At 63.1% G+C, this 55258-nt stretch carries 54 protein-coding genes, 2 tRNA genes, 1 other RNA gene and 2 pseudogenes (1 of these 59 only partly in view); 18 read left to right on the top strand and 41 right to left on the bottom strand.

From position 1 onward, the window contains the following. Window positions 1-197: 197 nt before the first annotated feature. Window positions 198-2513: a TonB-dependent receptor gene (locus tag GNH96_RS06505; protein ID WP_169602930.1), complete on the top strand. Its 2316-nt coding sequence runs from the start codon at window positions 198-200 to the stop codon at window positions 2511-2513. A gap of 302 nt (window positions 2514-2815) precedes the next feature. On the opposite strand, the gene GNH96_RS16005 is transcribed toward GNH96_RS06505, so the two are convergent. The 3 genes from GNH96_RS16005 to GNH96_RS06495 all read right to left on the bottom strand — a co-directional run bounded on the left by GNH96_RS16005 (window position 2816) and on the right by GNH96_RS06495 (window position 4341). After that, a complete protein-coding gene (locus GNH96_RS16005) occupies window positions 2816-3334 on the bottom strand; it encodes an aspartate carbamoyltransferase (RefSeq protein ID WP_228720046.1) in 519 nt (172 codons plus the stop codon). Continuing rightward, window positions 3331-3681 (bottom strand): c-type cytochrome, encoded by a 351-nt coding sequence (locus tag GNH96_RS16000; RefSeq protein ID WP_228720045.1) that lies wholly within the window; start codon window positions 3679-3681, stop codon window positions 3331-3333. The genes GNH96_RS16005 and GNH96_RS16000 overlap by 4 nt, the downstream gene beginning before the upstream one ends. A gap of 72 nt (window positions 3682-3753) precedes the next feature. Continuing rightward, a complete protein-coding gene (locus GNH96_RS06495) occupies window positions 3754-4341 on the bottom strand; it encodes an LOG family protein (RefSeq protein ID WP_169602929.1) in 588 nt (195 codons plus the stop codon). Window positions 4342-4442: 101 nt separating this feature from the next. Here GNH96_RS06495 and GNH96_RS06490 point away from each other — a divergent pair, with 101 nt between their 5' ends. Beyond that, window positions 4443-4862, top strand: a complete 420-nt coding sequence (locus GNH96_RS06490; protein WP_169602928.1) for a secondary thiamine-phosphate synthase enzyme YjbQ — start codon at window positions 4443-4445, stop codon at window positions 4860-4862. 3 nt (window positions 4863-4865) lie between these two features. Here GNH96_RS06490 and GNH96_RS06485 read toward each other — a convergent pair whose 3' ends face one another. Beyond that, complete coding sequence (locus GNH96_RS06485) at window positions 4866-5471, bottom strand: Slp family lipoprotein (RefSeq protein ID WP_169602927.1); 606 nt, start codon at window positions 5469-5471, stop codon at window positions 4866-4868. A 48-nt stretch (window positions 5472-5519) separates the two neighbouring features. Beyond that, window positions 5520-5882 carry a c-type cytochrome gene (locus tag GNH96_RS06480; RefSeq protein WP_169602926.1) on the bottom strand — a complete coding sequence of 121 codons (363 nt, stop codon included), beginning with the start codon at window positions 5880-5882 and terminating at the stop codon, window positions 5520-5522. Window positions 5883-5993: 111 nt separating this feature from the next. Here GNH96_RS06480 and GNH96_RS06475 point away from each other — a divergent pair, with 111 nt between their 5' ends. Next, a complete protein-coding gene (locus GNH96_RS06475) occupies window positions 5994-6839 on the top strand; it encodes an SDR family oxidoreductase (protein WP_169602925.1) in 846 nt (281 codons plus the stop codon). 4 nt (window positions 6840-6843) lie between these two features. Here the strand turns inward: GNH96_RS06475 and rnpB are convergent. Next, window positions 6844-7200, bottom strand: an RNA gene (rnpB, locus tag GNH96_RS06470) — RNase P RNA component class A. Window positions 7201-7482: 282 nt separating this feature from the next. Here rnpB and GNH96_RS06465 point away from each other — a divergent pair. The 4 genes from GNH96_RS06465 (at window position 7483) to GNH96_RS06450 (ending at window position 13684) form a co-directional block, all read left to right on the top strand. Then, window positions 7483-9063 carry a cytochrome c3 family protein gene (locus GNH96_RS06465; RefSeq protein ID WP_228720044.1) on the top strand — a complete coding sequence of 527 codons (1581 nt, stop codon included), beginning with the start codon at window positions 7483-7485 and terminating at the stop codon, window positions 9061-9063. Between the two features lie 55 nt (window positions 9064-9118). After that, the gene (locus GNH96_RS06460) at window positions 9119-10081 is read left to right on the top strand and encodes a cytochrome c3 family protein (protein ID WP_169602924.1); all 963 of its coding nucleotides are present in this window, start codon (window positions 9119-9121) and stop codon (window positions 10079-10081) included. A gap of 57 nt (window positions 10082-10138) precedes the next feature. Further along, entirely contained in the window at window positions 10139-12289 is a 2151-nt protein-coding gene (locus tag GNH96_RS06455; protein WP_228720043.1) for a hypothetical protein, read from the top strand. Window positions 12290-12373: 84 nt separating this feature from the next. After that, the gene (locus GNH96_RS06450) at window positions 12374-13684 is read left to right on the top strand and encodes a phospholipid carrier-dependent glycosyltransferase (RefSeq protein WP_228720042.1); all 1311 of its coding nucleotides are present in this window, start codon (window positions 12374-12376) and stop codon (window positions 13682-13684) included. 9 nt (window positions 13685-13693) lie between these two features. On the opposite strand, the gene GNH96_RS06445 is transcribed toward GNH96_RS06450, so the two are convergent. The 3 genes from GNH96_RS06445 to GNH96_RS06435 form a co-directional block, all read right to left on the bottom strand. Beyond that, window positions 13694-14656 (bottom strand): glycosyltransferase family 2 protein, encoded by a 963-nt coding sequence (locus tag GNH96_RS06445; RefSeq protein ID WP_169602922.1) that lies wholly within the window; start codon window positions 14654-14656, stop codon window positions 13694-13696. Between the two features lie 19 nt (window positions 14657-14675). Further along, window positions 14676-15080 carry a GtrA family protein gene (locus GNH96_RS06440; protein WP_169602921.1) on the bottom strand — a complete coding sequence of 135 codons (405 nt, stop codon included), beginning with the start codon at window positions 15078-15080 and terminating at the stop codon, window positions 14676-14678. A gap of 179 nt (window positions 15081-15259) precedes the next feature. Beyond that, window positions 15260-15925 (bottom strand): hypothetical protein, encoded by a 666-nt coding sequence (locus tag GNH96_RS06435; protein ID WP_169602920.1) that lies wholly within the window; start codon window positions 15923-15925, stop codon window positions 15260-15262. Here GNH96_RS06435 and GNH96_RS15995 point away from each other — a divergent pair. Next, window positions 15924-16616, top strand: a complete 693-nt coding sequence (locus GNH96_RS15995; protein WP_169602919.1) for a hypothetical protein — start codon at window positions 15924-15926, stop codon at window positions 16614-16616. The two genes, GNH96_RS06435 and GNH96_RS15995, sit on opposite strands and share 2 nt — an antisense overlap. 495 nt (window positions 16617-17111) lie before the next feature. On the opposite strand, the gene GNH96_RS06425 is transcribed toward GNH96_RS15995, so the two are convergent. The 5 genes from GNH96_RS06425 to uvrB all read right to left on the bottom strand — a co-directional run bounded on the left by GNH96_RS06425 (window position 17112) and on the right by uvrB (window position 24997). Then, window positions 17112-18299 (bottom strand): c-type cytochrome, encoded by a 1188-nt coding sequence (locus tag GNH96_RS06425; protein WP_169602918.1) that lies wholly within the window; start codon window positions 18297-18299, stop codon window positions 17112-17114. 225 nt (window positions 18300-18524) lie between these two features. Next, window positions 18525-19679, bottom strand: coding sequence for a c-type cytochrome (locus tag GNH96_RS06420; RefSeq protein ID WP_228720041.1), 1155 nt, complete (start codon window positions 19677-19679; stop codon window positions 18525-18527). Between the two features lie 677 nt (window positions 19680-20356). Further along, the gene (locus GNH96_RS06415) at window positions 20357-22096 is read right to left on the bottom strand and encodes an ankyrin repeat domain-containing protein (protein ID WP_169602916.1); all 1740 of its coding nucleotides are present in this window, start codon (window positions 22094-22096) and stop codon (window positions 20357-20359) included. A 19-nt stretch (window positions 22097-22115) separates the two neighbouring features. Continuing rightward, window positions 22116-22829: a cytochrome b/b6 domain-containing protein gene (locus tag GNH96_RS06410; protein ID WP_169602915.1), complete on the bottom strand. Its 714-nt coding sequence runs from the start codon at window positions 22827-22829 to the stop codon at window positions 22116-22118. Window positions 22830-22915: 86 nt separating this feature from the next. Continuing rightward, window positions 22916-24997: an excinuclease ABC subunit UvrB gene (gene uvrB, locus GNH96_RS06405; protein ID WP_228720040.1), complete on the bottom strand. Its 2082-nt coding sequence runs from the start codon at window positions 24995-24997 to the stop codon at window positions 22916-22918. Between the two features lie 177 nt (window positions 24998-25174). On the opposite strand from uvrB, the gene GNH96_RS06400 reads away from it, so the two are divergent. Next, window positions 25175-26356 (top strand): pyridoxal phosphate-dependent aminotransferase, encoded by a 1182-nt coding sequence (locus GNH96_RS06400; RefSeq protein WP_169602914.1) that lies wholly within the window; start codon window positions 25175-25177, stop codon window positions 26354-26356. 48 nt (window positions 26357-26404) lie between these two features. Here GNH96_RS06400 and galU read toward each other — a convergent pair whose 3' ends face one another. From galU to tsaB, 8 genes are all read right to left on the bottom strand, one after another. Beyond that, window positions 26405-27283 carry a UTP--glucose-1-phosphate uridylyltransferase GalU gene (gene galU / locus GNH96_RS06395; RefSeq protein WP_169602913.1) on the bottom strand — a complete coding sequence of 293 codons (879 nt, stop codon included), beginning with the start codon at window positions 27281-27283 and terminating at the stop codon, window positions 26405-26407. 6 nt (window positions 27284-27289) lie between these two features. Next, on the bottom strand, window positions 27290-27901 hold the full coding sequence (cysC, locus tag GNH96_RS06390; protein ID WP_169602912.1) for an adenylyl-sulfate kinase: 612 nt from the start codon (window positions 27899-27901) through the stop codon (window positions 27290-27292). 86 nt (window positions 27902-27987) lie between these two features. Beyond that, window positions 27988-28902: a 23S rRNA pseudouridine(2605) synthase RluB gene (rluB, locus tag GNH96_RS06385; RefSeq protein ID WP_169602911.1), complete on the bottom strand. Its 915-nt coding sequence runs from the start codon at window positions 28900-28902 to the stop codon at window positions 27988-27990. Continuing rightward, entirely contained in the window at window positions 28826-29431 is a 606-nt protein-coding gene (gene scpB / locus GNH96_RS06380; RefSeq protein WP_169602910.1) for an SMC-Scp complex subunit ScpB, read from the bottom strand. Before scpB ends, rluB begins: the two co-directional genes overlap by 77 nt. A 1-nt stretch (window position 29432) precedes the next feature. Then, window positions 29433-30251, bottom strand: coding sequence for a segregation and condensation protein A (locus GNH96_RS06375; RefSeq protein ID WP_169602909.1), 819 nt, complete (start codon window positions 30249-30251; stop codon window positions 29433-29435). Next, window positions 30248-30913: a site-2 protease family protein gene (locus GNH96_RS06370; RefSeq protein ID WP_169602908.1), complete on the bottom strand. Its 666-nt coding sequence runs from the start codon at window positions 30911-30913 to the stop codon at window positions 30248-30250. Before GNH96_RS06370 ends, GNH96_RS06375 begins: the two co-directional genes overlap by 4 nt. 39 nt (window positions 30914-30952) lie before the next feature. Further along, window positions 30953-31576 carry an L-threonylcarbamoyladenylate synthase gene (locus GNH96_RS06365; protein WP_169602907.1) on the bottom strand — a complete coding sequence of 208 codons (624 nt, stop codon included), beginning with the start codon at window positions 31574-31576 and terminating at the stop codon, window positions 30953-30955. An 86-nt stretch (window positions 31577-31662) separates the two neighbouring features. After that, entirely contained in the window at window positions 31663-32349 is a 687-nt protein-coding gene (gene tsaB, locus GNH96_RS06360; protein WP_169602906.1) for a tRNA (adenosine(37)-N6)-threonylcarbamoyltransferase complex dimerization subunit type 1 TsaB, read from the bottom strand. A gap of 137 nt (window positions 32350-32486) precedes the next feature. On the opposite strand from tsaB, the gene GNH96_RS06355 reads away from it, so the two are divergent. Beyond that, window positions 32487-33233, top strand: coding sequence for a HesA/MoeB/ThiF family protein (locus GNH96_RS06355; RefSeq protein WP_169602905.1), 747 nt, complete (start codon window positions 32487-32489; stop codon window positions 33231-33233). 74 nt (window positions 33234-33307) lie between these two features. Next, window positions 33308-34369, top strand: coding sequence for a PA0069 family radical SAM protein (locus tag GNH96_RS06350; protein ID WP_169602904.1), 1062 nt, complete (start codon window positions 33308-33310; stop codon window positions 34367-34369). Between the two features lie 228 nt (window positions 34370-34597). On the opposite strand, the gene GNH96_RS06345 is transcribed toward GNH96_RS06350, so the two are convergent. From GNH96_RS06345 to tolQ, 11 genes are all read right to left on the bottom strand, one after another. Next, window positions 34598-34673, bottom strand: a tRNA-Glu gene (locus GNH96_RS06345). A 23-nt stretch (window positions 34674-34696) separates the two neighbouring features. After that, window positions 34697-34772 (bottom strand) — tRNA-Ala (locus GNH96_RS06340). Between the two features lie 44 nt (window positions 34773-34816). Further along, window positions 34817-36223 (bottom strand): glutamate--tRNA ligase, encoded by a 1407-nt coding sequence (gltX, locus tag GNH96_RS06335; protein WP_169602903.1) that lies wholly within the window; start codon window positions 36221-36223, stop codon window positions 34817-34819. A 73-nt stretch (window positions 36224-36296) separates the two neighbouring features. Next, window positions 36297-36971 (bottom strand): 7-cyano-7-deazaguanine synthase QueC, encoded by a 675-nt coding sequence (queC, locus tag GNH96_RS06330; protein ID WP_223163476.1) that lies wholly within the window; start codon window positions 36969-36971, stop codon window positions 36297-36299. After that, window positions 36968-37615, bottom strand: coding sequence for a 7-carboxy-7-deazaguanine synthase QueE (gene queE / locus GNH96_RS06325; RefSeq protein ID WP_169602902.1), 648 nt, complete (start codon window positions 37613-37615; stop codon window positions 36968-36970). The genes queC and queE overlap by 4 nt, the downstream gene beginning before the upstream one ends. 5 nt (window positions 37616-37620) lie before the next feature. Beyond that, window positions 37621-38490 (bottom strand): tol-pal system protein YbgF, encoded by an 870-nt coding sequence (gene ybgF, locus GNH96_RS06320; protein ID WP_169602901.1) that lies wholly within the window; start codon window positions 38488-38490, stop codon window positions 37621-37623. A gap of 4 nt (window positions 38491-38494) precedes the next feature. Next, window positions 38495-39061: a peptidoglycan-associated lipoprotein Pal gene (pal, locus tag GNH96_RS06315; protein ID WP_228720039.1), complete on the bottom strand. Its 567-nt coding sequence runs from the start codon at window positions 39059-39061 to the stop codon at window positions 38495-38497. Window positions 39062-39143: 82 nt separating this feature from the next. Next, on the bottom strand, window positions 39144-40418 hold the full coding sequence (gene tolB / locus GNH96_RS06310) for a Tol-Pal system beta propeller repeat protein TolB (protein WP_169602899.1): 1275 nt from the start codon (window positions 40416-40418) through the stop codon (window positions 39144-39146). A 19-nt stretch (window positions 40419-40437) separates the two neighbouring features. After that, window positions 40438-42237, bottom strand: coding sequence for a cell envelope integrity protein TolA (tolA, locus tag GNH96_RS06305; protein ID WP_169602898.1), 1800 nt, complete (start codon window positions 42235-42237; stop codon window positions 40438-40440). Beyond that, on the bottom strand, window positions 42237-42674 hold the full coding sequence (tolR, locus tag GNH96_RS06300; protein WP_169602897.1) for a protein TolR: 438 nt from the start codon (window positions 42672-42674) through the stop codon (window positions 42237-42239). The genes tolA and tolR overlap by 1 nt, the downstream gene beginning before the upstream one ends. Further along, the gene (gene tolQ / locus GNH96_RS06295) at window positions 42671-43348 is read right to left on the bottom strand and encodes a protein TolQ (protein ID WP_169602896.1); all 678 of its coding nucleotides are present in this window, start codon (window positions 43346-43348) and stop codon (window positions 42671-42673) included. Before tolQ ends, tolR begins: the two co-directional genes overlap by 4 nt. A gap of 320 nt (window positions 43349-43668) precedes the next feature. Between tolQ and GNH96_RS06290 the strand changes: the two genes are divergently transcribed. After that, window positions 43669-45999 carry a dynamin family protein gene (locus GNH96_RS06290; protein WP_169602895.1) on the top strand — a complete coding sequence of 777 codons (2331 nt, stop codon included), beginning with the start codon at window positions 43669-43671 and terminating at the stop codon, window positions 45997-45999. A gap of 17 nt (window positions 46000-46016) precedes the next feature. Then, window positions 46017-46724: a hypothetical protein gene (locus GNH96_RS06285; protein ID WP_169602894.1), complete on the top strand. Its 708-nt coding sequence runs from the start codon at window positions 46017-46019 to the stop codon at window positions 46722-46724. Window positions 46725-46960: 236 nt separating this feature from the next. Here the strand turns inward: GNH96_RS06285 and ybgC are convergent, their stop codons facing one another. Genes ybgC through GNH96_RS06260 form a run of 5 tightly spaced genes read right to left on the bottom strand, consistent with a single transcriptional unit; the run spans window position 46961 to window position 50264 of the window. After that, window positions 46961-47368: a tol-pal system-associated acyl-CoA thioesterase gene (ybgC, locus tag GNH96_RS06280; protein WP_169602893.1), complete on the bottom strand. Its 408-nt coding sequence runs from the start codon at window positions 47366-47368 to the stop codon at window positions 46961-46963. Further along, a complete protein-coding gene (ruvB, locus tag GNH96_RS06275) occupies window positions 47361-48395 on the bottom strand; it encodes a Holliday junction branch migration DNA helicase RuvB (RefSeq protein WP_169602892.1) in 1035 nt (344 codons plus the stop codon). The genes ybgC and ruvB overlap by 8 nt, the downstream gene beginning before the upstream one ends. A 13-nt stretch (window positions 48396-48408) precedes the next feature. Next, the gene (ruvA, locus tag GNH96_RS06270; RefSeq protein WP_169602891.1) at window positions 48409-49014 is read right to left on the bottom strand and encodes a Holliday junction branch migration protein RuvA; all 606 of its coding nucleotides are present in this window, start codon (window positions 49012-49014) and stop codon (window positions 48409-48411) included. Beyond that, window positions 49011-49508 carry a crossover junction endodeoxyribonuclease RuvC gene (gene ruvC / locus GNH96_RS06265; RefSeq protein WP_169602890.1) on the bottom strand — a complete coding sequence of 166 codons (498 nt, stop codon included), beginning with the start codon at window positions 49506-49508 and terminating at the stop codon, window positions 49011-49013. Before ruvC ends, ruvA begins: the two co-directional genes overlap by 4 nt. Before the next feature lie 9 nt (window positions 49509-49517). Further along, window positions 49518-50264, bottom strand: a complete 747-nt coding sequence (locus GNH96_RS06260) for a YebC/PmpR family DNA-binding transcriptional regulator (RefSeq protein ID WP_169602889.1) — start codon at window positions 50262-50264, stop codon at window positions 49518-49520. A gap of 164 nt (window positions 50265-50428) precedes the next feature. On the opposite strand from GNH96_RS06260, the gene GNH96_RS16175 reads away from it, so the two are divergent. Then, window positions 50429-50557: a hypothetical protein gene (locus tag GNH96_RS16175; RefSeq protein WP_267313392.1), complete on the top strand. Its 129-nt coding sequence runs from the start codon at window positions 50429-50431 to the stop codon at window positions 50555-50557. Here GNH96_RS16175 and GNH96_RS06255 read toward each other — a convergent pair. After that, window positions 50536-50817, bottom strand: a pseudogene (locus tag GNH96_RS06255) (integrase core domain-containing protein); the annotation flags it as partial. The gene GNH96_RS16175 and the pseudogene GNH96_RS06255 sit on opposite strands and share 22 nt — an antisense overlap. Before the next feature lie 114 nt (window positions 50818-50931). Between GNH96_RS06255 and GNH96_RS06250 the strand changes: the two are divergent. The 3 genes and pseudogenes from GNH96_RS06250 to GNH96_RS06240 all read left to right on the top strand — a co-directional run bounded on the left by GNH96_RS06250 (window position 50932) and on the right by GNH96_RS06240 (window position 52987). Beyond that, window positions 50932-52061 (top strand): IS3 family transposase gene (locus GNH96_RS06250; RefSeq protein ID WP_169602888.1). Its coding sequence is split into 2 segments (ribosomal slippage): window positions 50932-51190 and window positions 51190-52061, totalling 1131 coding nucleotides; the frame shifts between segments, so codons are not numbered across the junction. A 58-nt stretch (window positions 52062-52119) separates the two neighbouring features. Next, window positions 52120-52320, top strand: a pseudogene (locus tag GNH96_RS06245) (IS630-like element ISCARN21 family transposase); the annotation flags it as partial. Between the two features lie 151 nt (window positions 52321-52471). Next, window positions 52472-52987 (top strand): hypothetical protein, encoded by a 516-nt coding sequence (locus GNH96_RS06240; RefSeq protein WP_169602887.1) that lies wholly within the window; start codon window positions 52472-52474, stop codon window positions 52985-52987. 129 nt (window positions 52988-53116) lie between these two features. Here the strand turns inward: GNH96_RS06240 and GNH96_RS06235 are convergent, their stop codons facing one another. Continuing rightward, the gene (locus tag GNH96_RS06235) at window positions 53117-54235 is read right to left on the bottom strand and encodes an alkene reductase (protein WP_169602886.1); all 1119 of its coding nucleotides are present in this window, start codon (window positions 54233-54235) and stop codon (window positions 53117-53119) included. Between the two features lie 36 nt (window positions 54236-54271). After that, entirely contained in the window at window positions 54272-54934 is a 663-nt protein-coding gene (locus tag GNH96_RS06230; RefSeq protein WP_228720038.1) for a lipid-binding SYLF domain-containing protein, read from the bottom strand. Window positions 54935-55156: 222 nt separating this feature from the next. On the opposite strand from GNH96_RS06230, the gene GNH96_RS06225 reads away from it, so the two are divergent. Then, on the top strand, window positions 55157-55258 hold the start of the coding sequence (locus GNH96_RS06225) for an 8-oxoguanine deaminase (RefSeq protein ID WP_169602884.1). It continues 1317 nt past the right edge of the window; 102 of the gene's 1419 nt are visible here — the first part of the coding sequence; it begins with the start codon at window positions 55157-55159; its stop codon lies off the right edge, out of view.

The following is a 55258-nucleotide window of genomic DNA, read 5'->3' as shown; positions in this document are numbered from 1 at the left end:
GTCGAAGGATGAGGCTCCGTAGCAGCCAGAGACTACCCCCAGCAACGATTTATTCGAAGTACCGCACCGCGCCGGATCACGGGAACCGGGCCAGCGGGTGATACTCTTCGTACCGGATTCAGACCACCGAACCTATTCCGCACGCCAGGCAAGAGGCGTCCGAAATAAGAATAAGTCGAGAGATACGACAACGCGCCATGCAAGCAAGAAAAATCATCACTCCGCGCCGCGTGCCAAAGGCCGCCGCATTTCAGGACACCCGCTATTTCCGCGGTGCGATCCAGGATACCCGCAAGATCTGGGCGATTCTGTGTACGCTGGGCTCCGCCTGCCCTGCCGTCGGTTTCGCCCATCCGCAGCCGCAACCCCCGTCCGAAGCACAGCCACAGGCCGAACCGGAGGCCCAGACCGACGCCCGGTCACAAACCACGACTCCTGCCGATTCGAAGGGAAGGCCTATAGCTAAGGCAAAGGCAAAGCCAAAACCGAAGAAAGACGACGACGACGAAAACGACCCGCAGCTCATCGAAGAACCGGTCAGCCTGGAAACGGTGGAAGTGGTCGGACGCGAAACCGACCTGATCGGTTTGACGCAATCGGCCTCCCAAGGCGTGGTAGGCCAGAACCAGTTCAAGTACCGGCCCCTGCTGCGTGTCGGCGAACTGGTGGAGGTCGTGCCCGGCATGCTGGCCACGCAGCACAGCGGCACCGGCAAGGCCAACCAGTATTTCCTGCGCGGTTTCAACCTGGACCACGGCACCGACTTCGCCACCTGGGTCGACGGCGTGCCGATGAACCTGCCGACCAACGCCCACGGCCAGGGCTACATGGACCTCAACAGCATCATCCCGGAGCTGGTGGACCGGGTGGAGTACGGCAAGGGACCGTACTACGCGGAAATGGGCGACTTCTCCGCGGCCGGCTACGCCTACATGCATACCAAGCACCGGCTGCCGCAAGGCTTCGTCAACTTCACCGGCGGCGAGTACAACTACTACCGCACGGTCGCGGCCAATTCCAACGAGCTGGGTCCGGGCGATCTGCTCTACGCCGCTTCGGTGAACTTCTATGACGGCCCCTGGCAGCGGCCGATGGACCTGAACCAATTCAACGGCATGCTGCGCTACACCATCGACAAACAGGACTGGGGCCTTTCGGTGATCGCCAAGGGCTACAACTCGCGCTGGTACGCCACCAACCAGATTCCCGAAGCGCTGGTGCTGGCGAATCAGCTCGACCTCTACGGCACCATGAACCGCAGCGACGGCGGCAATACCAACCGCTACAGCCTGTCCACCAATCTCTGGAGCCGGGGCGAATCCTCCAAGAGCGAAGTCAACCTGTACGCCGCCTACTACGATCTCGACCTGTATTCGGACTTCACCTATTTTCTGGAGCATCCGCAACAGGGCGACCAGATCCTGCAGGGCGAACACCGCGTGTATTACGGCGGCACGGCGTCTCAGACCTGGTTCAACAAGCTGTTCGACACCCCCATGGAAAACAGCCTGGGTCTGCAGATCCGCCATGACCAGATCGGCGGGCTGGAACTGGCCAATACCCAGTGGCGCGAGGTGTTCAACATCGTCAGCCGCAACAACGTGTCCGAAACCAGCATCGGCATGTACTTCAAGAACGAAACCTTCTGGATGGAGAAGTTCAAGACCATCGCCGGCCTGCGCAACGACATCTTCGTCTTCAACGTGGACAGCCAACTGACGCCCCTGAATTCCGGCAACCGCAATTCCAGCATGGTCAGCCCCAAGCTCAGCATGGTGTTCGGCCCCTGGGTGGACACCGAGTTCTTCGTCAACATGGGTTACGGCTTCCATTCCAACGATGCCCGCGGGGCGGTCGAAAGCGTGAACCCGACCAATGGCGATCCGGTTCATGCCGTGACCCCGATGGTCCGCTCCAAGGGCGCTGAAATCGGGGCGCGCAGCCAGTACATTCCGGGGCTCAACAGCACGCTGGCGTTCTGGTTCCTGCACACCGCCTCGGAACTCGTGTTCACGGGCGATGCCGGCACCACCGAACCGACCGGCCCCGGCAACCGCTATGGCGTGGAATGGGCCAACTATTACCAGGCCACCGACTGGCTGACCCTGGACGCCGATCTGGCCTTCACCAAGTCGTACTACACCGATCTGCCCAGCGGAGACAACAGCATCCCCAACTCGGTCGGCAACGTCATCACCAGCGGCGCCACGGTGCAAATGCCCTACGGCTTCTGGTCGACCCTAAGGCTGCGCCACTTCAGCAACGTGCCGCTCAACGAGGCGGGAACGGTGTTTCTGGGTGACACCACCCTGGTCAACTTCGGCCTGGGCTGGCAGGAAGAGAACATCAAGCTGACGCTGGACCTGTTCAACATCTTCGATTCCAGGGCCAACGACATCGCCTACTACTACCAGTACCGCCTGCAGAACCAGCCGCCGGAAGGCGTGGAAGGCAAGCTCATCCATCCGGTGGAGCCCCGGATGCTGCGCGGGAGCATCACCATCAGCTTCTAATGTAACGTCCCTGATGAAGCTTTCGTAATCGACGTTCGGGTAGCGGAGAATCCCGTATGCCGCGCCCGAGAGCTCTCGCGGCAGTCGGGCGGCCTTTCTTTTGGTGAATTTTCTTTGGCCGAGCAAAGAAAAGTTACCCGTCTTCGGGTGCGGAAACCCGATTCAAATCATCGTCGCGATAGCGACTCTTCGCTGATCCTTGTGCCGGTCCAAATCGCCACCGCCCAGAAAATAAAGAAAAGTTGGGGACGCTACACCAGGAAATCCCCCTGGCCGGCGGCACATCGAATCGTTCGACTTCTTCAATGCGGGTGATGTCCGCCGTGCCCCTCGGTCGCATGCCTGGCGTGGTCGCTCAGCTGGGCGTCGAACCAGCGATGGATCGCATCGACCAGCGCGGGATCGTCCGCCGAATATTCGATCTGGGCACCCCGCGCCAGCACGCCGTATTTCACCCTGAGGCTTCCGGGCGCCGCCCGCCTCAGCTCGGCCAGGCCCGGCATGTCTTCGCCATGTATGCGTGCCGGCGCGGCAAAATCGCCGTGGGCGAATTTGCCGGCGATCTCGGCGAGATGGTTGCGGATCAGGCGAATCTGCTCGGCGTCCGCCTCTTTCTTCGCCACGACCTGCTGGATGCCGCCTTGCGCCGTCTTGCTGAAGATGTGAGTGGTCTTGTCCAGATCGAAGGGCATGACCCGTGCCCCTCGCTTCGCCACCTCATCCAGTCGCTGCGCGCTCGCCTCCTCCGCCGGCGCTGACATCACCGTCCCCAGCCCGAGCGCCAAGGCCAAAGCCGTCCGGACAGGCAAGTAGCGGCTCACTTCCCGCCTTCGAGCCGCTGGGTCATGTAGAACACCGCATCGGCGACATCGCGGTCGGAAAGCAGCGGCCTGCGGCCCTTGGGCGGCATCTTGAGGAATCCGCCGCGGGCATGATTCTCCATGACGGAAAAGGATTCGAACGAACGGCTCTTCCAGCTCCCCGGCTGGTCCAGCCTCGGCGCCCCTTCCTTTCCCTTGTCGTGGCAGCCGGCGCAGGCCGAGCGATAAACCTTCGCGCCGTGTTTGGCGTCGAGCTTGTCGCCCGTGACCGGGGCGGAAGGCTCTTCGCCCAATGCGGCGGACGCCGTCAGCAGTGCGCAGGCGGCCAGGGCGATTCGGGTGTTCATGCGGGCGACTCCTCGATCAGGGAAAGTCGAATTATTGATGATTCCATGCGCCAATCCAATGGGGCGAAGCCTTCAGGTCTCGTCGGCCCGCACCCAGGTTTCCACCTCGGGCGGACGATAGGCCGCGAAGGCTTCGAGCAGTTCTTCCGGCTGCTGCGCCACCAGCAGCATGGAACGGTGCAGTCGCCGCATGAAACCCTCGCCCGCCGCGTGCTCCAGGAATGCCACCAGCCGGTCGTAGTAGCCGGCGACATTCAGCAAGGCGCACGGCTTGTGGTGTATGCCCAGCTGGGCCCAAGTCCAGGCCTCGAACAGTTCCTCGAAGGTGCCGATGCCGCCGGGCAAGGCGACGAAGCCGTCCGACAGCTCCGCCATCCGGGCCTTGCGCTCGTGCATGGAGGCGGTCACCATCCGTTCCGTCAGTCCGGGATGGGCGATTTCCTTGGCGACCAGCGCATGCGGAATCACGCCGATCACCTCCCCGCCGGCGGCGAGCGCCGCGTCGGCGACCGCCCCCATCAAACCCACGCTGGCGCCGCCATAGACCAGCCGGATGCCGCGCTCCGCCAACAGCCGCCCGAACCGGCGGGTCTCGTCGAGGTATTCCGGACGCTCGCCGGCACTCGATCCGCAATAGACACAGACGCTTTTCAGTTCCATGGATTCTCCTCCCCGGGAGGTCGCCAAAACCGCATGATATCGCCTGCACGGCGGGGAAACGGTTAAGATTCGGCTCTTGACGAAAACCTCGAGGAGACCGCATGAAAAGCTACCGCAAGGAACTCTGGTTCAACGTGCCGAACCGCGTCGGCTTCGTGAACATCACCCGGCAGGTCGAAGAATGCCTGCGCGAAAGCGGCGTGCGCGAGGGCCTGGTGTTGGTCAACGCCATGCACATCACCGCCAGCGTGTTCATCAACGACGACGAATCGGGGCTGCACCACGACTACACCCTGTGGCTGGAAAAGCTCGCGCCGCACGAGCCGATCCGCCAGTACCGCCACAACGATACCGGTGAGGACAATGCCGACGCCCACATGAAGCGGCAGATCATGGGACGCGAAGTGGTGGTCGCCGTCACCGAGGGCAGGCTCGATTTCGGCCCGTGGGAGCAGATTTTCTACGGCGAGTTCGACGGCCGCCGCCGCAAGCGCGCCCTGGTGAAAATCATCGGCGAGTGATCCTTAGCGGCGCTTGACCGGAGCTCGCATCGGCCCCGGATAGTACGGGTAGTAGAACGAGTACGGGTAGTAGTAGTACGGCCATCCCCAGCCATACCAGGCGTAGGGGTACGGGTAGTAGACGGCCGGCTGCCGCTCGGGCCAAAGATGCAGATAATCGCAACCGACCACCAGGTAGTCGTATTCGGCCTCGTCGAGCTTCTGGGCGCGTTCGCCGATCACCTTCCCGGCCACCGTCAGCTCGCGGTCTTTTTCGTAAATCGTCGGATCGACGAAATAGGGGCACTCGGCCAGGAACCGGCCGCCGGAACTGTCGGTCCGCTCCGGCCGGTCGGCACTGTCGAGCGATTTCTGCACGACCTCGATCTCCGAGGTCTTGCCGAGATGGCGGGTCTGCACGATATCACCGCCCAGGATCACCATCCGGTCCCGGTACAGCGAGGCGTGTGTCTTGATCTCGTTGAAACTGCTGGGCTGCCAGGCGGCCTGCTTGCGCAGCGATTCGGGAACCGGACTGGACGCGCATCCCGAGGCATGGGCGATCACGAGGACCAGCCCCAGACTCGCTCCGGAGCGCAACGCCGGCCGACATTCGAGTTGCTTCATCATTCTCGGCCCCCTGGCCTGCCGAACGGGTTTCGGGCGGCCCGCTGCCGCCTACTTGCCGGCTTCGATCTTGACCGTCATGAAATAGATCACATCCGCGATATTCTGCTCCGATAACCCGGTCTGCCCCATGGATGGCATGTGAAGAAAACCGTCCCGCACATGGTCCTGCAGGAGGGAGGGCCAAAGGATGCCGCGGGACTCCCACTCGTCCACATCATCCAGCATCGGCGCCCCGTCCTCTCCCGTATCATGGCAGCGCGAGCAGTACATGCTGTAGGTGTACATCCCCTGCCGATAGTCCGGCTTGTAGTTCGCCAGGGGAGGCGCTTCCGGCGTCGGAGCGTCCTTGGCGCAGCCTGCGAGCAGAATCGGCAGGACGATCGGCGAAAACGCGTAGGCGGCGATCTTCATGGGCTTCCTGGGTCAAGGTTCCATCCCGGTGGAGTCTAGCCCACGCTCCCCATGCCCACAAGACGCGGAAAGCATCATTCCGGCGGCTGAGACGCGATAAAATGCCCCGCCATGCAAAACAGCTTCCGATCTTCCCGCGCCATCCTCATCACCGGCTGCTCATCCGGCATTGGCCTGTGTACCGCTCTCGGCCTCAAAGTGCGCGGCTACCGGGTGTTCGCCAGCGCCCGCAAGAGCGCCGACGTGGCCCTGCTGCAATCGAAAGGGCTGGAAGCCGTGCAACTCGACTTGGCGTGTTCCACGTCCATCCGCACAGCGCTCGAAGAAGTCCTGCGAGCGACCGACGGCAAGCTGTACGGACTGTTCAACAACGGCGCTTTCGGCCAGCCCGGCGCGGTGGAGGATCTCAGCCGGGAAGTGCTGCGCGCCCAGTTCGAAACCAACCTCTTCGGCACCCACGAACTGACCCGCCTGGTCATCCCGGTCATGCGCCGTCAGGGCGAAGGGCGCATCCTCCAGAACAGCTCGGTGCTGGGCTTCGCCGCCATGCCCTGGCGCGGCGCCTACAACGCCAGCAAATTCGCGCTGGAAGGACTCACCGATACGCTGCGGCTGGAACTGGCGGGCAGCGGCATCCATGTCTGCCTGATCGAACCCGGACCGATCTTGAGCGAGTTCCGCGCCAATGCCTACGGTCTGTACAAGCTCAATATCGATGCGGACGCCAGCGTGCATCGGGACCGCTACAGGGCAATGGAAGCGAGGCTGGAGAAAAAGGGCGCTGCGGCCCCGTTCACCGAAGGACCGGAAGCGGTGCTGAAACGCGTGATTCATGCGCTCGAAAGCAGAAGGCCGAAAGCCCGTTATCGCGTGACTTTTCCGACCTATCTGTTCGCGACCTTGAAACGCGTGCTTTCCACGCGCGCCTTGGATGCGATCCTTCGACGGATCGACTAGGAGAAAAAGGAGTCGGCCGATAAGCCGGGTTCTGTCGTGGACAGCCATTCATCTGGGACGTACGTCGCCGTACGCCTCGAGCGACCTACCCGGGAGCCGTGCGGGCCGCACGTCTGGGCGAACCCAATGCCCCCCTATTTGGTCTTGCTCCGGATGGGGTTTACCCTGCCGCTTGGCGTTACCGCAAGCGCGGTGCGCTCTTACCGCACCATTTCACCCTTACCCCGGACGAACCGGGGCGGTATATTTTCTGTGGCACTTTCCGTAGGCTCGCGCCCCCCAGGCGTTACCTGGCACCCTGCCCTGTGGAGCCCGGACTTTCCTCCATCCCCTTGAGGACAGCGGCTGTCTGGCCGACTCCGCGCACAGTATACCCTTATACCGGCCATCGCGGCTGCCAAACCGCGTTCTTGTCCTGGCAAGGTTCCCGTCTTCGACCCCACTCAACCCGTACCCGCTGGAATCGAACTCGACCTGTCGGGTGCGGACGCCCATTCGAGCCTGCTTCCCGACAGCCGATCGCGAAGCACCGCGCCGGGAAATGACGAAACGGCCGCCATGTCTGCGATAGCGTGGGTGGCCAATCAGGAAAGCGCCCCCATTTGCCGGATGGAACGCATCTTGCTCAACCGGCTTCATGATCATGAAACCCCGGATTTTCGCCCGCTTGCCTCTGGTCCTGTTATGGACGGCATTTGCCCTCTTGCCCCCGCCGTCGACCGCGAATGCGCTCAAGTCGCTGGTCATGCCCGGCGAGTTGATCTCGGGGCACGCCAAGTACGAACAGCAATGCCGGAAGTGCCACGATCAGCCCACGCAAACCGTACCCAATGCCTTATGCCTGGCCTGCCACAAGGAGCAGGCCGAGGACATCGAAACCGGCAAGGGATTCCACGGCCACCTGAAAAACATGGAAGACCGGAAATGCAAGGACTGCCACGGCGAGCACAAGGGACGGCACTTCGACATCATGGGGCTGGACAAGGAAACCTTCGACCACCGGAACACCGACTTCCTGCTGAAAGGCGAACACTTGAAGGTCGAATGCTCCCGCTGCCACCTGGACAAGAAAAAATACCGCGAGGCCTCGCACCAATGCGCGGTCTGCCACCAGGACGACGAACCCCACGAAGGCCGCCTGGGCGACAAGTGCACCGACTGCCATAGCGAAGCCGGCTGGAAGGAAACGAAGTTCGACCATGCGAAGACACGGTTTTCCCTGACGGGCAGCCACAAGGACGTGGCTTGCGGCAACTGCCACGCCGACCGTCGCTTCAAGGAGACGGTCCGCAGCTGTTACGCCTGCCATGAAATCAATGACGTCCATGCCGGACACATGGGGCAAAAGTGCGACAAGTGCCATGAAACAACGAAATGGAACAAACCCAAGTTCGATCACCGGCGCGACACCCGATTTCCACTGACGGGAAAACACGACAAGACTTCCTGCGAAAGCTGCCACAAGGCCGATCCTTTCGACAACAAGCCGGCAATGGCATGCGTGTCCTGCCACGAGAAAGACGACGAGCACAAGGGCCGCCGTGGCAACCGCTGCGAGGACTGCCACACTCCGCAAAGCTGGGCGAAAACCACGTTCGATCACGCCGCGACGCGGTTCCCGCTGCGCAACAGCCACAGCACCGTCGCCTGCGTTAGCTGTCACAAAGGCGCGATGGACGAGGACAAGCTCAGCCTCAACTGCGTCTCGTGCCACAAGAAAAACGATCCCCACAAGAACCAGGAGGGGGACGCCTGCGAGACATGCCATACCGACCGGGGTTGGCGCGTCGATGTCGCATTCAGCCACGATCTGACCCAATTTCCGCTCACCGGCCTGCACGCCATCACCCCTTGCGCCGAATGCCATCTGACCGCGAGTTTCCGGGACGCCGAAACCCAGTGCGCGTCCTGCCACCGGAAGGACGACCCCCATGGCGAGGCCTTGGGCCGCAACTGCGACCGCTGCCACACGCCGAACGGCTGGCGCATCTGGCATTTCGACCACGACAAGGAAACCGGTTTCCCGCTCGAGGGCAAACACGAAAAGCTGGTCTGCACCGGTTGCCACAAACGTCCGGCGGCCGCCGACGGCCGAATCGCGCTATCCAGCGATTGCTTTGGTTGCCACGAAAAGGACGAACCGCACCGCGGGGCCTACGGCAGGGAATGCGGCCGCTGCCATACGCCGCAAGGGTTCAATCAATTGAAGCAGCGCCTCAGATGAAACCGCATGCCGTCGTGGGCCCACGACGATCCACCATTGATGCAAGGAGAAGCCAGTGAATACCTCAGTCTCCGCAACGACTTCGCCGTTCACATTCATCGCCCTGATTGTTCCGGTCTTGCTGGGAGCCCTCTTCACAATCGCATCCGCAGCCGAGCGGCCGGCCACGCCCAAGGATTTCGAGCACCTCAATACCGGGTTTCCGCTGCGGGGAGCCCATGAACATCTGACCTGCGAACAGTGCCACGTCCGCGGCATCTTCAAGGGCACGCCGCGCCGCTGCATCGGCTGCCATCAACTGGCGACCGACATCGAAGCGTCCAAGAAATCGCCCAATCACATCCCGACCACGGAAGATTGCGACGTCTGCCACAACGACTTCCTCCCGAACGTGAGCTGGCAGCTCGTCAACATGAACCACGCCGGCATCGTCAACAATTGCGCAAGCTGCCACAACAACGTCTTCGCACCCGGCAAGCCGCCCAATCACATTCCCACCAACGCCCCTTGCGAAACCTGCCACCGCTCCACGATCGCCTGGGCCGGCGCGCGGTTCGATCATGTGGGCGTCTCAGCGGGATGCGGGCAGTGCCACAACAACGTCACGGTTGCCGGCAAACCGGCCAACCACATTCCGACCGGGCAAGCTTGCGAAACCTGCCATGTTTCGACCGCAGCCTGGTCGGCGGTCAGGATGAACCACGAGGGCATCGCGTCCGGCTGCGCGCGCTGCCACAACAACGTGCTCGCCGTCGGGCAGCCCCGCAACCACATCCCGGTACCGGCGACGCCCTGTGAAACCTGCCACAACCCGGCGCAATTCCATACCTTCGCCGGCGCACGGATGGACCACACCGGCGCCAATATCACCCATGGCTGCCAGCGCTGCCATGAGGCGGGGAACATCTACGGCATCACCTCGCGGCCGGCCCCTCCCCACCCGCAGCCGAATGTGGCGCCGGATTGCAGCCAGTGCCATCTGAATACGCATTCGTTTCTTCCGGTCTTCACTCGGTAGCCGTTCATGTCGATCATGACTTCCCGGATGGCGGCCCCCTCAGGACACACCCGAGCGATGGCATGTGCGCGGACCGTCGCGCCGGCGATCTTCGGTTTCCTGGCACCGGCGCTGTTTTCCGCCGCCATGGCTCAAGGCGTCCTCGAAGGACTTGACGTCGACGGTTCGGGACGCCGGCCGGTGATTCACATCCGCCTGGCGGAACCGGTCAACTACGTGCGGCACTCGCCCGCGGAATCCGGCGACACCCTGCGCATCCGGGTGAATCGGACGTCTCCCGCCGCGGCGCAAGGTGTCGTGCCGCAGCCGGGCACGCTGCGCTGGCCGGCCACCGCAGAAGTTCCCCTGACTGAAGTGGGCTACGAAACAAAGCCCGGCGGAGATTTCCTGACACTGCGGTTCAATCGCGTCGTCAACTTCCAGGTAAGGCCGGGCAAGGATGCCCAGGGCATCGACGTGGAGATCGCCGGCTCCGGCGACGGCGATCGAGTCGGGACTGGCGACCGGTCCCTTCCCGTCCCTCCCGCCAGCGGAGCCTGCGCCTCCGGCCTGCGGGTCAAGTCGCCGCCCGCCGATCTGAAGGAAGCAGCGCGCCAGTGCATGATCAAGGAAGACTGGCCCGCCGCCATCGGCCTCTATACCAAGCTGGTTCAGCAGCCGGACGCCAGCTACCAGCGGGAAGCCCAGGAGATGCTGGGCTTGGCGCGCGAGCGCAACGGCCAGGCTTTCCGAGCCAAGACAGAATACGAGAAATACCTGCAACGCTACCCGGAAGGCGAAGCCGCCGAGCGTGTCAAGAAGCGCCTGGACGCGCTGAACAGTGCCGACCAACAGCCCAAGGAAAAACTGACGCCGCTGTCGTCGTCGCCGGTCGCCGAGCGCGGCTGGGAAACCTACGGCAGCTTCGGCCAGTACTATTTCCGCGATGCCTTGCTCACCGACAACCAAGGCGAATACGTCGACCAGTCGCTGTTCCTCACCGTGCTGGACGTCACCAGCCGTCTGCGCACCGAGCGGTTCGACATCCGGACCCAATTCGATGCCCGCTACCGCCAGAACTTCCTGAAAGTGGTTTATGACGAAAACAACCAATTCCGGGTCGCCAACGCATTCATCGATGTCGTCGACAAGGCAACCGGCGTGTCCGGCCGCATCGGACGCCAGTCGCGCAGCAGCGGCGGCGCCATGGGCCGTTTCGACGGCGGGGTGCTCAGCTACCGTTTCGCGCCGCAGTGGCAGGCCACGGTCATCGGGGGATTCCCCGTGTTGCCCTATCGCTCCACCGCCCCCAACACCAATACCTCCTTCGAAGGCGCGTCCCTGGAATTCGGGCCGTTCGCGGACTACTGGGCCGGCAACGTGTTCTTCATCAACCAGACCGTCGACGGCCTGTTGGGCAGGCGGGCCGTGGGCGGTGAAGGCCGCTACCAGCATCCCGTGCACCCGCTGTTCACCCTGTTCGACTACGATGTCCACTTCAATGCGCTGAATACGGCTCAAGTGGTCGCGAACTGGAACTTCGACAACGGCGCCATCCTCACCCTGACCGCCGACTACCGCAAAACCCCCTACCTGAGCACCAGCAACGCGCTGATCGGCTGGGGATCGGGATACGGTCCCGGCACCGGCTACGGCGCGGATTCGGTCGGCGACATCCTGCGCTACCAGGACACCATCGACCTCAAGACGCTGGCGGAGGACAATACGCCGACGTTCAAGTACCTCAGCATCAGCGGCATGACGCCGATCACCCCCGACACCCAGATCAATGCCGACATCACCGTCTCCAATCTGTCGGCGACCAAAGGCTCGCCCTGGGTTTCCGCCTATCAGGGATCGGGCACCCAGGTCTCGTATTTCGGCCAGGTCATCACCAACCGCCTGATCACCGACAACGACGTTTGGAATTTCGGCCTGCGCTACATGACCCAACAGATCGACGATATCCTGTCGGGATTCGTGGACGCGCATTATCCGGTCACCCCCGACATCCGCATCGATCCCAGGTTGAGAGTCGACTATTTCACCGGCTTCGACGGCCCCGACGTTTGGCGCGTTCGTCCCGGCACACGCTTCAACTACCGCGTGGTCGACGGACTGTACTTCGAGCTGGAGGGAGGATTCGAATACATGACGAAACCCCTGGTGCTCAACGAACGCGATACCAAAGGCTATTATGTCAACGTGGGATACCGCTGGGATTTCTGATCCTACTGGCCCGATATACTCAGATAACTTCCGTCGATGAACAGCAGAACAATGACAACCGCATTCGCTGGGAATTCCGCTTCATTGGGTCGAGAAAGAAAGGACACCGGTTTTTTCGGCAGCCTTCTGGCGGATAAGAAGATTCTCACATTGTTCGCCGCGATCGTCCTGTTCGGCTTTTTCACGAAAATCGCCCGCCTCGAATACCCGCAGGATTTTTATTTCGACGAGGTGTATCACGGTTTCACCGCGACCGTCGTCCTGCACGGCGACCGGAACGCCTACGACCCCTGGGCAAAATCGCCGCCTGGCAAGGCGTATGAATGGACGCACCCGCCCTTGTCCAAGCTGATCATGGCCGGAATGATGTCGGTTTTCGGCGAGGATCCGTTCGGCTGGCGCATCGGTTCGGTCATTTTCGGCACCCTCGCCACCCTTGCCGCCGCCGCGCTGGCTTTCGAGCTGTTCGGCTCCCTTCCCATCGCCGTCCTGACCGCGGCGCTGATGAGCCTGGATGGTCTCATCCTCAGCCAATCCCGCATCGCGATGAACGATATCTACTTCATCTTTTTCATGTTGACGGCCTTGATCGGCTATGTCCGCTGGAAAAGAGACGAGACCTCGATTCGCTGGCTGTACTTCACCGGAACGGCACTTGGCCTTGCGCTCGCGACCAAATGGACCACGCTCTACGTGTTTCTGGTCCTGGCCGTCGATCTCGGCGTAACGGCGGTCCGTCACCGGCGCCTGCCTCCCCTGGCGGCCTGCCTCAACATGCCCGTCGCGCTGGGTCTCCTGCCCATCGCGATCTACCTGTCGTCCTACCTGCAGTTTTTCGCTCTGGGCTACCGCTGGCCGGATTTCATCGAACTGTTCCGCCAGATGTGGTTCTACCATACCGGACTGAAAGCCACCCATGCCGCCCATTCGCAGCCCTGGCAGTGGATACTCAACCTCCGCCCGGTATGGATGTACGTCGATTATTCGGTGAAGGGAAAAATCGCCAATATTTACAATCTCGGAAACTCGGTGATTTTTTACGCCGGGCTTTATGCCGCTGCCGCAGCGATACTGAAGAAGGAATGGTACAGGAGCTGGGCCGTGGGATTCATTCTTCTGGTCTACTTCATGCTCTGGCTGCCGTGGACGATTTCGCCCAGGATCATGTTCTTCTACCACTATGCGCCGGCGGTGCCGATACTGTGCATCATTCTGGCCCGCTGGCTCGATGGCCATCTGGCCAGTCAGGAAAAGGCCGATCGAATGACCGCGACATCTGTCCTGGCCGCAGGGATTCTCTGGTTTGTCGTGTTCTATCCCAACAACACCGGCATACACGTCCCGCAGGGTTTTGCCGATGCCGTCTACTTTTTGATTCCTGGATGGAAAAACTGAAGCACCAGGTCAGGTACCCGATTCCTGGTTATCGCGCGCGACGACTTCCTGGATGAAATAGCGAGGCCTGCGCTTGGTTTCCATGTAAATCTTGCCGAGATACTCGCCGATGACCCCCAGACTCAGCAGTTGGATGCCGCCGAGCAGGCTCATCGGCAGCAGGATCGACGACCAGCCCGGAACGGCCTCGGCGGCGACGAACCGGACCCACAGCACCCAGCACACCACCAGGAAGCTGACGGCGGAAATGAGAAAGCCCAGGAAGGTAATGAGGCGCAGCGGAAATACCGAAAACGAAGTGACGCCCTGAAGGGCGAGGCCCAGCATTTTCCGCAAAGGATATTTGGACTCCCCGGCGATACGCTCCGCCCGGTCGTAATAGACGGTCGCGGTGTTGAATCCGAGTTTCGGTATGATCCCGCGAAGGAACAGGTTGACCTCGCCGAACTCCCTGAGGGCATCGACGGCGCGCCGGCTCATCAAGCGATAGTCGGCGTGATTGAACACCACTTCCACCCCCATGAGCGCCAGGACGCGGTAATACCATTCCGCGCTCCAGCGCTTGAACAACGAGTCCGACTTCCGGTTCCTGCGAACCCCGTAGACGATGTCGGCACCGGCGGCATGGGCGTCGATCATCGACTCGATGGCGGCCAGGTCGTCCTGCAAGTCGGCGTCGATGCTGATCAGGCAGTCCCCTCTCGCATGCATCAAACCGGCAAGCAGCGCGCTCTGATGACCCTGGTTTCTGGACAGTTTCATTCCCCGGACGAAGGCATAGGTTTCCGCCAGGCCGCGAATGGTCTGCCAGGTTGCATCCGTGCTGCCGTCGTCGACGAAATACACCCGTGAGTCCGGCCCAATTTTGCCTTTGTCTTGCAGATCCCGCAGCAGGACGGCCAGCCGTCTTGCGGTCTCAGGCAACGCTTCTTCTTCATTGAAGCAGGGCACGACGATACCGAGTGTGCGCATAGCGAATCCTTTTGTCATGTCAGGCGGATTTTCGAGCCGGCGGGGCGTACGTCCACTTGAGGCTGCCGACGAAATTCCAGAACAGTACGGCGACGGTCGCCGCAATCTGGGACCAGAGGTAAGGGAAAGGCGTATAGGTGATTCCGAGGTGTACGATGGCTCCGTTCAGCAGCAACCCAGCACCGGCCGTGAGGGAAAACCGGAACGCCGCGACTCGGTGGCTGTTCTTCGCCCTGAACGTCAGTTTGTAATTCAGCCAGTAGTTTACAACGGCACTCGCCGTGAAACCCAGCGAGGAAGCGAGGGTCACCTGCCACTGCCAGAGGCTGACCAGCGCGACGAGCATCGCGTACTGCAAAGCGGTGGCCAAACCGCCCACGAACACGAAACGGAAGAATTTTTTCGGCAGGCTTGCTTTGGGCATAGCCGTTAAGGTCGCACAGATACCACGGTTCGGAAAGTTCGCAAGGAGGCGTCGCGGCAACACCCTGGGCGTTTCGGGGTGCCGACAGGTGGAAACTGGAACGGTCCGCCCCGGCGCCATCCTGCACCGGGGTGGACCCCAAAAAAAGGCGATTCAACCTTGATTGCCGCCCGCTACCGCTATTTGCACTGCGGGGCGCGCTTCACCGAACGGACGGCCGTCTGGCCCTGGAACTGGACTTCCACCGTGCAGGGAACGGATCCTTCGGCCAGGGGGAGCTTCGCCAGCCATTTGCCGCGCGCGTCGGCGAACACCTCGGCGAGCACGGCATCCGTCGCACCATCCACCAGAGTGACCGGATTGGAAACCAGCGCTTCGCGTTCGGATTTGCTCAGTTGCCTGTCGAACTTGATGAGCCCCGACAGGATGAGTTCGCCCTGATCCGCCAGCCACTGCGCCTTCTGGATGATCAGCGCCTGGATCGAATCCACATCGGGCACGTCGATCGGGGTTGCCTGAACGGTCACGTTGGTCCACCTCGGATCGGACGCTTCGGTCTGACGGCCCGTTTGATCCAGGTTGACCGCCTGGAAGCCGAGGTCAAAGGTCTTGCCCGCATCCTCGGCCTTGGGCGTCCAGGTGAGTGTTGCGACGTGCTTGCGGCTCTCCGGATCGAATGTCTGGCTCAATTTCGCCCCTTCCGGCAGCTTCATGCCCTTGATCGTGACGACGTCGTCGTCGCAGTCAAGTGCGCTCAGGGTGATTTTCAGGATTTCTCCAGCCCGGATGTTCCAACCGGTCGGGAGGGTATCGAGTTCGGGCTTGGATCCCGGTAGACACCCCATGGGGAACGGCGTTGGCCGGATTGTCGGGAGCGGCGTTGGCTGGATCGTCGGGAGCGGCGTTGGCTGGATCGTCGGGAACGGCGTTGGCCGGATCGTCGGGAGCGGCGTTGGCCGGATCGTCGGGAACGGCGTTGGCCGGATCGTCGGGAGCGGCGTTGGCCGGATCGTCGGGAACGGCGTTGGCCGGATCGTCGGGAACGGCGTTGGCCGGATCGTCGGGAACGGCGTTGGCCGGATCGTCGGGAGCGGCGTTGGCCGGATCGTCGGGAACGGCGTTGGCCGGATCGTCGGGAACGGCGTTGGCCGGATCGTCGGGAGCGGCGTTGGCCGGATCGTCGGGAACGGCGTTGGCCGGATCGTCGGGAACGGCGTTGGCTGGATCGTCGGGAGCGGCGTTGGCTGGATCGTCGGGAGCGGCGTTGGCTGGATCGTCGGGAGCGGCGTTGGCTGGATCGTCGGGAGCGGCGTTGGCTGGATCGTCGGGAGCGGCGTTGGCTGGATCGTCGGAGCCGGTGTGGGTGTGGGCGTCGCCGTCGCCACCGGAAGATCCGCCGCGCCATCTATTTCCAGGGCAATGGCATTCAAGTCGGCGTCGCTGAGATTGCTCAAGCTGTTCATCGCAGCGACGTTGGCAATCGCCTTCTTGGTCGCCGAAGCGTTCTTCTTCGCTCCCGAAAGAGCCGGGCCGTAACCGCCGGCCGTACTGCCGGTGTTGGCGTCATAGGCGCCGTGACACCCCTGGCAACTGCCGGAATAGGTGGCCGCGGCAAATGTTTCGGAGGCGAAACCGCCACTCGCGGCAACAATGACTGCCATAGACAAGGTCCTGAATTGATAGCCGGATGGCTTGGTTCCTGATTTCACTAATTTGACATTCATATCGAAACTCCCAAGTTTCATGTCATAACAAAGCGTCGCTCCCTTATGGGTGGCGCCTTTCTACACCACCCTATCCCTCTAAATCCTTGGAGACCGCCATTCCCTGCGGTATTTCCCGAGCGACAACGGATTAAACGCCCGCTGATTCGAATTTCCCAGCATATAACTCGGGCAATACCGAACGAGCGTCTCAAATAAAGATAGTCAAACAAAAAGTATCGAAAACGCTCCTCCCCTCACGAAGAGGAGCGTGAACGAGTTTGTCCCTTCAAATCCATATCAAACCCGTTTTTTCAGGTATCGCAGGTCACTTGCATTGCGACGGCGCGCGTTTCACCGGGCGGGAAGCGGTGTCGCTCACGAACTCGGCATCCACCACGCAGGGGACAGCCGTGCTGGCCAACGGAAGATTGGCCGACCACTTGCCGGAAGAGTTCGCGGTCGCTTGCCCGATGATCTCCTGAGTGCTATCCGTCCGGATGATCACCGGATTGGCCAGCAAAGCAGCGCGTTCAGTTGCGGTCACAAGCTTGCTGAACTTGATGGAGCCGTTCACGGCGAGCTTGCCGGTCTTCTTGGAAGACTGCCATTGCGCCTGCTGGATCACGACCGCTTCGACGGCTCCCGCTTCCGGCGTGGTGTTCGCCGGCCATACGCGAATATCGGTGGAACGAGATGCCGAGGAATGGCCCTGATCATCCTGCTTGCTCTCCCCCTCCCGCCGTTTCTGGGCGCGGACTTCCGACTCTACGGCGGTGAACGTGACATGGTAGATCTTGCCTTCGGCGTCCGGTCCCGGGGTCCAGGTGATGGTTGCGACCTGCTTGCGGGTGTTGACATCGAACCCTTGGGTCATGCTCGCACCCTTCGGAAGACCCTTGGCCTTGATCACCAACGAATCATCGTCGCAGTCGAGGGCGCTCACCGTGAACTTGAGCTCCTTGCCAACGTTGGCGTCCCACGGCGACGGAATGGTGTCGAGTTCAGGCTCTGATTCATCCGCGCACGGAGCGGGCGTGGGCGCCGGCGTGGTCGTCGGAGCCGGGGTCGGTTTAGGCGTCGGAGCCGGCGTGGTCGTCGGAGCCGGGGTCGGTTTAGGCGTCGGGGCCGGGGTGGCCGTCGGAGCCGGTGTGGGTGTGGGCGTCGCCGTCGCCACCGGAAGATCCGCCGCGCCACCTATTTCCCGTGCGATGGCATTCAAGTCGGCGTTGGTGAGATTGCTCAAGCTGTTCATCGCAGCGACGTTGGCAATCGCCTTCTTGGTCGCCGAAGCGTTCTTCTTCGCTCCCGAAAGAGCCGGACCGTAACCGCCGGCCGTACGCCCAGTGTTGGCGTCATAGGCGCCGTGACACCCCTGGCAACTGCCGGAATAGGTCGCCGCCGCAAATGCATCGGTGGAAACGGTTCCCGCGGCAGCCATGACCACGGCCAACGATAACGCCTTGTTGCGAATTCCGGCCGGTTTCCCGCCGGAACGAGCCAATGTCTCTTTCATAATGTCAACCCCAAGTTACATGTCATGGAAAGTCGTCCGGCTCCAGGCCGGCCCCCCTGTCACGTTGCTCATCACGGCCCCCGAAGGTATCTTTGCGGGGCCGTGACCCTTCTCGAGCAACAAATCAGAAACCTCTAACATTCCAGATTATCCATGCCTCTGGAACGTGAGACTAAATGTAGTCAACAACTGGAGTTGGGAAAGCAGGTCCCTTCCCTTTTTCGATCAGTTGCACTGCGACGGAGCGCGCTTGACCGGACGCGACCCCATTTCGCCATGGAAATCGACCTCCACGGAGCATGGCACCTTCCCGCTTTCCAGCGGGATTCGGGTAGACCACTTGCCCGATGCACTGGCATTGACCCGGCCGATGACTTCGTGGCTGGTGGCATCCCTGATGGCGATGGGATCGGCGACCAGCGCTTGCCGCTCGGACTTGGTCAGAATCCTGCTGAACTTGATGCGTCCCGCCAGAACGAGCTGGTTCTGAACGGCCGACCATTGAGCGCGTTGAATCGCCACGACCTCGACCGCTGCCGCTTCGGGCGTCGTATTGGCCGGCCATACCCGGATGGCGGTCCAGCGAGGTATCGACACCTCCTTCCTTTGTCCGTTGCTGTCCTTGTCGACGGCCACGAACACGACAGGGTGCACCCTGCCCACGGCCTCCGGCCCCGGCGTCCAGCGAACCGTGGCGACCTGTTTGCGGACATCCGGATCGAACTCCTGGGTCATGGTGGCTCCGGAGGGCAGCCCTTTCGCTTTGATGGTTAGAGTATCGTCATCGCAGTCGAGGGCGCTGACGCTGAACAGGAGTTCCTTCCCTTCGTTGGCATCCCACGGCGACGGAATGGTGTCGATCTCCGGCCTCGCTTCATCGGTGCAGGGCTCGGGGGTCGGAGACGGACTGGGTGTCGCCGTGGGCGATGGCGTGGGTGAAGGACCGGGCGTCCCGGTAGGGGACGGGGTCGGCGACGGATGGGGCGTGGCCGTCGGAGCCGGCGTGCTGGTCGGTGCCGGCGTGGCCGTCGGAGCGGGTGTCGGCGTAGCGGTCGGTGCGGGTGTCGGGGTCGCGGTCCCGAGATCCGCGGCTCCTCCTATTTCCAGCGCCACGGCGTTGAGATCGGCGTCCGACCAGGCGGCGCCCATCGATCCCATGGTGCCGCCAGCACGGACAGCCGCTTTGGTCGCCGAAGCGTTCTTCTTCGCTCCCGACAACGCCGGCCCGATCCCACCGGCGGTGCTCCCCGACGCACCGTCGTAAGCGCCATGGCACATTTGGCAGTTGCCGGCATAGGTCAGCGCGGCAAAGGCCTCGCCGGAGACACTCCCCGTCGCGGCCACGACCACCGCCAATGACAGAGCCCGCTTGGCCAGCATCCCGCCGGCCGTACATTTTCCAGATCGAGAATTCCCAAGTTCTTTCGTCATAATCCTAACCTCATATTGATGGGTCGATACCACGATGGAGGATTCAGTCCTTGGCTCCAAGCCGGTCCGGAATCCTTCATCACCGAAGCGTTGAAGGATGTCCGCCCGGCATCTCCATGACTTCGCTGCCATGACACAAACAATATACGTGCCATCACATATTTCCTTGACGAAACATGCAACTACGATAACCCTCTCTATTTTGTGCGGATTTTCGTCGCCAGCAGGCAACGCCTCTTGGTGCCGAGTTCTTGATGCAGATCAAATTTGCCGGATATCTTCGGAAGCGATCCCTTATAGTCACCGCCACGCGGAGGCTGGCCGATGTCGGCGGGATGGTTGCACGCTGTCTCCTGAAAGCGTCATCCTCATCATTGCGACCCGACTGCGGCTACTCCGCGCGGGAAATATGCGTTCCCTCGAATACTCTCAGGGCGGACCCCACTGGCCGCTCCGCCGTGGGAGCGGCAGCGTTGGCGCGAGTAAAAGCGTAGAACGATATCCACGCAGCGTAGTGATGCCGGTTCGCGAGGGAGAGGAGCCGGAACCGGCAGATGCGGCGGGGCGAGAAGACCGCGCGCGAGCGAGGCGTCCGCCTCGGCGAGGGCGGACCCTGCAGGAGGGATCTAGCGAAGGGAACCGAAAAGTACCTTCCAGCGGGCCGAGTCTTTTTCGAGGATCTTGACGCAGTCTTCATGGCCCCCGGCTCGGGCCAGCGAGACGGCGCTCTGCCTGTGCTCGTTGCGGAGGGCCGGATCGGCGCCGGCCTCCAGCAAAGCCGCCAGAATCTCGCCGTGGCCGGCTTGTGCCGCCAGCATCAGCGCAGTCATGTTCCGCCTGTTCCGAAGATCGGGATTGGCGCCTTTCGCCAGAAGCATGCGGACCACGCCGGTATGTCCGCGGCTGGCAGCCACGGTCAAGGCTGTATTGCCGTCCGCGCTCGGCGCGTCCACGAGGGCGCCATGCGCCAACAGCATTTCGACCACATTGTCATCACCCTTCCAGGCGGCCCGGATCAGGCTGTTGGGACCGGATGCCCGATCGTGAGCGAAGTCGGCGCCATGGTCCAGCAGAGTATCGACGATCCCGGCATGCCCTCTGTCGACGGCGAGCCACAAGGCCGTATGGCCTTCCGCATCGATGGCGTTCGGATCGGCCGAAGCTTCCAACAGAGCCTCGATGGCTTCCCGGTACCCTCCGATGGCCGCCAGCATGACGGCGTTCCTGCCGTCCTTCCGCGCCATGCCCTTGGCCGCGCCCAGACCGCACAAGGTCCGCACGGTCGAGGCCTTGCCGCGCTGCGCCGCCCAGGCCAGGGCGGTGTTTCCATCCCCATCGGTCGCGTCCAGGTTCGCCCCGCCGGCTGCCAACGCCACGACCGTCTCATGATGCCCTTCCAGGGCTGCCCACATCAGAGCGGTCCGGCCATCCGGCGTCGCGGCGTTGACATCCGCCCCGTGGGCCAACAGGGTTTTCACGATTTTGGCATGGCCGTTCCAGGCCGCGCGGGTCAGAGGGAGATGGCCGTCCGGAGCTCTCGCAGCGACGTCGGCGCCTCGCGCCAGCCATGCTTCCACGGTGGACGCATGGCCTCGCCAGGCCGCGACCGTGATCGCCGGCCAGCCGGGATAAGCGCCGATGTCGTCTTGCGGGCCCAGGCGGGAGGTCGGATGCTTCGACCGCTCTCCTTGCCCACCCTTGACCTCCGCCAGGGGCCGGCGCTGGTCCGCGCCGGCGGCGGCCAGCAAGCGGGCTATCTCGGGATGGCCGGCCTCCAACGCAAGCCGGTAAGGCGTACGGCCTTTGTCGTCCCATGCGTCGATTTCGACGCCGCGCGCCAGCAAATCCCGCACCGCATCGGCGTCACCTCGCCGGGCCGCGCGATGCAAGGCCGTGTCCGTCCGGGCGGGCGCGCCTTCCGTAGCGGCGCCCGTATCCGTAGTGGCGAAAGGCATGGTCTCCAGCCGCCTGCGCGCCATCGCATGGCCCTGAGCCGCGGCTTTTTCATACCATGCCCGCGCCTGAGCCGGATCGGGGCGGACGCCGAGGCCTTTCTCGTACATCAGCCCCAGCTCGAACTGTGCGCGGACCTGTCCTTGGCCCGCGGCGGCCCGAAACCACTTCAGTGCCTGCGAATAGTCTTTCGGCACGCCGCGGCCGTTCTGGAACATCGCCCCCAGGCGGTATTGCGCCTCGGCGTCGCCCCGTTCGGCCAAGGTCTGCCATTGCGCGGACGCCTCGTCATAATGGCGCAGGCGCACCGCCTCGAGGCCTTGATCCAGCGCATCCTCGGCCGACGTCTCCGCCCAGCCGCAGGCGCCGGCAATGAACAAGAGAGGGAACAAATACCCGTTCTGCTTCGACATGCCGCCGCTCCGGGGAAAATCAGAACCGTCCGGACTTCGACGACATCGTGAACGATTCCTGCGATTTTTCAGGAATATCCGCGGTTGCCACCGCCTCGCCGTGTCCGGTGTCGTCCCGAAAGGGATTCGCCGGCAGCGCCAGCATCCAGAACGAAGCGATCGCCGCCGCGAGCATCAGCCCCGCCCAGGGCCGCGTGCCCACTATCGATTGGCCCGCCTCGCCTTCCTTGTAGCCGGTGAGCATGGAAAGGACGAGGTTTTCGTGATGCAGGAAACCCGAAATGATCGCCGCCCCGATGTGGACGAACACGATCGCCAGCATGCAATGGGAAAGGAGGGCGTGGAAGCTCTTCAGCGAATTCTCCCAGCGTTCGTCGTAGGACAGCAGGCCGGAAGTGCAGACGAGAATGCCGAGAAACAGCAGGAGCACGATGGCGACGGCCCCCGCGGGGTTATGGCCGACGTAATGCTCGGGGTGCTTGGACAGCAGGCTTTTCAGGTAGCGGAAAATCGCGAGCGGTCCGCGCACGAACTCACTGAACCGGGCATAGCGCGGCCCGACGAATCCCCACAGTAGCCGGAAACCGATCAGCCCCAGAATGGTGTAGCCGAACATCACATGCAGCACCCGGTAGTCGCTGTCGGCCGACAGATAGGCGCCGAAAAAGCTGGTCACCAGCGACCAGTGGAATATTCGCGTGGCGAGGTCCCATACGATGATGCGTCGTGCCATATTTACCCCCTGTTCATTCAGCTTCGATCTTGGCCTTTTCCCGGTCGGCGATTCCGCGTCCCGGCTGAACGGAGGCTTTGCAAGCATCACGCCATCAGAGCGCTCTCGCGGATCCGCTGAATCTCGTCGCGCAGCCTCGCCGCCTCCTCGAACTCCAGATCGCGGGCGTGCGCGTACATCTTTTCTTCGAGCTGCTTGATGAGCCGGGCCGCCTCTGCCGGCTTGGTCAACCTGTATTCGGAGCGTGGTTCGGCAGCACGGGCCAGCGACTTTCGCGATCCCTCGGCGCCGCCACCCGGAATGGGCACTTCCAGGATGTCCGTCACGGATTTGGTGATGCCCCGGGGAATCAGCCCATGCGTTTCATTGTAGGCAATCTGTTTGGCACGGCGGCGCTCGGTCTCGCCGATGGCCTGCTGCATGGACTGCGTCATCTTGTCGCCATACAGGATCGCCTTGCCATGGAGGTTGCGGGCGGCCCGGCCGATGGTCTGGATCAGCGAGACCACCGAGCGCAGGAAACCTTCCTTGTCGGCGTCGAGGATGGCCACCAGCGACACCTCGGGGATGTCCAGGCCCTCCCGCAGGAGGTTGATGCCCACCAGCACGTCGAACTTGCCGAGCCGGAGATCGCGGATGATCTCCACGCGCTCCACGGTGTCCACGTCGGAATGCAGGTAGCGCACCGCAACGTCATGCTCCATGAGGTATTCGGTGAGGTCCTCGGCCATGCGTTTGGTCAGCGTGGTCACCAGCACGCGCTCGCCTTTTTGAACCCGCAGGCGGATCTCCGACAGCAGGTCGTCGACCTGGGTCGATGCCGGCCGGACCTCGACCTCCGGGTCGACCAGGCCGGTGGGGCGCACGACCTGCTCCACCACGGCGCCGGAGTGTGTTCTCTCATAAGGCCCCGGCGTGGCCGAAACATAGATGCGCTGAGGCGCGCGCAGCTCGAATTCGTCGAATTTCAACGGCCGGTTGTCGAGCGCCGACGGCAGCCGGAAGCCGAACTCGACCAGCGTTTCCTTGCGGGAACGGTCGCCCCGGTACATCGCGCCCAGTTGCGGGATGGTGACATGGCTCTCGTCGATCACGACCAGCGCATCGTCCGGCAAGTAATCGAACAGGGTCGGCGGCGGCTCGCCGGCAGAACGTCCTGACAAATAGCGCGAGTAGTTCTCGATGCCCGAGCAATAGCCGACTTCCAGGATGATCTCGATGTCGAACAGGGTCCGCTGCTCCAGCCGCTGGGCTTCCACCAGCTTGTGCTGGCTGCGGAGATGCTCCAGCCGCTCTTTCAGCTCGACCTTGATTTCTTCCACCGCCTGCAGCAGCTTTTCCCTCGGCGTGACGTAATGGGTCTTGGGATAGACCGTGTAGCGGGCGATGCGGGAAAGAATCTCGCCGGTCAACGGGTCGAACAGCGACAGCCGCTCGATCTCGTCGTCGAACAGCTCGACCCGCAGCGCCTCCTTCTCCGACTCGGCCGGGTAGATGTCGATCACGTCGCCCCGGACCCGGTAGGTGCCGCGCCGCAGCTCGGCTTCGTTGCGGGTGTACTGGAGCTCGGCCAGCCGCCGGATCAGGCTGCGGTGGTCGATCATGTCGCCGCGCACCAGGTGCAGCACCATCTCGAAATACGAAGCCGGCTCGCCCAGGCCGTAGATCGAGGACACCGTGGCGACGATGATGGTGTCGTGCCGCTCGATCAGCGCCTTGGTCGCCGACAGCCGCATCTGCTCGATGTGCTCGTTCAGCGAGGAATCCTTTTCGATATAGGTGTCGGAGGCGGGCACATAGGCCTCCGGCTGGTAGTAGTCGTAATAGGAAACGAAGTATTCCACCGAGTTCTCGGGGAAGAACTCCTTCATCTCGCCGTAAAGCTGGGCCGCCAGCGTCTTGTTGGGCGCGAGGATCAGGGTCGGACGCTGAACCTGGGAAATCACGTTGGCGATGGTGAAGGTCTTGCCCGAGCCGGTCACGCCGAGCAGGGTCTGGTGCAGTTCCCCGTCGTTCAGGCCCTCGATCAGGCGCCGGATGGCCTCCGGCTGATCACCCGATGGCGCATATCCGCTCCGCAGCACGAACGGCTTGGATTTCTGCCCGCGCGGCAGTTTCGAGCTTTCCTCGACCGGCTGGGCCAGGCAATGGCCGCTTCCAGGCAACATGGCGTGTCAAACCTCCAGGAGAAAATCACTGAACCGGGTGTTTCCAACGATATCCGGACCGCCCAGGCCGGACGGCCGCGATATCGGTAATGACAAATTTTCCGCTCATGGAGTTCAAGGAAAGCCGGCTAACCGGTAACATAACGCCTCGATTTTTCCAGCCAATCCGCGAAACTGATGAGCATACAACTTTCCGACCGCGTCCAGTCCATCAAGCCGTCTCCGACCCTTGCCGTCACCGCCCGCGCCGCGGCGATGCGCGCCGCCGGCAAGGACATCGTCGGACTGGGCGCCGGCGAACCCGACTTCGATACGCCCGACCATATCAAGCAGGCGGCCATCCAGGCCATCGAAAAGGGCTTCACCAAATACACCGCAGTCGACGGAACGCCCGGCCTCAAGCAGGCGATCCAGGCGAAATTCAAGCGCGAAAACGGGCTGGATTACACGCTCAAGCAGATCCTGGTGTCCTGCGGCGGCAAGCAGAGTTTCTACAATCTGGCCCAGGCCCTGCTCAATCCCGGCGACGAGGTCGTCATCCCGGCGCCGTACTGGGTGTCCTATCCGGACATGGTGCTGCTGGCCGGCGCCATGCCGGTCATCGTCGAAGCCCCGCAGGCTCAGTCCTTCAAGATCACCCCGGCGCAACTGGAAGCCGCGGTCACGGCCAGGACCCGGCTGTTCGTGATCAACAGTCCGTCCAACCCCACCGGCATGGCCTATACCGCGGACGAGCTGGCCGGCCTCGGCGAGGTGCTGCGGCGGTTTCCCGAGGTCGTCATCGCCACCGACGACATGTACGAGCATATCCTCTGGGAAGGCAAATTCAGCAACATCCTGAATGTCTGCCCGGAGCTGTACGACCGGACCGTGGTGTTGAACGGCGTATCCAAGGCCTATTCGATGACCGGCTGGCGCATCGGCTACGCGGCAGGACCCGAGCGGCTGATCGAAGCCATGACCAACATCCAGTCGCAGAGCACCTCCAATCCCACCTCGATCTCGCAGGTCGCCGCCGAAACCGCGCTCAATGGCGAGCAGGGCTTCATCGCCTCCATGGTCAGGGCGTTCAAGGAGCGGCACGATTTCGTGGTCGGCAAGCTGAACGCCATTCCCGGCGTCAACTGCCTGAAAACCCACGGCACGTTCTACGTGCTGCCGAATGTCGAAGCGGCGATGGCAAGCCTGAATCTGGCAGACGACCTGGCGCTGTCCGAATACCTGATCGAACAGGGCGGCGTGGCCGTGGTTCCCGGCTCCGCTTTCGGCGCGCCGGGCCACATCCGCCTGTCCATCGCCACCAGCATGGCCAATCTGGAAAAGGCCATGGAGCGCCTGGCGGCCACCCTCTCCAGATGAACGCGAGGCATTGCCGGGGCCACCCCCGGCAATGCCCTGCTTCGCCTCTTAGAGTTGCAGGCTCCTCAGATAGGCCTCGAAGCCTGCCCTCAGCTCGGCATGCTGCAGGCCCTGCTCCACCGTGGCGATGAGATAGCCCAGCTTGGATCCGCAGTCGTAGCGCTTGCCGTTGAATTCGTAAGCCAGCACCGTCTGTTCGTTCAGCAGCATCGCGATGGCGTCGGTGAGCTGGATTTCCCCGCCCGCGCCGCGCGAGACATTGGCCAGCTTGTCGAAGATCGCCGGCGTGAGGATGTAGCGCCCCACCACCGCCTGGTTCGACGGCGCATTCTCGGGCCGCGGCTTTTCCACGATCGCCTCGACCTTGTCCAGCCCAGCCTCGATCGGACTGGTTTTCACGATGCCGTAGCTGTGGGTTTCGCTGGGATCGATGCGCTCGATGCCCAGCACGGAGCACTGCCATTTGTCGAAGATCCGGACCATCTGCGACAGACAGCCGCCGTGGTTGCTGCCGTCGATCAGATCGTCCGCCAGCAGCACCGCGAACGGTTCGTTGCCGATGACCGCCTTGGCGCAGTTGACGGCGTGGCCCAAGCCCAAGGCCTCGGCCTGACGGATGTAGATGCAGGTGACATGCTGCGGAATGATGTTCCGGACGATGTTCAGGATGTCGTCCTTGCCTCGCGCCGCCAGTTCGGTCTCGAGTTCGTAGGCCTTGTCGAAATGGTCCATGATCGCGTTCTTGCTGCGACCGGTGATGAAGACCATCTCGTCGATGCCGGCCGCCACGGCCTCTTCAACCGCATATTGAATCAACGGCTTGTCCACCACCGGCAGCATTTCCTTCGGGCTGGCCTTGGTGGCGGGCAGGAAGCGGGTCCCCAGCCCCGCAACCGGGAAAACGGCTTTTCTGATGACTTTTGCCATGATGTCCTACCTTGTCGTTTTCAGGTTGATCTTTCCGTTCTTTTCGAGATATTCGAGGATTTGTCCCGCGCAATCGTCCAGGCCGTGCTCTCCCGTCCGCACCAGGATTTCCGGCTTGAGCGGCGCTTCGTAAGGCGAGGAAATCCCGGTGAAATCCAGAATCTCACCGCTCCTGGCCTTGCGGTACAGCCCTTTCACGTCGCGCTGCTCGCAAACTTCGAGCGGGGCGTCGCAGAAGATTTCGACGAAGTCGCCGGGTTCGACCAGCGCCCTGACCAGGTCGCGGTCGCGGCGGAAGGGCGAAATGAATGCGGTCAGCGCGATGACGCCGGCATCGACGAACAGCTTGCTCATCTCGCCGATTCGGCGGATGTTTTCGCACCTGTCCTCGGCACTGAACCCCAGATCCGAGCACAAGCCATGACGGACGTTGTCGCCGTCGAAGACATAGGTCTTGCAGCCCTGTTCGAACAGGCGCTGCTCGACCAGGTGCGCCAGGGTTGACTTGCCGGCGCCGGAGAGGCCGGTGAACCAGAGGATGAAACTCTTATGGCCGTTCTGCTGTTCGCGCTGATCGCGGACTACGGTGGATTGATGCCAAACGATATGGGTGTTCATTGAAATACGTCCTTCTCCCGGATCCGGAGCGTTCTCCTCGGCGGCGCTGGGGCCGCATCATACCTGCTTCGCCGCCTTGCAGAAAGCTAGCTCCGCCGCTTGCGGAATCCGCTCTCCCGGCCCCGGACTTCGCCGCCGAAACGCCGCTTCGGCGGCGTTTCCGGCGTCACCGGCGGCAGTCCCACGGAACGCAGCAAACCGTCCAGAGCCTCCCCTTCCAGCGCGACGGAGGCGCCGGCGCGCAGCCGCGGCGGCAGAACGATATCCCCATAGCGCACCCGGATGAGGCGGCTCACGACCAGGTTCTGCGATTCCCACAGGCGCCGCACCAGCCGGTTGCGCCCCTCCCGGACCACCACATGGAACCAGCGGTTCGCGCCCTCTCCCCCGGCCTCTACGACCGATTCGAAACGCGCCGGACCGTCGTCGAGCTGGACCCCGTTGATCAGTCTCTCGATGATGGCCTCGCTGACCGTCCCCAGGATGCGGACGGCGTACTCGCGCTCGACTTCGCGCGAAGGGTGCATCAAACGATGCGCCAGTTCGCCGCTGTTGGTCGCTAGGATCAGTCCCTGGGTGTTGACGTCCAGCCGCCCCACCGCGACCCAGCGCCCCAGTTCCAGCCGCGGCAATTGCGAGAAGATCACCGGACGGCCTTCCGGATCGCGCCGGCTGACCAGTTCGCCGACCGGCTTGTGGTACAGCAGGACCCGGGTGGCCGCCTGCAGGCGCTTTTCGAGATTGATCAGATGGCCGTTCAGCATGACCTGATCGCCCTTGCGGTAGCGGTCGCCCAGATGCGCGGGACGGCGGTTGATGAAGACCTTGCCCTCGCGGATCCAGCCCTCTATCTCTCGCCGGGACCCGAAACCGGCGTGCGCCAGCGCCTTCTGGATACGTTCGCCCTCACCGGCTTCGGCAGGCTCAGACCCCGGCGCCGGCGGGAGCGGACGGTTCCTCGGGCGGACGGGTTTGGTCGGTTTGCGCGGCGGCAAGGACATCTTCTAACTCCGGTGATACGGCGAATTCCGGCAGGGCCGGCAAATCCGCCAGGGATTCGAGATTGAAATAATCGAGAAACTGGGGCGTGGTGGCAAACAGGGCCGGGCGGCCGGGAACGTCGCGATGGCCGACCACGGTCACCCATTCCCGCTCGGTGAGCGTGCGGATGATCCCCGAACTGACCGCGACGCCGCGAATCTCTTCGATCTGGCCGCGTGTCACCGGCTGCCGGTAGGCGATGATCGCCAGGGTCTCCAGCAGGGCGCGCGAATAGCGGCCGGGCCGCTCCTCGAACAGCCTGGAAAGCCACGGCGCATAGGCGGCGCGAACTTGGAACCGATAACCGCTGGCCACCTTGCGAAGCTCCAGCGGCCGCTCCGAGTATTCCTCCGCCAGGGTCTCCAGCGCCCGCCGAATCTCTTCAGCGTCAGGACGCTCGTCCTCGCCGAACAAGGCTTCCAGCTCGGCGACGGCAAGCGGCCTTTGCGCTGCGAACAACGCGGCTTCGACGATGGACTTGAGATCCATGTCAGTCACCACCGGCGGCGGCGACCAGAGAGCGTACCCGCACGGCCCCGAGGGGCTCGTCCTGGATGATTTCGATCAGCCGCTCCTTGCTCAGCTCCAGGACGGCCAGCAGCGACACCACCGCTCCCGGGCGCCCTTCGCGGCGCGGGAACAGGGCTTCGAAAGCCAGTGTCACATCGCCGTTCAGGCGTTCGAGAATCAGGCTCATGCGCTCGCGCACCGACAGCGCTTCCCGGCGGATATGGTGATGGCTGGTATGGTTCAGGCGTTTGAGCACATCCTGGAACGCCGACAGCAGATCGTTCATGGCAATGCTCGGATAGACCTTCGGCACCGGAATGTCATCGCTCCCCGCCCCGGTTTCGAACAGGTCGCGCTCCAGCCGCGGTAAGTCATCCAGCCGCTCCGCCGCGGCCTTGAACCGCTCGTATTCCTGCAGGCGCCGCGCAAGTTCGGCGCGTGGATCCTCTTCCTCGGCTTCGGCCTCCTTCGGCCGGGGCAGCAGCACCCGGGACTTGATCTCGGCCAGGATCGCCGCCATCAGCAGGTATTCCGCGGCCAGTTCCATCCGCATGATGTCCATCATCTCGATGTAGCCGATGTACTGGCGGGTGATCTCGGCGATGGGGATGTCGAGGATGTCGAAATTCTGCTTGCGGATCAGATACAGCAGCAGATCGAGCGGACCCTCGAAGGTTTCCAGAAAGATCTCCAGCGCGTCCGGCGGAATGTACAGGTCTTCCGGCAACTGGCTGACCGGCGCGCCCTTGACCCGAGCGACCGGTTCCAAGGCTCCCGGTACGGACGGCGCTTCGGTCATGCGCCCCCGCCCAGACCGACGACGGTGTAGACCAGATGCTGGACCAGTAGCAGCGGCCCGACCATGATGCGCCCCAAAATGTCCGTATAGATCAGGATCAGCAGGATCCAGAAGCCATAGGGCTCGATCCGGCTGTATTGGATCGCCGCCCGCAGCGGCAGCAGGGTGGACACGACCCGGCTGCCGTCCAGCGGCGGGATCGGCAACAGGTTCAGCACCATCAGAACGCTGTTGATGGTGACGCCGGCCTTGCCCATCAACCCCAAGGGCAGGGCCATGTAATCCAGGCTTTCTGGCAGCTCCATGGCCAGCCGCAGCAGGATCGCCCACCCCAGGGCCATGATCAGATTAGCCCCTGGACCGGCCACCGCCACCAGGGCCATGTCCCGCCGCGGGTGGCGCAGGCGGCCCCAGTCCACCGGCACCGGCTTGGCCCAGCCGAAGATGAAACCGCCGAAAGCCAGGAGGAGCCCAGGCACCAGAACGGTTCCGACCGGATCGATGTGCCGCAACGGATTCAGCGACAACCGACCCAGGCTCTTGGCAGTATTGTCGCCCAGCCTGCTGGCAATCCAGCCATGCGCCACTTCGTGCAGCGTGATCGCGAACAACACGGGCAGCAGCCAGACGCTGAAACGCTGAACCAAAGTAAGATCATCCATCGTGTGATAAGGCTCGAAAGTGAAAAAGGGACGAGAAGGCTAGGCGCCCAGCAGGCCGATGCCGCCTTTGCCCTGGCGAACGACGACCGGGAACTCGCCGGTCAGGTCGACGATCGTGGTTTCCGCGAAAGGTATGACTCCCGCGGCAAGGATCAGTTCTACCCGCGATCCCACGCGATCGCGGATGTCCTCGGGATCGGTCAGGCCGTCGGTCTCGCCTGGCAGGATCAGGGTCGAGCTGAACAAGGGATCGTCCAGCTCCGCCACCAGCAACTGCGAAACCGCGTTATCCGGCAGGCGAATCCCGATGGTCTTGCGCTTGGGATGCTGCAGCCGTCGCGGCACCTCGCGCGTGGCCTGCAGCAGGAAGGTGTAGGGCCCCGGCGTCAAGGTCTTGATCAGGCGGAAAGCTTCGTTGTTGATCTTGGCGAAAGCGGAAACCTGGGAAAGGTCGCGGCAGATCAGGGTGAAATGATGGTCTTCGCCCAATTGGCGGATCCGGCGGATGCGCTCCAGGGCATCCTTGCAGTCCAGTTGGCAGCCGAAGGCATAGGACGAATCGGTCGGATAGACGATCAGCCCCCCCTGGCTGACGATCTCCGCGGCCCGGCGGATCAACCGCTGCTGCGGCGTCTGGGGATGCACCTCGAAATATTGCGCCATGCCGTTAGTGTACTACAGGAGCCGCGGCAGCCGATATGCGGCCGATCGCGGTCTCAACCCATACTCCCACGGGTATCGGGACGGACTCACGGCTTCGGCTTCCTGGCGACGTCGTCCCGCAGATACACCGGCAGCGCCTGTTCTGCCGGGACGCTTGTGCCCAGGGCGTGAACCCTGGCACCGAGCCGCGCGACCGAGCCGGCGCGGGGGAAGCGCCCGCTCAAAATCGAGGCCAGGCGCCCGCCGGCCAGGCCGCTCAGACGAGCCTGGTAGGTGGCCCAGCCGCTGCCGGTTCCGATGCCGACGCCCTCCGCCGGCGAAAAATCCGCCTGCCCGGGCGGCAGGACGCGCTCCTCTCCCAGCAGCGCCGGATAACCTTCCGCATCCCGGCGATAGACGGCGAAATAGACCTCCGCCATCCGCGCGTCGATGCAGGGAAAGGCATAGTCGCCGCCGGTTTGGCCGATCGCCTCGTCCGCCAGGGCGGCCAGGGTCGAAACCGGCGCGACAGGAAGATCCAGCGCGAAGGCGATGCCCTGCGCCACCCCGGCGGCGATGCGGACCCCGGTGAACGACCCCGGCCCGCGCCCGAAAGCCAGGGCATCCACCTGCCCCAGGACCAAGCCCGCTTCCGCCAGCAGCGATTCCAGCATGGGCAGGATCAGCCGGTTGTGCTCCCTCGGCGCCAACTGGTAGCGCTCGAGAATGGCGCCGTCATGGCAAAGTGCAGCCGAACACGCTTCGGTCGCGGTTTCGATGGCGAGTACGATCATGGCTCGGATTCTGTTGGAATACGCTACTTGTGGCGAAAGGGCAGTTTAACTCAGCGCGGCGGTCTGCCTGCAGACCTCCCTCAGCCCCGTACCCGTTATAATCGCCGCTCCCCCCGGCAGCCCGAACCTTTCTCCCGATGGACGACGCTCAACTCCTCCGCTACAGCCGCCAGATCATGCTTCCCGAGGTCGACGCCGAAGGCCAGACCCGGCTGCTCGGCGCCAGCGCGCTCATCGTCGGGCTGGGCGGGCTCGGCTCGCCGGCCGCCATCTATCTGGCCGCCGCCGGCGTCGGCAGGCTGGTCGTGAGCGATTTCGATACGGTCGATCTCTCCAACCTCCAGCGCCAGATCGCTTTCGATACGGCGGACATCGGCCGGGGCAAAGCCGAAGCCTGTACCGACCGGCTCCGCCGGATGAACCCGGATGTCCGGATCGAGCCGATGTCGGAACGCCTTTCCGCATCGGCCTTGCACGATTGGGCCGGCGCGGTCGACGTGGTTCTGGATTGCTCGGACAATTTCGCGACCCGGTTTGCGGTCAACGCGGCCTGCGTGGCGACCCGTACCCCGCTGGTATCGGGCGCGGCGATCCGCTTCGAGGGACAGCTTGCCGTATTCACGCCGGGCGATGGCGAGCATCCCTGCTACAACTGCCTGTATCCGCAGAGCGGCGAGCTCGATGCGAGCTGCGCCCGCAACGGCGTCGTCGCGGCGCTGCCCGGCATCATCGGCAGCATGCAGGCCCTGGAAGCCATCAAACTGCTGCTGGGCCTCGATACCGTCCGTAGCAACCGCCTTGTGGTGTTCGACGCGCTGCGGCTGGAATGGCACGAAATCAAGCTGGCGCGGAACCCCGCCTGTCCGACTTGCGGCCATCGGTGAGCCGCCCGGGACCAGCCGGAAAATGCTAGCATCGGACCGAGCCATCCCGTCCCCTTCGATCCGGCAGCCGATTCGTGAAATCCAGCACCCCGCGCCATGGCCGTGGCGCCGTCAGCAACGCAGCCTCCCGCTACTCCGGCACGACTCGGGAAGCCGTGGACGACGGCTGGTTTCCGGAAGAACCCGCGGCGCTGGCGACACAGGTCGGCGTCGAAACCTCCCGCTCCGTCATCGCCCGCAACCAGTCGCCCGACCTCCCCTTCGACCAGTCTCTGAATCCCTATCGCGGCTGCGAGCACGGCTGCATCTATTGCTATGCCAGGCCCAGCCATGCCTACCTGGGACTCTCGCCGGGACTGGATTTCGAAACCCGGTTGTTCACCAAACCCGATGCTCCCCAGTTGCTCGAAAAGGAGCTGGCCCATCCCAACTATCGGTGCTCGCCCCTCGCCCTGGGCGCCAACACCGATCCCTACCAGCCCATCGAGCGCCAGTGGCGAATCACCCGCCAAGTGCTCGAAGTCCTGCAGCGCGCCCGCCACCCGGTGACGATCACCACCAAATCCGCCCTGATCGAGCGCGATCTGGACATCCTCGGCGAGATGGCGGCGGCGGGCTTGGCCAACGTGCAGGTTTCCATCACCACGCTGGACAAGGCGCTGGCCCTGAAGCTCGAACCCCGCGCCTCGGCCCCGCACCGGCGGCTGCTAGCGGTCGCGCGCCTCGCTGCAGCCGGGGTGCCGGTGAAGGTGATGATCGCACCGGTCATTCCCTGGCTCACGGACAGCGAGATGGAACGCATCGTGGAAAAGGCGGCCGAGCACGCCGCCGTATCGGCGGGATACATCCTGTTGCGGCTGCCGCGGGAAGTCGAATCCCTGTTCGCGGAATGGCTGAACGCGCACTACCCGCTGAAAGCCGCTCACACTCTCAGCCTGGTCACACTCGCCCACGGCGGCAAAATCTACGACTCTAGCTTCGGCCGGCGGCAGGTCGGCAGCGGCGACTATGCAGGTCTCCTCGCCCGCCGCTTCCTGCTTGCACTCAAACGCCACGGCCTGACCGCCGAGCTGCCTGCCCTCGATGCCGGCGCCTTCAGAGCGCCCGAAGGCAAGCAGCTCGACCTGTTCAGATGACCCTCACCCGCCGCCATCCCAGGGCTGACGGGTGCAGGCCAGCGGCGCGAGGGATGCGGTGGACCCTCTAGGAACCGGGGAACCGGGGAACCTGTCGGATGGGAAAATTGGGAAGGCAAGCGAGGTGAAAGCGGCGGATTCGTCCTTCATTTTCCGCACTTGGCCGAAGGCGTGTTTCCGCGCTTTTTCCGTACGGTCGCTGCCTTGAATCGCGAGTGATTGAATTTATGGCGTCCCCAGGGGGATTCGAACCCCCGTCGCCGCCGTGAAAGGGCGGTGTCCTGGGCCTCTAGACGATGGGGACAGGACTGATGTCCATCTTTTGGTTGGTGGAGCCAGGGAGGATCGAACTCCCGACCTCAACAATGCCATTGTTGCGCTCTCCCAGCTGAGCTATGGCCCCAACCGAAGTGGAGCAACCATTATAAGATCGAACCCCATGTCCGTCTAGTCTTTTTTTGCTTCGATGTACTGCAAAGCCCGGTCGATGCGATTCAGTGTACGCAACTGGCCCAGCAAACAAAGGGTTACGTCCATCGGCGGCGACACGGCAGTGCCGGCCACGGCCACCCGCAGCGGCTGGGCGACAAGGCCCAGCTTCAACCCTAAATCCTCCGCGGTAGACACGAGCACGGCGTGCAGAGGTTCCTTCTCCCAGTTTTCGACGACGGCGAGCCGGCGCCGCACTTCTTCGAGCACCGGCACGCTGGCCGAGGTGAGGTTCTTCTGGGCGGATTTCGGGTCATAGTCGTCGAAGTCCTGGTAAAAGAACCGGCTGGCCTGCGCCATCTCCACCAGGGTCTTGCAACGTTCGCGCTGGGCCAGCACGATGTCGATGGGATCGGGACCCTCCGTCGGATCGATGTCCAGCCGCCCGAGGTGCCAACGCAGGTGATGGGCGACATGCGCGGGATCGGAATGCATCAGGTAATGATGGTTCAGCCAGAGCAGCTTGTCGGGGTTGAAGGTCGAAGCCGAGTGGTTGATGTCGCTGGCTTCGAAATATTCGATCATCTCATCGATCGAGAAAATTTCCTGGTCGCCGTAGGACCAGCCCAGACGGACCAAGTAGTTGAGCAAGGCTTCCGGCAGATAGCCTTCGTCGCGATATTGCATGACGCTGACCGCCCCGTGGCGCTTCGACAGGCGCGCACCGTCGGCGCCGAGGATCATCGGCACGTGGCCGTAATGCGGAAGTTCGGCACCCAAGGCCTTGAGGATGTTGATCTGGCGCGGGGTGTTGTTGACATGATCGTCGCCCCGAATGACGTGGGACACTTTCATGTCCATGTCATCCACCACCACGGTGAAGTTGTAGGTCGGGGTGCCGTCCGAGCGTGCGATGATCAGGTCGTCGAGTTCGCTGTTCTGGAACGCAATGCGCCCGCGCACCAGGTCGTCCCAGGCCACTTCCCCTTCGACCGGATTGCGGAAGCGGATCACCGGAGACACGCCCGGCCTGGGCTCGGTACGATGGCGGCAGCGGCCATCGTAACGGGGCTTTTCCTTGCGCTCCATCTGTCCTGCCCTCAGTTCCTCCAGTTCCTCCTTGGTGCAGTAGCAGCGGTAGGCATGCCCCGCCTCCAGCAACTGCTCCATCACCTCGCCGTAGCGGTCGAAGCGATGGGTCTGGTAGAACGGCCCCTCGTCGTATTCCAACCCCAGCCAGGTCATGCCTTCGAGGATGGCATTGACGGACTCCACCGTCGAGCGCTCCAGGTCCGTGTCCTCAATGCGCAGGATGAAGGTGCCGCCATGCTTGCGGGCATACAGCCAGGAAAACAGCGCCGTTCTGGCGCCGCCGATATGGAGGTGGCCGGTCGGGCTGGGTGCGAAACGTGTGCGGTGGGTCATCCCTAGAACCTGATGGGTGAGCGGTGGATTGGAAAAGAGGCCAATGATACCAGACCGGCCGAGGCGGACGGCTTCAGCGGTGATAGCGGGTGGGATCGGCGATGCCGGCCCGCTCGAACCCTTGCCGGCGCAAACGGCAGGAATCACAAACGCCGCAGGCTAGGCCTTCCGCATCGGCGGCATAGCAGGATACCGTCATGGCATAGTCGATGCCGAGAGCCGTACCGGTACGGATGATGTCGGCCTTGGAAAGATCGATCAGCGGTGTGTGAATCCGGAACCGCCCGCCTTCGACACCGGCTTTGGTCGCCAGATTGGCGAGCTGCTCGAAGGCCCGGATGAATTCCGGCCGGCAATCGGGATAGCCGGAATAGTCGACGGCATTGACGCCGATAAAGATATCCGTCGATTCCAGCACTTCGGCCCAGCCCAGCGCAAAGGCGAGGAACACGGTATTGCGGGCGGGAACGTAAGTGACCGGGATCCCGTTCTGCGGATGATCGGGTACGGCGATGTTGAGATCGGTCAGCGCCGATCCGCCGATCGCATCGAGGCCGATGTGGACGGTCTTGTGCTCGATTGCCCCCAACGAGTGGGCGACGCGCCGGGCGGCCTGGAGTTCGGCGCCGTGCCGCTGGCCGTAATCGAAGCTCATGGCATGGCAGGCGAAACCCTCGCGCCGGGCGATCGCCAGCGTGGTGGCGGAATCGAGTCCGCCCGACAACAAGACGACGGCAGGTTTCATCATCGCCCCGGCCTGTCGCCCCAGAGCAGCTTGTGCAACTGGAGCTGGAATCGAACCGGCAGCCGGTCCCGCAGGATCCATTCGGCGAGCTGCGCCGGCTCCAGCGAGCCGGCCACCGGAGAAAACAGCACTTCGCAGCGCTCGGCGAGCCGGTATTCGTTCAGCTTCGCCACGGCCCAATCGTAATCCGCCTGGTCGGTGATGACGAACTTGAGCTGATCGCCCGCCCGGAGCGAATCGACATTCTCGTAGAGGTTGCGGGAAACTTCGCCGGAACCGGGGGTCTTCAGGTCCACCACCCGCACAACCCGGGGATCTACGCCGGCAACATCATGCGCGCCGCCGGTCTCCAGCGACACCTCGTAGCCTTCGTCGCACAAGGCCGCGAGCAGCGGCAGGCAGGCTTTCTGCGCCAGCGGCTCGCCGCCCGTCACCGTGACATGGCGCACGCCGTAACCGCCGACCCGTTCGAGGATCTCGGCGATACTCATGCGCTGTCCGCCACTGAAGGCATACGCCGTATCGCAATACACGCAGCGGAGCGGGCAGCCGGTGAGACGGACGAACACGGTCGGCAGGCCGACCGTGCGGGTTTCGCCCTGGAGCGAGAAGAAGATTTCGGTGATGCGGACGAGGGTTTCCGGCACGGCCTTTAGCGCTTCTCCTGCTGCAATTTCTGGAGCCGCTTTTCGGCTTGCTTGGCCGCGGTGGAACCCGGATAGCGCTTGATGACGTCGTTCAGCATCTGCTTGGCGCTGGCTGCCTGGCCGGTATCGGACTCGATGTAGGCCAGCTTGAGCGCCGCGTCCGAAACCTTGGCGCTTTGCGGGAAGTTCTTGATCAGTTTCTGGAAGGCATCCTTCGCGCTGGTGAAGTCGCGGTTGACGTAGTAGGCCTCGCCCAGCCAGTACTGGCCGTTGTCGGCATAGTCGCCGCTGGGATAGCGCGCGGTGAAGCTCTTGAATTCCTTGATGGCTTCGGCGTACTTGCCGTCCTTGAGCGTGCCGAAGGCCTTTTGGTAGGCCGCTTCTCGAGCCGCACCGTCGGATACGGGGGGCGGCGCGACGGGCCTGCTCGTCGGCGCCGGCACCGGGGTAGCCGCCGCGGCGGCGGTTCGGGTCTCGCTGCCACTCCCGGCGTCTTCGGCGCCGGCATCCGGGGCATTCGCCCCGGCGCTCTCAGACGACGCTGGAGCCGGGGCGGCACCGCCGGCTCCCTGCCGGATCCGCTGATCGAGATCGGTGTACATGGCCTGCTGCTGGCTCTTCAGCGTCTCCAGCTTGTGGTTGACCTCTTCGAGCTGGCCGCGGGTCTTGGCCAGCTCGCGCTGCAGGCGCTCGATCTGGCCGTTCAGCTCCATCAGCACCTGGCCGGAAAGCTTTCTTTCCAACTTGGCGACGCGCTCGTCCAAGGTTTCCGCGCCATAGGCGCCGGCATCGTAGCCGCCATAGCCCTGCTCCGCCCATACCGGGACGGCCAGCAACAGTCCGGATAGCGTCAACAGAACAGGTATCGGCTTCATAAGATCAGTTTCCCGGATAAACGATTTCGACGCGGCGGTTGCGCGACCAGGACGATTCGCCGCTTCCGGAGTCCGCCGGCTTTTCTTCGCCGAAGCTCACGATCTGCATCTGGCCGTCGCCGACGCCTTGAAAATGCATGGTGTTGGCAACCGATCGCGCACGCTGTTCGCCCAACGCGATGTTGTACTCGGGCGAGCCGCGTTCGTCGCAATGGCCTTCCAGCGTCACTGTGACGTTGGGATGCGAAGCCAGATAAGCGGCATGGGCGTTGATCACCGAAACATACTCCGGAAGCACCTCGCTGCTGTCGTAGCCGAAGTAGACCACACGCTTGGAAAGCGGGCTGGAGGGATCGTTCAGCGCCGGATCGCCCGCGCCGCCGTAAGCCCCTCCCTTGCCGCCATAGGCGCCGCCGGTTCCGCCGTAAGCCTTGCCGGCCCCGCCGCCCGCGCCGTATTTGCCGATCTGCGGACCGCCCGGACCGCCGCCCTCCAAACCCACGCCGGCTGCATCATCCGGCTTGACCTCTTCCGTCTTGGAGCACCCTGCCATCAGCAGCGATGCCGACATCAATATCACCAAACCCGTTCGAATACACTTCATATTGCCTACCTTTCCAAAACCTCAAGATTTAAGGCCGGTGACGGTGCCATCAAGGCGACCACGCCGGCTCCCGCACAGCGCCGCCCTCGATCCGCAAGCTCTGACGGACCTTGCCGTCGATCGACACCGCCGCCAGCTGCCCCCGCCGCGCCGCGTACAGAATCATGCTGCCATTGGGCGCGAATCCGGGCGACTCGTCCAGGGGGCCATTGGTCAGGACCCGGAGCGCGCGGCTGGCCAGGTCCATCACCGCGATCCGATAGTCGCCGCCCTTGCCATGCACCATGGCGAGGCTGCGCCCGTCCGGCGAGAACACGCCTCGGGCGTTGTAATCCCCGTCATAGGTCAGCCGCTCGGCCGCTCCGCCGCTTGCCGACACCAGATACAGCTGGGGCTTGCCGCCGCGATCGGAGGTGAACACGATGGAGCGGCCGTCCCGGGACCAGTTCGGTTCGGTGTCGATCCCGCTGTAGTCGGTGATCTTGTTCAGCGCGCCCGATCCCAGGTTCATGACGTAGATGTCGGGGTTGCCGCCCTTCGACAGGGTCAGCGCCAGCTTCGACCCATCCGGAGAGAACGCCGGCGCGCCATTGATGCCCGGCGCGTCCGACACCTTGCGGCGCTCGCCCGTCGCCAGGGTCTGGACGTAGATCGCCGAAGTCCGGGTTTCGAACGAAACATAGGCGATCTTGGTGCCGTCGGGCGACCACGCCGGCGACATGATCGGCTCGTTCGAAGCGATGACGCTCTGCGGGTTGTAGCCATCGGTATCGGCCACCTGCAGGTGGTAGCGCCGGCCGGCGCCTTCGCCCGACACGCTGACGTAAGCGACGCGAGTGGCGAATGCACCGGGCTCGCCGGTGATCGCCTTGTAGATCACGTCGGCGATGCGGTGGGCCGCCTGGCGGGTTTCAGCCCGGCCGAAGGGCAGCTTGTAGCTGATCACCAGCGTGCCGCGGATGACGTCCACGACATGGAAATCGGCTTCGTATCCGCCGCCGCCCGGCTGGATCTGCCCCACCACAACGAAATCCTGGCCCAGGGCCTGCCATGCGGCTTGCTGAATCTGGTCCGGTGCCGTCGGCCGCTCCCGCATGGCGCTCTCCGCCAGCGGCCGGAACCTGCCGCTGCGCTGCAGATCGGCGGAAACGATCTGGCTGATGGCGTCGGTCAAGCCTTCCTGGTTGGCGAAGGGCACGATGGCTACCGGAATCGCACCCTCTACGCCTTGGCTGATCTGAACCTGGAGCTCCGCCGCGGCCGAACCCGCAACGAAAAGCAACAGGAACGAAACCCAACGGGCGATCGCGCACGCCTTGCTCATGCTCTGTACCTTGACTCGACTAACCGGAAGGATCGAATTTGAACGTGAAAGACCTGAGTTCTGCTGCGACTTTGGGATCGGAAGGCATGGGTAGAGGGGACGCCTTTTTCACCGCGCTCTCCGCGGAACGATCGAAAGCCGCATCCCCGCTGCTCTTGACCACGCGGGCTTCCACGACGGTTCCATCCCCAAGTGTTCGTACCTGGATTATACAGGACAGCCCGGCTCTGGCGGCAGGCGGCTTGAGCCACAAGCCTTCCACGCGGGGTTTGATGTAACGGTTCGCCCATTGGTTGGCTTCCCGTTCCACCAGCTCCTTGTGTTCCTTGTTGATCTGTTCGTCGAGCTCGGCCCTGCGCCGCGCATCCTCGGCCGCCTTCTTTTTCGCTTCGGCCGCAGCCCTAAGCCGGGCCTCTTCTTCGATTTCCCGCCTTGCCTCTGCCGCGGCTCTCGCTTTGGCCTCTTCCGCGGCCTCACGCTTGGCTTCGGCCTCCGCCTGTTTGCGGGCATCTTCTGCGGCCTTTTTCCTGGCTTCCGCCGCCGCCCTGGCCTTGGCTTCCTCGGCCGCTCTGCGCCGGGCGTCGGCTTCGGCCTTCTCGCGTGCCTCGGCCTCCGCCTTCTGTTTGGCCGCGGCTGCTTTGAGCCTCGATTCTTCGAGCGCCTTCTGCCGGGCTTCCGCCTCGGCCCTTTCGCGCGCCGCTTCGGCGGCTTTCTGCTTCGCCTCGGCTTCGGCCCTGGCCTTGGCTTCCTCGGCCGCTCTGCGCCGGGCCTCGGCTTCGGCCTTCTCGCGTGCCTCGGCCTCCGCCTTCTGTTTGGCCACGGCTGCTTTGAGCCTCGATTCTTCGAGCGCTTTCTGCCGGGCTTCCGCCTCGGCCCTTTCGCGCGCCGCTTCGGCGGCTTTCTGCTTCGCCTCGGCCTCCGCCCTGGCCTTGGCTTCCTCGGCCGCTCTGCGCCGGGCCTCGGCTTCGGCCTTCTCGCGTGCCTCGGCCTCCGCCTTCTGTTTGGCCGCGGCTGCTTTGAGCCTCGCTTCTTCGAGCGCCTTCTGCCGGGCTTCCGCCTCGGCCCTTTCACGCGCCGCTTCGGCGGCTTTCTGCTTCGCCTCGGCCTCCACCCTGGCCTTGGCTTCCTCGGCCGCTCTGCGCCGGGCCTCGGCTTCGGCCTTCTCGCGTGCCTCGGCCTCCGCCTTCTGTTTGGCCGCGGCTGCTTTGAGCCTCGATTCTTCGAGCGCCTTCTGCCGGGCTTCCGCCTCGGCCCTTTCGCGCGCCGCTTCGGCGGCTTTCCGCTTCGCCTCGGCTTCGGCCTTCTCGCGAGCTTCTTCCGCCGCCCTTTCTTTCGCCGCGGCCTCCGCCTTCCGTTTCTGGTCTTCCTTGCGCGTCTGCTCGGCGAGCTTCTTCGCTTCCATTTGCCGCCGCCTCTCTTCTGCGGCCTTCTCGGCCTCACGCCGTTCCGCATCGAGCCGTTTCTGTTCGGCCATCCGCCGGCGCTCGGCCTCCCTGCGTTCGGCCTCGATTTGCTGAGCGCGTCGGGATTCCTCCGGACTCGGGGTTGGAACGGACTCGGGCCGTTCGGGCGGCTCAGACTGGGGAACCGGCTCGGCGGCAGTTTCCGCCGGTGGGGCCGTTTCGGTCTTGAGCCTCTCGGCCTCAGCGGCGATACGGGGATCGTCGAGGACCACCGCCTCGATGATTTCAGGTCGAGGCGCTTCTGCCGATCGTTGCGAAGATTCGAACTTCAGCGCGAACAGGCTCAGCAGTACGGCATGGAGCGCCAGCGCCAGCGCGAAGGGCCCGCGCAGCCGGCGGAGACGGGGATCGGCCATCAATCTTCGACGGGATTCGTCATCAGTCCGACCTGGGGCACGCCCGAGTTCTTGAGCGCGGCCATGACCGTGATCACCCGGCCGTAATCCACGGATTTATCACCCCGGATCAGGACGGCGGTGCCCGGTTTCTCGGCCAGGGCGCGGGTCACCTTCTCGGTCAGGCTGGCAGGGTCGACCGGAATGTCCTCCTGGTTGGTCGCATCCAGGTAGAGCTGGCCGTCCTTGTCGATGGTGACGATGATCGGTTTGTCCTGATTGGGGTCGACTGCCCTCGCCTCGGCCTTGGGGAGGTCGACGTCGACGCCGGATTGGAGCATCGGCGCGGTCACCATGAAAATGATGAGCAGCACCAGCGAGACGTCGATGTAGGGCACGACGTTGATTTCGGCCATGGGCCGGCGGCGATCACGCCTGGATCCCGAGGAAACGTTCATTTCGTATGGGCCTGCCGGTGCAGCAAGCTCAGGAATTCCTCGGTGAAGGACTCGTAGCGATTGGCCAGCCGGGAAATGTTGGTCGAGTACCGGTTGTATGCGATCACCGCCGGGATCGCCGCGAACAGCCCCATGGCCGTGGCGACCAGCGCCTCCGAAATGCCGGGCGCCACCATCGCCAAGGTCGCCTGTTTGACCGAGCCGAGCGAGCGGAACGAATTCATGATGCCCCATACCGTGCCGAACAGTCCGATGTAGGGGCTGGTCGATCCGACGGTGGCAAGAAACGGCAGTCTTTCGTCCAGCTTGTCCAGCTCGCGGTTCAGCGCCACGCGCATCGTCCGCTGGGTGCCCTCCATCACCGCCTCCGGCATGATGCCGCTCTGCTGCCGCAGGCGGCCGAATTCCTTGAAGCCCGCCAGAAAGATGAGTTCCATGCCGCCGCACTCGTCGCTTTCCGTCGCCAGTTGGCGATACAGATCGGCCAGATCGATGCCCGACCAGAAGCGGTCTTCGAACGCCATGGAGGTCTGTTCGGCCCGCCGGATTTCGCGATATTTGCCGAAGATGAACGTCCAGGAGATCACGGACGCCGCGATCAGAATGAACATGACGATCTGGACGACCAGGCTGGCTTCCTTGATCAGGGTAATGATGGACAGCTCAGAATTCATTTTTGCTCTGAGAGTTAAGGTAATGGGATGGCTGAAGTCGTGGGAACCGGCATGCGGCAGGAGGTTGACCGAAAGGATTTTGCATTCCGGATACTGGCTAGTGTAAGAAATAGCGGCCACGCGCATCAAGCCGCGATGACGGAGACGATGGTTCCGGCGGGACGCGGCCCCACGCCTTTCCGGCCGTCGGGAACCGGCAAGCCGGCCGGATTGGTTCAGAGAGGTTAGATGCTAAAATGCCGTAGCAGCATGTTCATGGACTTGTCACCCGGCCCGCCCCCAACCGCCTGCCACGAGGACCCTCTTTGGAAACCCACGCCATGAAAGAGCCGGACTACAGCCTTTACGTGAAGGCATTCACCCGCCTATTCGAAGCCTACGACGCCGCCGCCCCCTATCTGGGACTGACCGACGATTTCAAATATTACGTCAACCGCAAGCGGAGCTGGCTGGAACGGCTGAAGTCACCGGAGTTCCCGGTCGCGTTCCTGGGCGCGTTCTCGGCCGGCAAGAGCACGATCATCAATGCCGTGCTCGGCAATGACATCCTGCCCCAAGCGACCAAATCGTTCACCGCCATCCCCACCCTCATACGCAAAGGCAAGGCTGCCAAAGCCGTCATTCATTACCTGGATGAAAACGAGCGCGAAGAGCTGAAGGATCTATACCTTGAGGAGCTTTCCAAGGAGCTGCGCAAGAGCTGCGAGGGCTACCGCAGCTTGAGCCGGGGCGAGCTGTTGAGCCAGTTGAGCCGGGACATCGAGCAGCACAAGGGCCAGTTCGGGTCTTTCAACAAACAGAAGTTTTTCGACGAGCTGAAGACCCTCATCCACGGCTGGAGCAAACTCAGCGGGGCAGTCAAGGAAATCGCCTTGGAAGAACTGCCGAGCTACGTCACCGAAGATTACGAGGACGTGCTTTTCGTCAACCAGGCGGAAATTTTCCTCACCGACGTCAGCATTCCGGAAAACGTGGTGCTGGTGGACCTGCCGGGGCTGGGCGTGGTCAATCCGCGCCACCGCAAGGTCACCAAATCGTACGTGGAAAACGACGCCAAGGCCTTCGTCATCGCCATGAAGGTGTTCCACCTGTTGGAAGGCGAGGAGATCGAACTGCTCGCGGAAATCCACAGCCAGCGCAAACGCGTGCTGCAGCGGGCATTCTGGGTCATCAACCAGTGGGACGTGCTGAGCGCGCAGCAGAAAAAAGAAGAGCAGGTCAACTTCGGCCAGAAGATCGACCGCTACGGTTTCCATATTGCCAAGGACCGCGTTTTCCGGGTCTCTGCGCTCAATTACCTGCTGCTGAAACTGATTCAGGACGGCCGTCTGGAGCAGAGCAGCGGCATCCGCGAACATGCGGACGCCCTCCAAAAAGCCATCGGAAAGATACCGGAGCGCCACGAGGCCGAGCGCTATCTCAAGTCGCTGGAAGAGGCCAAGAATTTCGCCGCATTCCGTACCGGCCTGTTCGATTACTTGGCACATACCGCCCGCGCCGAATTTCTCGACGAAGCCCGCAGCGAGTACCTGGACTTGGCGAAAAGATTGCGGGAACACCTGGAACCCTTCCACCAGAGTTACCTCAACACGAGCGACGACAGCATGAAAAACACCTTCATCGCCAGCGAATTGTCGCGCCGCCAGGACGAAGTATTGCGGCGCCTGCGTTCCACGGTCGAAGAGCACGTCAAGGCGTTGCGCACCGAGGTGCTGCCGGAATTCGTGTTCTGGCGTGACGAGGACCAGGAACAGCTTGGCCAGCAGATCACCCATGCGATCGACACCCTGGACCGCAAGGCGCTCAAGAACGAGCTGCTGAAAGGCCTGGACCTGCACAGCGTGGTCAGCCGCCTGCCGCACAAGATCGAGGAAAAGCTGCACATCCAGCACACCTTCCGCAGCCAGTTGCAGCATTTGCTGGAAGAACAGATGGTGCGCCGCCATCTGGCGCAACTGCTGGAAGACATCGCCGCGACCGACGCCCTGCCGCCCGAGGTGCTGACGGTGCTGCAGGACCGGCTGAGCGGCCGCGACATGCTCAACCGGCTGAAGGGCATGTGCGACGTGTTCCTGTTCGAGTACGGCGAAGTCATCGACGACCTCGGCCGCGACATCATGGCGCAGGCCGCCGGCGATGCCGGCCGCAACAGGGACGATGTCCTGGCGCAGGTACAGAAAAACGCCGATCGGGCGCTGGAAATCGCCAGAACCATGCATCTGATCGGCCCCCACGAAGGAGCGCAGCAGATGCTCGCCCTGGGGCTGGACAAGCTGCGCCGCATTCGGGACAGTCTCGCCGATGCCGCGCCGGTACAGCTCACGGCCGCGACGATCCGGGGCGACGAAATCGACCGGGCCCTGGATTGCTACAAGGCCGGCCTGCTCGAATATACCCGCCGGCAGCAGGTACAGATCAACAAGTTCGCGCGGCGGGGCATCAAGAATTACTTCGAAGAATTGGAAGGCGAGTTGCTGGGCTATTTCGAATCCATCAAGGGCGAAATCGCCAAGACCATCATGAAACAGCTCACCCGCGATCTCGACGCCGAGCTCAAGGCCGAACTGGACAAACAGAAGGCGGTCCGGGATGCCTACATGGTTGTGACCGCCGCGGTCGGGCCGGAACGGCGTTCCGTCGAAGGCTCCTGAAAAAACATCTCCTCCGCATGAGAAAGCGCGTCTGCGCCGGCGTGCTCGCGGCCGCCTGCGCCGGATGCGGGACGCAACAGACCTGGATATACCGGCCCGAGCCGGCTGCGGAGCGCCGCCCCCTGCTGGTTCTGACAGTCGCGGTACCGCCATTCCAGGACGCACGGGCGCATGCCAATACCGACGAGCTGATGCATTACGCCATGCCCCTCTTCCCGTTCGGCTGGCAAGACCTCTCCCAGCCCGAGTACGCTCAACGGCACGCGAATACCGGGGCATGGCTATGGAAACCGGACGAGGACCTGGCCCGGGCGACCGTGGCGGAACTCGACGGGGCCCGGATATTCAAACAGGTCGCATTCAGCCGCGGCGGCGGCGAAGCCGATCTCAAGCTCGAAGGCACGGTGAAATCGACCCAATATCGTTCGAAAATGTTCAGTTACGGGCTGTCGGTGTTCGGCCCGCTATTCTGGGTCTTGGGCGCGCCTTCGGACAGCTTCGACGACGAACTGGTCCTCGCCTTCCGGCTCAGGGAAAACGGCAACGGCAAGGTCCTGTGGGAAAAGGAGTATTCCCGGCAGATCGGCAAGACGAGCTGGATCTACGACGTGCAGGACGATTTCCGCTATCCCGAACTCGCCAAGGCCATCCTCAGGCAACTCGCGGACGACCTCGGCGCCATCGCGGACATGAACGGACGTGGGCTGCCGGTAAGTGGAAAATGAGCTAGCGTACCGTCCCCAACATTTCTTTACTTTCTGAACGGTAGTAATTTGGGTGGGTACGAGGGTCAGCGAAGAGTCGCTATCGCGACGATGATTTGAATCGGGTTTCCGCACCCGAAGGCGGGTAACTTTTCTTTGCTCGGCCAAAGAAAAGTCACCAAAAGAAAGGCCGCCCGACTGCCGCGAGAGCCCCCGAGTGCCAAAGCTTTGTCGGGAACATTACGCTAGCGAGGAATTCAGCCGACCTCCCGCAGCCGTTTCAGGACGACCTCCGGCACGGCTTGCGGCCGGAAACTGTCGGCGGCCAGACAGACGATCCGCACCCTCCCCTCGCACAGCGTGACGCCCTCCCGCATCACCCGCTGAACGAAGCTGAAGCTCGCCGGCCTCGCCTCCACCAGTTCCGCGCTAACCTGCAAGGCGTCGTTGAAACGCGCGGGCTTGAGGTAGTCGGCCTGCACCGAACGCACCGCGAAAATCACGCCCCATCGCTCCCGCAGACTGTCCTGCTCGAACCCCAGGGCACGCAGCCACTCGGTGCGGGCACGCTCCATGAATTTCAGATAGTTGGCGTAATACACCACGCCGCCGGCGTCGGTGTCCTCATAGTAGACCCGCACCGGCCAGACGAACGCTTCACTCATCGCCGAACAATTCCTCGTTGACGGTTGTCCGTTGCGGCGGCTTCAGTCCGAAATGGAGGTAGGCATGACGCGTAGCGATACGACCGCGCGGGGTGCGCATGATGAAGCCCTGCTGGATCAGATAGGGCTCCAGTACGTCTTCGATCGTGCCGCGTTCCTCGCCGATGGCGGCGGCGAGGTTGTCCAGGCCGACCGGGCCGCCGTCGAATTTTTCCATCATCGTCAGCAGCAGTTGCCGGTCCAGCTGATCGAAGCCGTTCGGGTCGACATCCAGCATTTCCAGCGCGCGGCCGGCCACCGCCTCGGTAATCCGGCCGTCGGCCATGACCTGGGCGAAGTCCCTCACCCGGCGCAGCAGCCGGTTGGCGATGCGCGGCGTGCCGCGGGCGCGGCGCGCCACTTCCAGCGCCCCTTCCGGGGTGATCTCGCTGCCCAGGATCCGGGCGGATCGGGCGACGATCCGGCCCAGCTCGTCGACGGTATAGAACTCCAGCCGGTGCACGATGCCGAAACGATCGCGCAAGGGCGAAGTCAGGAGCCCGGCACGGGTGGTCGCCCCGACCAGGGTGAACGGCGGCAGATCGAGCTTGATCGAGCGGGCGGCGGGGCCTTCGCCGATCATGATATCGATCTGGTAATCCTCCATCGCCGGATACAGCACTTCTTCCACCACCGCGCCGAGGCGGTGTATCTCGTCGATGAACAGCACATCGCGCGGTTCAAGATTGGTCAGCAGGGCCGCCAGGTCGCCGGCTTTTTCAAGCACGGGACCGGAGGTGTGGCGCACGTTGACGCCCAGCTCGTTGGCGATGATGTTGGCCAGGGTCGTCTTGCCCAGGCCCGGCGGGCCGAAGATCAGCACATGATCCAGCGCCTCGCCGCGCCCCAGCGCCGCCTGGATGAAGATGGACATCTGCTCGCGCATGGCGCGCTGGCCGACGTAATCCTCCAGCCGCTTGGGACGGATGGCGCGGTCGATGGCCTCTTCGTCCCACTGCCCCGCCGCACTCACCAGCCGCTGCGTCATGGATCGGGCTCCTTCAGCGCACCGCCGACTGCAGCGCCAGCCGGATCAGGTCTTCCGCGCTGCGGCCTTCGGCGGCCTGCTTGGCCACCAGCGTATTCGCCTCCTGCGGCTTGAAGCCGAGCGCGATGAGGGCGCTGACGGCTTCGTCGGCCGGATCGACGACATAGGACTGAGGTGCGCTGCCGGAAAAATTTCCCGCGGCCACGGACGGCACGCCGAGGTCCAGCCGGTCCCGCAGCTCGATGATGAGGCGTTCGGCGGTCTTCTTGCCGATGCCGGGAAGCCGGACCAGACGCGCCGAATCCTGCCGCTCCACGCAGGCCCGGAAATCATCCACCGAGATGCCGGACAGGATGGCCAGCGCCAGCTTGGCGCCGATGCCGCTGACCCGGATCAGGCTGCGGAACAGGCTGCGCTCGGCCTCGGTACCGAAGCCGAACAGGCTGTGGGCGTCCTCGCGGATCTGGAGATGAGTGTAGAGCCGCACCTCGGCGCCGATCTCGGGCAGGTTGTAGAAGGTAGACATGGGCGCGTCTATCTCGTACCCCAAACCCTGCACGTCGATCAACAGTGCCGGCGCGCGCTTGGCGACCAAGATTCCGCGAACGAAGCCGATCATCGTTGCGCCATCCGGTTCATGCGGTTCAAGGTCTGCTGATGATGCAGATGGCAGAGGGCCACACCCAGTGCATCGCTGGCATCCATCGCAAGGGGAGTCTCATGCCCTAACAGGAAGCAAACCATGTGCTGCACCTGGACTTTGTCCGCACCGCCCTTGCCGACCAGGGCGAGCTTCACCTGGCGGGCAGCATATTCGTGCACCGCCAGTCCGCGCGACACACCGGCGCAGATCGCCGCGCCCCGGGCATGGCCCAGCTTGAGCGCCGAATCCGCGTTCTTGTGCATGAACACCTGCTCCACCGCCATTTCCTCCGGCTTGAATTCCTCCACGATCCGGCTGATCCCCTCGAAGATCCGGCGCAGACGCTCGGGAAAATCGTTGGTCTCGGTGCGTATGCACCCCGCCGTCACCAACACCGGCTTGCCGGCCCAGTCGAGGATGCCATAGCCGGTGACGCGGGAACCCGGATCGATGCCGAGGACGCGCCTCATCGCGCCGGCTCAGCCCAGTTCGGCAAGAATGTCTTCGCCGATATCCGCATTGGAATAGACGGCCTGTACGTCATCCAGGTCCTCCAGGCGTTCGAGCAGGCGAATCATCTTCTCCGCGTCTTCCTTGTCCAGCTTGACGCTGGTGCTGGCGCGCATGGTGACTTCCGCCGCCTCCGGCGTGAGTCCCGCGGACTGCAGCGCATCGCGCACCGCTTCGAACTGGTCGGGCGCCGTGAGCACGTCCACCGAGCCATCCTCGTTCACCACCACATCGTCGGCGCCGGCATCCAGCGCCGGCTCCATCACCCGGTCCTCGCCCAGATCGGCACCGAAGCTGATGACCCCCGTCTTGGCGAACAGATAGGCGACCGAACCGTCCGTGCCCAGATTGCCGCCGGCCTTGGAAAAGGCATGGCGGACCTCGGCCACGGTGCGGTTGCGGTTGTCGGTCAGGCAGTCGACCAGCACGGCGATACCGCCGGGCCCGTACCCCTCGTAGCGGACTTCTTCGTAGCTATCGCCGTCCGCGGCCCCCGAACCTTTCTTGATGGCACGCTCGATGGTGTCCTTCGACATGTTGGCGACCAGCGCCTTGTCCACGGCCGTGCGCAGGCGGGGGTTGTTTCCGGGATCGGGACCGCCGGTACGCGAGGAGACGGTGATTTCGCGAATGAGCTTGGTGAACAACTTGCCGCGCTTGGCATCCTGGGCCCCCTTGCGATGCTGGATATTGGCCCATTTGCTATGACCCGCCATAGTGCTTTTCAAGACCTCCGGACTGATTAAATCACGCAAGTCTAACACTGCGAGCCGGGTCGAATCGACCGGCAGCCTTGTCCAATGACACATGAGCCTGAACGAGGGTGTGTATTTCCAGCGTGAGATGAGCCTGAAGGGGCGAGGGTTGGGATCATGGAGACATGATCGTGACCTTACAGACCCAAAACCTCCGAACCCTCGCCCAGGTGCGGGCCTTCGTGGCCGGTGCCGAGGCGGTTTCCTTCCAACTGACCGATCGGGAAAGCGCCTACGTGTCAGGTCCAGGCTGATTGCGCGGTGGTTTAATGAACAAATCGGGTTTATCAGCGTACCACTGTTTCATGGCGTCCATGGGGCAACGATGTCCCAAGGCTTTCTGAGGCAAATGATGGTTGTAGAGCCAGGCATACCTGAGCAGCGTGGATTCCAGGTCTTGTGCGCTGTTGTAACGGCGTGTGGCGAGCACCTGGGCGATGCGGCCATTGAAGCGTTCCACCATGCCGTTGGTTTGCGGGGTTCACGGCTTGGTCAAGCGATGTTCGATACCGAGCGCAGAGCCGGCCCCGGAAAATAGGACAGCCGCTTAGGTGAGGTTTCTGTTCTAATCACCGGCCCTAGGAAGGGCATCACCGGCCCTAGGAAGGGCTGAAATCGGAGAACAAAGATGAAGAGAAAGAGAAGAAATCACTCGGCGGCCTTTAAGGCCAAGGTGGCCCTGGCAGCGCTCAAAGGCGATAAGACGTTGGCGGAGTTAGCGGAACAGTTTGAAGTTCACGTCAACCAGATCACGCAGTGGAAGAGCCAGTTGCAGGAGCGGGCGAGCGACGTGTTCGCCACAGCCGCGGAACGCAGTGAGTCGAGCGGGCCAGACGTGAAGGAACTCCACGCCAAGATCGGGCAGTTGGCGATGGCGAATGATTTTTGAGTCGCCGCGCTCGGTCGCGTCGGCGATGCGAGCGCAAAACGATGATTGACCGGTCTGACAAGCTCCCTGTGGTGCGCCAGTGTGAATTGCTGGAGCTATCCCGCTCTTCGGTGTATTACGTGCCCCAGCCAGTTTCAGAAAGCGATCTGGCCTTAATGCGTCGGATCGACGAGTTGCACATCAACCATCCGTTTGCTGGCGCCCGCATGCTGCGCGACCTGCTGCGCCTGGAAGGCATTCAGGTGGGCCGCCGGCATGTGTCCACGCTGATGAAGAAGATGGGCATCGAGGCGCTGTATCGACGGCCGAACACCAGCCGGAAGCATCCGCAGAACCCGATCTTCCCCTATCTGCTGCGCGGTCTGGAGATCACCAGAGCGAACCACGTAGGGGCCATGGATATCACCTCCATCCCCATGCGCAAAGGCTTCGTGTACCTGGCTGCGGTACTCGACGGGGCGACCCGGCGGGTGCTGTCTTGGCGACTGTCCAACAGCCTGACCACGGACTTCTGCATCGAGGCCGTCGAGGAAGCTCTACAGCGTCATGGCAAGCCGGAGATCTTTAACACCGACCAAGGCAGCCAGTTCACCAGCACAGAGTTTGTCGATCTGCTCCAAGGTCAAGGTCTCCGAGTCAGCATGGACGGCAAGGGCCGCTGGGTCGATAACGTATTTGTCGAACGGCTTTGGAAAAGCGTGAAATACGAGGAAGTTTACTTGCATGCTTACGACTCAGTTTCTCAAGCAAGGCAAGGCTTACAAAGCTATTTCAAGTTTTACAATGAACGGCGGCCTCATTCATCGCTTGATGGCAAGACCCCGGATAGCGTGTACTTTAATTCGCTGCCACTCCAGAAGGCAGCCTAAACCGCAGAAGCCCACTTAAGCCCGGTAAAATCCTGTCTAAAAAACCGGGGCCACCGCAGAATATATTCATACTCCCAAACATGGCTCCTGGCTCAACCTGATCGAGTGTGCCTTCTCCAAGATGGCTCGAACCTTCCTTCGCCACATCCGGGTCACCTCAAAGGCCGAACTCAAGGAGCGGATTCTCAAAGGCATCGCCGAGTTCAACCAGACCCCTGTCCCGTTCCGCTGGAAAAAGTTCGACTTGGGGCTTGCATGATTTGTCACTGTTTTTATGGAACGTACTACTAGTCATGACCCTTTCCCTATGATGCAGCCTGACTCGAGAAGTCCTGCCGCCCTCTTCACCCCGACCGAACGCGAGATCCCCGTTGAACTCCAATCCTCAAACCACGAAGCGTTTAGCCGCCATGGCCATCGTTCTGGCCGTCGTTTCCGGAACGTCGGCTGCCCCCGCCCAACCCCCCGAGCCGTCGCCCTCCCTCGTCCCCGCTGTCACTGACCGGCTCCCGCTGCCGTTGCCCCGGACCTTCGAGCGGCGCGAGGACATTCAGCCGTTTCAACAAACGGTACGGTTCACGATCGGCAACGAGGAAAAGGAAGGCTATGCGGAGATTGCCGTACCAGCCCGGCACCGGCTGGTCATCGAGCATGTTTCCGCGTTGATGCAGGGGCCTTCCGGGCAGAGATATTTCGCGTCCTTGCGGACGACCGTCCGGCGCGAAGAGACGAGTTGGCACTATCTGGTCCTATCCCCGCAGTACAGCGGGGCCGGGATCGATGTCTATGCGGCCGCCCAACCGATGCGGGCGTACGCCGACCCCGACGGCCTCCCGATGCGATTCTCGGTCAGCCGCGGCATGGACGACAGCGGGACGGTCTCCGTCGACGCCACGGTCTCCGGTTATCTGCTCGACCGATGGTAGAGACGGAAGTTGGATGTTGATTCTGTAAGTGTCGATCGCGCGATCATTAAAATGATGACCAGAGGTTTGTACCGGCCCCGATCGTGTCGAGCCTGCGCTCTTAGCGTTTCCCGCCCACCGCTGCGGGGATCACGGCGCATCCAAGGCGGGATAATCGGTGTAGCCCTCGGCGCCACCGCCGTAAAAGGTTGCCTCGTTCCATGTGTTCAAAGGAGCGCCCCGCCTGAAACGCTCGGGCAGATCGGGGTTGGCGATGAACAGTCGTCCGAAGGCGACGAGGTCGGCGCGGCCGGCTTCGAGACAGGCGATGGCTTTGGCTTGGTCGTAGCCGCCACAGACGATCAGCGGGCCGCGGAACGTTCCCCTGATCATCGCCATGATGGCTTCGTTCCGCGGGTCGGGACTCGCGACCGGTGCGTTTCCGGCCACGGAGGGCTCGACGACATGCAGGTAGGCGAGTTTGAAGTCGTTCAGACGTTCGGCCACGTAGCCGAATGTCGCTTCGGGGTCCGCATCCCCCATGTCGTTGAAGGTGCCCAGGGGCGACAGCCGCACGCCTACCCTGTCGGAACCCCAGACTCCGCACACCGCCTCCAGAACCTCCATCAACAGACGCGCCCGGTTTTGCGGGGAGCCGCCGTAGGCGTCCTCGCGCCGGTTGGTTGACGAATTGAGGAACTGGTCGAGCAGATAGCCGTTGGCGGCATGCACTTCGACGCCGTCCATGCCGGCTGCCAGGGCATTGCGGGCGCCATCACGGTATTGGCCGACGATGCCGGGCATCTCGTCGAGCTCCAGGGCTCGCGGGGTGACGAAGGGCACCAGCTCGCCCTTTCCTTCGGCATTGGCGATGAAGGCCATGCCGCTCGGCGCGATCGCGGACGGAGCGACCGGCAGCGCACCGTCCGGCTGCAAGGCGGGATGGGAAACCCGGCCGACATGCCAGAGCTGCATGAACATCAGGCCGCCGGCCCCGTGCACGGCATCGCTCACCAGACGCCAACCTTCCACCTGTTCCGCGGAATGGATGCCCGGCGTCCAGGCATAACCCTGGCCTTGGCGGGAAACCTGGGTGGCCTCGGAAATGATCAAACCGGCTCCGGCGCGTTGCCGGTAGTACTCCGCGTTCAACACCGTGGGCACATTGCCCGGCTGTCCGGCGCGAGAGCGGGTCAGGGGCGCCATCACTATGCGGTTCTTGAGGGTGTAGGGACCGAGCCGGAAGGGCTGGAACAAGGGGTTCGTCATGACGGACAGCTCCTGTCGAGATAAACGAGTCGAGGATCATTTGGCGGAAGTCGCCTTGGCGACCGCCATTCTCAGCCGGTCCGCCAAAGGGTTCGTGACAGTATGGCGGATCAGGATATCCACCGGGTCCACGATCCGGCCGTAAAAGGCGGAATTGAGACCGTCCCGCGGTGTGATGACCGCGCCTTCCAGGGTCAGCCCGCCGTAAATCCCCTTGGCCCGGCTGAACTGCAGGATGTCCACGGTCGCCACCTGGCTGCCCGTACCCACCGGTCCGGCGGCGATGCTGGCATCCACCCCGAGCTGGAACTTGGAGCTGAGCAGCGCATTCATGCCACCTTCCGTCATCACCATCATGATGACGTCGGTCAGCTCGCCGCCGATCTGCAGACCCGCGGTCACGGCACCGGCCGTATAGAACGCCGGGTACCCCCATTCGCCGGTCTGCTTGTCCTTGACCAGCACCACGGCATTGCCGCCGGAACCGCCGAAAATGAAACCCAGCTTGAGCACCTGGGGTGCGATCACCAGAGCCCTCGCATCCTTCACGTTGTCGCGGAACCAGCCCATGTTGGGGTCGGCGACGAATTCGTTGAAGGTGATGGTGGCGTCGCGCAGGAGATCGTTCGCCTTGTCGCGGTCGTCGGCCCCGGCAAGGCCGGAGGCGCACAGCACCGCCAGCAGGACGAGGCGTTTCAACAAATGTTGCGGGGAAAAACTGGCCATAGCGGATATATCCCTGGGATGGTAATGCGACAAAAAGTTTACGCCTGTTCCAGGCAAGACGTATGCCCGGAACGGAAGCGGCGCCGATTGACCCGATTCAAGGGAGCCCATAAGCTTCAGTAGCCGCCGGCACGGCGTACCGCTCGAAGTCATCGGTGGACAACACCGCAAATCTGGGAACACCGGGCTCACGCCATGAAAACACTGCTCGCCACCAACGCAGAAATCCTGGTCACGATGGACACCGAACGGCGGGAGCTGAAAAACGCCGGCATCTATGCCGAGGACGGCATCATC

The sequence above is a fragment of the Methylococcus geothermalis genome (assembly GCF_012769535.1).
Taxonomy (GTDB): domain Bacteria; phylum Pseudomonadota; class Gammaproteobacteria; order Methylococcales; family Methylococcaceae; genus Methylococcus; species Methylococcus geothermalis.
This window is presented reverse-complemented; position numbering and strand designations above follow the sequence as displayed.

Bases quoted from the DNA above. Each gene is read 5' to 3' on its own strand.
- GNH96_RS06505 (WP_169602930.1), top strand. From the start codon at position 198: ATGCAAGCAAGAAAAATCATCACTCCGCGCCGCGTGCCAAAGGCCGCC.
- GNH96_RS16000 (WP_228720045.1), bottom strand. From the start codon at position 3,681: ATGAACACCCGAATCGCCCTGGCCGCCTGCGCACTGCTGACGGCGTCC.
- GNH96_RS06495 (WP_169602929.1), bottom strand. From the start codon at position 4,341: ATGGAACTGAAAAGCGTCTGTGTCTATTGCGGATCGAGTGCCGGCGAG.
- GNH96_RS06490 (WP_169602928.1), top strand. From the start codon at position 4,443: ATGAAAAGCTACCGCAAGGAACTCTGGTTCAACGTGCCGAACCGCGTC.
- GNH96_RS06485 (WP_169602927.1), bottom strand. From the start codon at position 5,471: ATGATGAAGCAACTCGAATGTCGGCCGGCGTTGCGCTCCGGAGCGAGT.
- GNH96_RS06480 (WP_169602926.1), bottom strand. From the start codon at position 5,882: ATGAAGATCGCCGCCTACGCGTTTTCGCCGATCGTCCTGCCGATTCTG.
- GNH96_RS06475 (WP_169602925.1), top strand. From the start codon at position 5,994: ATGCAAAACAGCTTCCGATCTTCCCGCGCCATCCTCATCACCGGCTGC.
- GNH96_RS06465 (WP_228720044.1), top strand. From the start codon at position 7,483: ATGAAACCCCGGATTTTCGCCCGCTTGCCTCTGGTCCTGTTATGGACG.
- GNH96_RS06455 (WP_228720043.1), top strand. From the start codon at position 10,139: ATGGCATGTGCGCGGACCGTCGCGCCGGCGATCTTCGGTTTCCTGGCA.
- GNH96_RS06445 (WP_169602922.1), bottom strand. From the start codon at position 14,656: ATGCGCACACTCGGTATCGTCGTGCCCTGCTTCAATGAAGAAGAAGCG.
- GNH96_RS06440 (WP_169602921.1), bottom strand. From the start codon at position 15,080: ATGCCCAAAGCAAGCCTGCCGAAAAAATTCTTCCGTTTCGTGTTCGTG.
- GNH96_RS15995 (WP_169602919.1), top strand. From the start codon at position 15,924: ATGGGGAACGGCGTTGGCCGGATTGTCGGGAGCGGCGTTGGCTGGATC.
- GNH96_RS06435 (WP_169602920.1), bottom strand. From the start codon at position 15,925: ATGGGGTGTCTACCGGGATCCAAGCCCGAACTCGATACCCTCCCGACC.
- GNH96_RS06425 (WP_169602918.1), bottom strand. From the start codon at position 18,299: ATGAAAGAGACATTGGCTCGTTCCGGCGGGAAACCGGCCGGAATTCGC.
- GNH96_RS06420 (WP_228720041.1), bottom strand. From the start codon at position 19,679: ATGCTGGCCAAGCGGGCTCTGTCATTGGCGGTGGTCGTGGCCGCGACG.
- GNH96_RS06415 (WP_169602916.1), bottom strand. From the start codon at position 22,096: ATGTCGAAGCAGAACGGGTATTTGTTCCCTCTCTTGTTCATTGCCGGC.
- GNH96_RS06410 (WP_169602915.1), bottom strand. From the start codon at position 22,829: ATGGCACGACGCATCATCGTATGGGACCTCGCCACGCGAATATTCCAC.
- uvrB (WP_228720040.1), bottom strand. From the start codon at position 24,997: ATGTTGCCTGGAAGCGGCCATTGCCTGGCCCAGCCGGTCGAGGAAAGC.
- GNH96_RS06400 (WP_169602914.1), top strand. From the start codon at position 25,175: ATGAGCATACAACTTTCCGACCGCGTCCAGTCCATCAAGCCGTCTCCG.
- galU (WP_169602913.1), bottom strand. From the start codon at position 27,283: ATGGCAAAAGTCATCAGAAAAGCCGTTTTCCCGGTTGCGGGGCTGGGG.
- cysC (WP_169602912.1), bottom strand. From the start codon at position 27,901: ATGAACACCCATATCGTTTGGCATCAATCCACCGTAGTCCGCGATCAG.
- rluB (WP_169602911.1), bottom strand. From the start codon at position 28,902: ATGTCCTTGCCGCCGCGCAAACCGACCAAACCCGTCCGCCCGAGGAAC.
- scpB (WP_169602910.1), bottom strand. From the start codon at position 29,431: ATGGATCTCAAGTCCATCGTCGAAGCCGCGTTGTTCGCAGCGCAAAGG.
- GNH96_RS06375 (WP_169602909.1), bottom strand. From the start codon at position 30,251: ATGACCGAAGCGCCGTCCGTACCGGGAGCCTTGGAACCGGTCGCTCGG.
- GNH96_RS06370 (WP_169602908.1), bottom strand. From the start codon at position 30,913: ATGGATGATCTTACTTTGGTTCAGCGTTTCAGCGTCTGGCTGCTGCCC.
- GNH96_RS06365 (WP_169602907.1), bottom strand. From the start codon at position 31,576: ATGGCGCAATATTTCGAGGTGCATCCCCAGACGCCGCAGCAGCGGTTG.
- tsaB (WP_169602906.1), bottom strand. From the start codon at position 32,349: ATGATCGTACTCGCCATCGAAACCGCGACCGAAGCGTGTTCGGCTGCA.
- GNH96_RS06355 (WP_169602905.1), top strand. From the start codon at position 32,487: ATGGACGACGCTCAACTCCTCCGCTACAGCCGCCAGATCATGCTTCCC.
- gltX (WP_169602903.1), bottom strand. From the start codon at position 36,223: ATGACCCACCGCACACGTTTCGCACCCAGCCCGACCGGCCACCTCCAT.
- queC (WP_223163476.1), bottom strand. From the start codon at position 36,971: ATGATGAAACCTGCCGTCGTCTTGTTGTCGGGCGGACTCGATTCCGCC.
- ybgF (WP_169602901.1), bottom strand. From the start codon at position 38,490: ATGAAGCCGATACCTGTTCTGTTGACGCTATCCGGACTGTTGCTGGCC.
- pal (WP_228720039.1), bottom strand. From the start codon at position 39,061: ATGTCGGCATCGCTGCTGATGGCAGGGTGCTCCAAGACGGAAGAGGTC.
- tolB (WP_169602899.1), bottom strand. From the start codon at position 40,418: ATGAGCAAGGCGTGCGCGATCGCCCGTTGGGTTTCGTTCCTGTTGCTT.
- tolA (WP_169602898.1), bottom strand. From the start codon at position 42,237: ATGGCCGATCCCCGTCTCCGCCGGCTGCGCGGGCCCTTCGCGCTGGCG.
- tolR (WP_169602897.1), bottom strand. From the start codon at position 42,674: ATGAACGTTTCCTCGGGATCCAGGCGTGATCGCCGCCGGCCCATGGCC.
- tolQ (WP_169602896.1), bottom strand. From the start codon at position 43,348: ATGAATTCTGAGCTGTCCATCATTACCCTGATCAAGGAAGCCAGCCTG.
- GNH96_RS06290 (WP_169602895.1), top strand. From the start codon at position 43,669: ATGAAAGAGCCGGACTACAGCCTTTACGTGAAGGCATTCACCCGCCTA.
- GNH96_RS06285 (WP_169602894.1), top strand. From the start codon at position 46,017: ATGAGAAAGCGCGTCTGCGCCGGCGTGCTCGCGGCCGCCTGCGCCGGA.
- ybgC (WP_169602893.1), bottom strand. From the start codon at position 47,368: ATGAGTGAAGCGTTCGTCTGGCCGGTGCGGGTCTACTATGAGGACACC.
- ruvB (WP_169602892.1), bottom strand. From the start codon at position 48,395: ATGACGCAGCGGCTGGTGAGTGCGGCGGGGCAGTGGGACGAAGAGGCC.
- ruvA (WP_169602891.1), bottom strand. From the start codon at position 49,014: ATGATCGGCTTCGTTCGCGGAATCTTGGTCGCCAAGCGCGCGCCGGCA.
- ruvC (WP_169602890.1), bottom strand. From the start codon at position 49,508: ATGAGGCGCGTCCTCGGCATCGATCCGGGTTCCCGCGTCACCGGCTAT.
- GNH96_RS06260 (WP_169602889.1), bottom strand. From the start codon at position 50,264: ATGGCGGGTCATAGCAAATGGGCCAATATCCAGCATCGCAAGGGGGCC.
- GNH96_RS16175 (WP_267313392.1), top strand. From the start codon at position 50,429: ATGATCGTGACCTTACAGACCCAAAACCTCCGAACCCTCGCCCAGGTG.
- GNH96_RS06240 (WP_169602887.1), top strand. From the start codon at position 52,472: ATGGCCATCGTTCTGGCCGTCGTTTCCGGAACGTCGGCTGCCCCCGCC.
- GNH96_RS06235 (WP_169602886.1), bottom strand. From the start codon at position 54,235: ATGACGAACCCCTTGTTCCAGCCCTTCCGGCTCGGTCCCTACACCCTC.